At 38.8% G+C, this 57,671-nt stretch carries 33 protein-coding genes and 4 pseudogenes (2 of these 37 cut by a window edge); 22 read left to right on the top strand and 15 right to left on the bottom strand.

Features of this window, described 5'->3' with window-relative positions:
• Together ACOWPH_RS28205 and ACOWPH_RS28200 are read right to left on the bottom strand one after the other, a co-directional pair.
• Window positions 1-1,602, bottom strand: partial view of a Piwi domain-containing protein gene (locus tag ACOWPH_RS28205; RefSeq protein WP_015213401.1) — the 5' portion only. The gene continues 621 nt to the left of window position 1, outside the view; only the first 1,602 of its 2,223 coding nucleotides appear in the window; it begins with the start codon at window positions 1,600-1,602; its stop codon lies off the left edge, out of view.
• The gene (locus tag ACOWPH_RS28200; protein ID WP_015213400.1) at window positions 1,599-2,414 is read right to left on the bottom strand and encodes a PD-(D/E)XK nuclease family protein; all 816 of its coding nucleotides are present in this window, start codon (window positions 2,412-2,414) and stop codon (window positions 1,599-1,601) included. Before ACOWPH_RS28200 ends, ACOWPH_RS28205 begins: the two co-directional genes overlap by 4 nt.
• 112 nt (window positions 2,415-2,526) lie before the next feature.
• Between ACOWPH_RS28200 and ACOWPH_RS28195 the strand changes: the two genes are divergently transcribed.
• From ACOWPH_RS28195 to ACOWPH_RS28175, 5 genes are all read left to right on the top strand, one after another.
• Window positions 2,527-2,877: a helix-turn-helix domain-containing protein gene (locus ACOWPH_RS28195; protein WP_015213399.1), complete on the top strand. Its 351-nt coding sequence runs from the start codon at window positions 2,527-2,529 to the stop codon at window positions 2,875-2,877.
• Between the two features lie 2 nt (window positions 2,878-2,879).
• Complete coding sequence (locus tag ACOWPH_RS28190) at window positions 2,880-3,530, top strand: ImmA/IrrE family metallo-endopeptidase (RefSeq protein ID WP_015213398.1); 651 nt, start codon at window positions 2,880-2,882, stop codon at window positions 3,528-3,530.
• A 4-nt stretch (window positions 3,531-3,534) separates the two neighbouring features.
• Window positions 3,535-3,666, top strand: coding sequence for a hypothetical protein (locus ACOWPH_RS28185; protein ID WP_277882409.1), 132 nt, complete (start codon window positions 3,535-3,537; stop codon window positions 3,664-3,666).
• A 104-nt stretch (window positions 3,667-3,770) separates the two neighbouring features.
• Window positions 3,771-4,835, top strand: a complete 1,065-nt coding sequence (locus ACOWPH_RS28180; RefSeq protein WP_015213397.1) for an AAA family ATPase — start codon at window positions 3,771-3,773, stop codon at window positions 4,833-4,835.
• Window positions 4,825-6,597 (top strand): DUF2201 family putative metallopeptidase, encoded by a 1,773-nt coding sequence (locus ACOWPH_RS28175; RefSeq protein WP_015213396.1) that lies wholly within the window; start codon window positions 4,825-4,827, stop codon window positions 6,595-6,597. Before ACOWPH_RS28180 ends, ACOWPH_RS28175 begins: the two co-directional genes overlap by 11 nt.
• A 121-nt stretch (window positions 6,598-6,718) precedes the next feature.
• Here ACOWPH_RS28175 and ACOWPH_RS28170 read toward each other — a convergent pair whose 3' ends face one another.
• Window positions 6,719-7,075: a Spx/MgsR family RNA polymerase-binding regulatory protein gene (locus tag ACOWPH_RS28170; protein ID WP_015213395.1), complete on the bottom strand. Its 357-nt coding sequence runs from the start codon at window positions 7,073-7,075 to the stop codon at window positions 6,719-6,721.
• Window positions 7,076-7,711: 636 nt separating this feature from the next.
• Between ACOWPH_RS28170 and ACOWPH_RS28165 the strand changes: the two genes are divergently transcribed.
• Window positions 7,712-8,812 (top strand): tyrosine-type recombinase/integrase, encoded by a 1,101-nt coding sequence (locus ACOWPH_RS28165; RefSeq protein ID WP_250855139.1) that lies wholly within the window; start codon window positions 7,712-7,714, stop codon window positions 8,810-8,812.
• Between the two features lie 128 nt (window positions 8,813-8,940).
• Here ACOWPH_RS28165 and ACOWPH_RS28160 read toward each other — a convergent pair.
• Window positions 8,941-10,209 (bottom strand): annotated as a pseudogene (locus tag ACOWPH_RS28160) (ISL3 family transposase).
• A gap of 382 nt (window positions 10,210-10,591) precedes the next feature.
• Between ACOWPH_RS28160 and ACOWPH_RS28155 the strand changes: the two are divergent.
• The 5 genes and pseudogenes from ACOWPH_RS28155 to ACOWPH_RS28135 all read left to right on the top strand — a co-directional run bounded on the left by ACOWPH_RS28155 (window position 10,592) and on the right by ACOWPH_RS28135 (window position 40,480).
• Window positions 10,592-31,285, top strand: coding sequence for a LamG-like jellyroll fold domain-containing protein (locus ACOWPH_RS28155; RefSeq protein WP_015213393.1), 20,694 nt, complete (start codon window positions 10,592-10,594; stop codon window positions 31,283-31,285).
• An 839-nt stretch (window positions 31,286-32,124) separates the two neighbouring features.
• The gene (gene treZ / locus ACOWPH_RS28150) at window positions 32,125-33,969 is read left to right on the top strand and encodes a malto-oligosyltrehalose trehalohydrolase (RefSeq protein WP_015213392.1); all 1,845 of its coding nucleotides are present in this window, start codon (window positions 32,125-32,127) and stop codon (window positions 33,967-33,969) included.
• Between the two features lie 251 nt (window positions 33,970-34,220).
• Window positions 34,221-37,014: pseudogene (treY, locus tag ACOWPH_RS28145) on the top strand (malto-oligosyltrehalose synthase).
• Between the two features lie 150 nt (window positions 37,015-37,164).
• Window positions 37,165-38,685 carry a trehalase family glycosidase gene (locus ACOWPH_RS28140; protein WP_015213390.1) on the top strand — a complete coding sequence of 507 codons (1,521 nt, stop codon included), beginning with the start codon at window positions 37,165-37,167 and terminating at the stop codon, window positions 38,683-38,685.
• A 1,162-nt stretch (window positions 38,686-39,847) separates the two neighbouring features.
• A complete protein-coding gene (locus ACOWPH_RS28135) occupies window positions 39,848-40,480 on the top strand; it encodes a type I restriction enzyme HsdR N-terminal domain-containing protein (RefSeq protein WP_015213389.1) in 633 nt (210 codons plus the stop codon).
• A 55-nt stretch (window positions 40,481-40,535) separates the two neighbouring features.
• Here ACOWPH_RS28135 and ACOWPH_RS28130 read toward each other — a convergent pair whose 3' ends face one another.
• From ACOWPH_RS28130 to ACOWPH_RS28105, 6 genes and pseudogenes are all read right to left on the bottom strand, one after another.
• Window positions 40,536-40,772, bottom strand: a complete 237-nt coding sequence (locus ACOWPH_RS28130; RefSeq protein ID WP_342342685.1) for a Uma2 family endonuclease — start codon at window positions 40,770-40,772, stop codon at window positions 40,536-40,538.
• Window positions 40,773-40,830: 58 nt separating this feature from the next.
• Window positions 40,831-41,130, bottom strand: a complete 300-nt coding sequence (locus tag ACOWPH_RS28125; RefSeq protein ID WP_322112162.1) for a Uma2 family endonuclease — start codon at window positions 41,128-41,130, stop codon at window positions 40,831-40,833.
• Between the two features lie 278 nt (window positions 41,131-41,408).
• Window positions 41,409-42,086 (bottom strand): annotated as a pseudogene (locus ACOWPH_RS28120) (DUF6262 family protein); the annotation flags it as partial.
• Between the two features lie 337 nt (window positions 42,087-42,423).
• Window positions 42,424-43,593: a tyrosine-type recombinase/integrase gene (locus ACOWPH_RS28115; protein ID WP_422665648.1), complete on the bottom strand. Its 1,170-nt coding sequence runs from the start codon at window positions 43,591-43,593 to the stop codon at window positions 42,424-42,426.
• A 139-nt stretch (window positions 43,594-43,732) separates the two neighbouring features.
• Window positions 43,733-44,428, bottom strand: a complete 696-nt coding sequence (locus tag ACOWPH_RS28110) for a tyrosine-type recombinase/integrase (RefSeq protein WP_422665647.1) — start codon at window positions 44,426-44,428, stop codon at window positions 43,733-43,735.
• 99 nt (window positions 44,429-44,527) lie between these two features.
• Window positions 44,528-44,713: a site-specific integrase gene (locus tag ACOWPH_RS28105; protein ID WP_216087736.1), complete on the bottom strand. Its 186-nt coding sequence runs from the start codon at window positions 44,711-44,713 to the stop codon at window positions 44,528-44,530.
• A 301-nt stretch (window positions 44,714-45,014) separates the two neighbouring features.
• Between ACOWPH_RS28105 and ACOWPH_RS28100 the strand changes: the two genes are divergently transcribed.
• The 4 genes from ACOWPH_RS28100 to ACOWPH_RS28085 all read left to right on the top strand — a co-directional run bounded on the left by ACOWPH_RS28100 (window position 45,015) and on the right by ACOWPH_RS28085 (window position 46,516).
• Window positions 45,015-45,242, top strand: coding sequence for an AbrB/MazE/SpoVT family DNA-binding domain-containing protein (locus ACOWPH_RS28100; protein ID WP_015213385.1), 228 nt, complete (start codon window positions 45,015-45,017; stop codon window positions 45,240-45,242).
• A complete protein-coding gene (locus tag ACOWPH_RS28095) occupies window positions 45,239-45,631 on the top strand; it encodes a type II toxin-antitoxin system death-on-curing family toxin (RefSeq protein WP_015213384.1) in 393 nt (130 codons plus the stop codon). The genes ACOWPH_RS28100 and ACOWPH_RS28095 overlap by 4 nt, the downstream gene beginning before the upstream one ends.
• A 254-nt stretch (window positions 45,632-45,885) precedes the next feature.
• Entirely contained in the window at window positions 45,886-46,176 is a 291-nt protein-coding gene (locus ACOWPH_RS28090) for a nucleotidyltransferase family protein (protein ID WP_015213383.1), read from the top strand.
• Window positions 46,166-46,516, top strand: coding sequence for a DUF86 domain-containing protein (locus ACOWPH_RS28085; RefSeq protein WP_015213382.1), 351 nt, complete (start codon window positions 46,166-46,168; stop codon window positions 46,514-46,516). The genes ACOWPH_RS28090 and ACOWPH_RS28085 overlap by 11 nt, the downstream gene beginning before the upstream one ends.
• Before the next feature lie 104 nt (window positions 46,517-46,620).
• On the opposite strand, the gene ACOWPH_RS28080 is transcribed toward ACOWPH_RS28085, so the two are convergent.
• Window positions 46,621-47,505 (bottom strand): DUF1186 domain-containing protein, encoded by an 885-nt coding sequence (locus ACOWPH_RS28080; protein WP_015213381.1) that lies wholly within the window; start codon window positions 47,503-47,505, stop codon window positions 46,621-46,623.
• Between the two features lie 398 nt (window positions 47,506-47,903).
• Here ACOWPH_RS28080 and ACOWPH_RS28075 point away from each other — a divergent pair, with 398 nt between their 5' ends.
• The 4 genes from ACOWPH_RS28075 to ACOWPH_RS28060 all read left to right on the top strand — a co-directional run bounded on the left by ACOWPH_RS28075 (window position 47,904) and on the right by ACOWPH_RS28060 (window position 52,098).
• Window positions 47,904-49,247, top strand: a complete 1,344-nt coding sequence (locus ACOWPH_RS28075) for a DEAD/DEAH box helicase (RefSeq protein WP_422665646.1) — start codon at window positions 47,904-47,906, stop codon at window positions 49,245-49,247.
• Complete coding sequence (locus ACOWPH_RS28070; protein ID WP_422665645.1) at window positions 49,141-49,617, top strand: helicase-related protein; 477 nt, start codon at window positions 49,141-49,143, stop codon at window positions 49,615-49,617. The genes ACOWPH_RS28075 and ACOWPH_RS28070 overlap by 107 nt, the downstream gene beginning before the upstream one ends.
• Before the next feature lie 11 nt (window positions 49,618-49,628).
• A complete protein-coding gene (locus ACOWPH_RS28065) occupies window positions 49,629-50,669 on the top strand; it encodes a hypothetical protein (RefSeq protein WP_015213379.1) in 1,041 nt (346 codons plus the stop codon).
• A 295-nt stretch (window positions 50,670-50,964) separates the two neighbouring features.
• On the top strand, window positions 50,965-52,098 hold the full coding sequence (locus tag ACOWPH_RS28060; protein WP_015213377.1) for a hypothetical protein: 1,134 nt from the start codon (window positions 50,965-50,967) through the stop codon (window positions 52,096-52,098).
• Between the two features lie 406 nt (window positions 52,099-52,504).
• Here ACOWPH_RS28060 and ACOWPH_RS28055 read toward each other — a convergent pair whose 3' ends face one another.
• Both ACOWPH_RS28055 and ACOWPH_RS28050 read right to left on the bottom strand, forming a co-directional pair.
• Window positions 52,505-52,870: a VOC family protein gene (locus tag ACOWPH_RS28055; protein ID WP_015213375.1), complete on the bottom strand. Its 366-nt coding sequence runs from the start codon at window positions 52,868-52,870 to the stop codon at window positions 52,505-52,507.
• A 237-nt stretch (window positions 52,871-53,107) separates the two neighbouring features.
• A complete protein-coding gene (locus tag ACOWPH_RS28050; RefSeq protein ID WP_015213374.1) occupies window positions 53,108-53,296 on the bottom strand; it encodes a hypothetical protein in 189 nt (62 codons plus the stop codon).
• A 231-nt stretch (window positions 53,297-53,527) separates the two neighbouring features.
• Between ACOWPH_RS28050 and ACOWPH_RS28045 the strand changes: the two genes are divergently transcribed.
• Window positions 53,528-53,809: a hypothetical protein gene (locus tag ACOWPH_RS28045; RefSeq protein WP_015213373.1), complete on the top strand. Its 282-nt coding sequence runs from the start codon at window positions 53,528-53,530 to the stop codon at window positions 53,807-53,809.
• A gap of 133 nt (window positions 53,810-53,942) precedes the next feature.
• Here the strand turns inward: ACOWPH_RS28045 and ACOWPH_RS28040 are convergent.
• Window positions 53,943-54,370, bottom strand: a pseudogene (locus ACOWPH_RS28040) (PAP/fibrillin family protein); the annotation flags it as partial.
• A gap of 365 nt (window positions 54,371-54,735) precedes the next feature.
• Between ACOWPH_RS28040 and ACOWPH_RS28035 the strand changes: the two are divergent.
• Both ACOWPH_RS28035 and ACOWPH_RS28030 read left to right on the top strand, forming a co-directional pair.
• A complete protein-coding gene (locus ACOWPH_RS28035; protein WP_250855298.1) occupies window positions 54,736-55,287 on the top strand; it encodes a hypothetical protein in 552 nt (183 codons plus the stop codon).
• A 114-nt stretch (window positions 55,288-55,401) separates the two neighbouring features.
• Window positions 55,402-56,931: a WGR domain-containing protein gene (locus tag ACOWPH_RS28030; protein ID WP_015213371.1), complete on the top strand. Its 1,530-nt coding sequence runs from the start codon at window positions 55,402-55,404 to the stop codon at window positions 56,929-56,931.
• A gap of 77 nt (window positions 56,932-57,008) precedes the next feature.
• Here ACOWPH_RS28030 and ACOWPH_RS28025 read toward each other — a convergent pair whose 3' ends face one another.
• Window positions 57,009-57,671, bottom strand: the 3' portion of a protein-coding gene (locus ACOWPH_RS28025; protein ID WP_052334506.1) for a DMT family transporter. The gene runs 129 nt beyond the window's last position; only the last 663 of its 792 coding nucleotides appear in the window; the start codon falls outside the window, past its right edge; it ends in the stop codon at window positions 57,009-57,011.

The raw sequence follows: 57,671 nt of genomic DNA, 5'->3' as shown, positions 1-57,671 counted from the left end.
CCTTTTTTTTGAAATTCTGGAAATATCCAATCCAACAAAATAATCTGCAATCTCTAAAGGTTCACCCAAAATAAAAGGTAAATTGCCTAACTTGGCTAAAATACCTGGAACTACCTGATTCAAAATATATTGGTAGTTAGATGGACTAACTAATGTATCTTCATAAATCATCTGACTGGCGATTTGACGACGAAGCAATAGAGAGTATATTTGATGATAAAAACTTCCCTCATCTGTATAATCAGTATTACGATCGCTCTTAGGTAAAAAACCTAAAACAATATCATGAGGTATTTCTGCTAGTTCATTTACAGCTTTTTCAACCTTTGCTCTTGCTTCAGTTTTGGTTAAATCATTTAATTGTAAATCCTTTTTGGTAATAACTTCGCTTTGAAATCCATAAAGTTTTAGACGTTGCTTAAGTAGATTTATGAAAGGATTTACTTTGCAATCACACAGTTTTAGTGCTGCAATCTGAATTACCTTTGATTTATCTTCATAATCAGCCTGACGGCGATAAACACCACCTTTTTTAAACCCAGTTAAAATTTCACCTCTTTTACCTACAAATTGATTACCAAATAGTAATTTAGTTTCTGTTAGAGGTTTGTCAATTTTCCAAAATAAATTCTTATGCTCAATACTGTTGGTACTACGTTCAAGTTTAATTCCATAAGCCTTTAAAGCTTCCTCTGCTGTTTTTTTATAGATAACTAAAAGATTTGTTCTGTCTTCATGAGGAATTTTAGTAGTCTTGAGTATCTTTCCATAATCAACATCAAATTGATTTGCTGTCTCAGAAGTCACGCAGGGACGTAAAGCTGCCATAGGATAGTGAAACTGCTTGCTATCTTTACCAAACTGTACCGCTACAATAGGTTGTTCATCAGGTGCATCTCGTAATGCTTGTTTACTGATTGAACCAGTAGCTTTTTCCAATAGTTTTTCTCTATGTTCTGCTATAGTTCCAACAATACCTACAATTGTTGCAGTATTGCCTCTTTCAATTTCTTGAACTTTCAAATCAATTAAAAGTTGTTCTGGTTTTTGTCGTAGAGAACTTTTTTCGTAAAACTCAGCCAGATTGTCTCGAAATATTATACTACTGAAAACAGTTAAAGTAATGGCTGGAGTCAAATTTTCATTTAATTCAATAGTTTCTGTCCAAAAATCTGGCTCTCTTCTGACTATAACTCCATTATCAGAGTATACTTCTGGATATTCAAATTTAGTTTTGTTGAGTATTTGAACTGTTAATAGAGATATAATCAAAGGCGTGATTTGTGGCTGACGTACTGATTGAAACCCAAATAAACATTCCCGAAAATCTTCTACTTCCTTTTGAATATTACTTAGTGCTTCTTGGAATTCTTCCTTATTTGGTAATTGTCTATTAGATGCTGCCAAAACCCAGAAATAAGGCTTTTGCCATATAATCACAGTTCCTGGTAGTTTTCGGCTAAAATGGTAACTCAATCGGTTGCCATCTTTTTTGTCAACTTCAGGTGTTAGTCGAAAACACATTAATTGTAGTTCAGAAGTTTTGATTGGTAAAACTTCACAAAAATCATGAATTTGCTTAGATACAGTGGCAACAGTCATGCACAAACCTCTACGGGTGAAAATTGACAAATAGAAGAAAATTGACAACTACGGCAAGGAATGCCTGGATTTGCGGGAAATATATCAGCAAATTTAGATTGATTTTTCTTATAAATAGCTAACTCTTTTTGATGTGATTGGGCTATTTCAGCTAATTTATATTGAATTGCTTTCAATTGCGTATCTGTCGCGGTAATTAACTCAGACCAAACACCTGTTTCTAAGTTATAGAAAGAGGCAACTGCTTTTTCACCAGGATACAAATAAGTAGCAGCTAATAAGTAAACAAAAGCTTGTCTTCTATCAAAATTAGAAGTCCCTGTTTTGAAATCTAAGATGTGTATTGTCCCATCTGATTCTCGAAAAACACAGTCAATAGCAGCAAATAAGTTGAAATGATAATTACCTTGTTTGCGTGGGATTTGTGGTGGAATTCCTTCATCACCACTACTGAGTTTTTCCAAGTTTTTATCAATAAGAATTGGATTTTCTTGGTAATTTTTGAGAATTTGAATAACTCTGTGCTGAACTTCAGGTAATTCATTCTGTAAGTTTAGCTTATCTGCTACTTTCTCAAAACCATTTAATTGCTGTAACAATTCAACGTCTTGATGAAATTCATAAACTCCTCGCTGTGCTAATAATCCAATATGTTGAGGTATGGTGTCTTGCTCAAAGAGTGCTTTTACTAAAGGCTCTTTTTTTCTTGCTCTAGCAAAACCCCGCTTCATGTCACAATGCCAATGTTCTTGTCCCACTGGCGCAGAAAACTGTAACCAAATGTTATAACTTACATACGGTAGCCACACCATGATAGATGTCCTTTTCAAAAATATTGATTTTTTATTCAACACTAATAGATTAACTGTATTTGATTTTTTCGTCAACATCTAGTATGATGCTTTAGTTAAGTAGGAGAAAACAGTGAGTTACAGTTTTGGTCAGCTTATCCGTCAAGCCCGTAAAGATAAGGGATTAAGTCAGCGTGAGCTTGCTAAACTACTAGATGTAGATTTTACTTATCTATCTAAGTTAGAGAATGATCGTGCTGACTATGCTCCTAAAGAGGATGTAATTCGTTCTCTAGCTCGAAATCTAGATTTAAACGAAGAGGAGTTAATATTTTTGTCTGGTCGTGTTCCTCAACGCAATGAGGATTTTATTAAGCAGCACTACAAGACAATGCCTGCTCTTTTCCGTCGTATGCAAGAGAATCCTGATTTTGCTAAAAGAGTCTTTCGAGAAGCTATACAACCAGAAAATGAGGAGAAGTAAGGTTGAGTATTATTAAGGCTTATCGCTATATTCCAGATCAAGAAATTGAGGCTAAAGCGAATAACATTCTTCAGAGAATGCAGGAAAATCCTAAATATATTCCTAAATGGCCTTTAGATGCTACTCGTGTGGCTGAATTTCTTGGTTTGGATGTTGTCTGGGATAGGATTCCACCTGATTCAGAAGGACAAATAGCAGCCAGGATTCTTCCACTAGAGCATTTGATTGAAATTAATGAAGATGTTTTAGAACTTCCTAAAGGTTTTGAAGAATCAACAGTAGCACATGAGTTAGGACACTGGGAACTGCACATTGACCAGAAAGCTGCTGGAAAGTTTGAAGAAAGAATTAAGCAAGGTATTGAAATTGAAATGCAGCCATTTTTATGCCGTGCTGTTGAGGGTCAATTACAAAAAATAGAGTGGCAAGCCCAACGGTTTGCTAGTTATTTATTAATGCCTCGCTACATCTTAGAACAAATGGCGGAGGAACGCGATTTAACTAATTGGCATCACCTTTATGCAATGCGAGATGATTTAGGTGTTACAATATCTAACCTGAGAAATCGTCTCATTCAACTAAATTGGATTAATATTTATCCAGGAGATAAAAATATTTATCTTGGTAAAGCTGCACCAGGTCGTAATAAATAAATTCATGAATGCCATCGCCTCCGGCGGGCGTTCCGCCATCGCTCTTAAAACACCAAAATATAATGACAGAGATCACTGGGGTGAAGCTTTACAAAGATTCAAAGAATTGGAATTTACTATCAACCTGAAGCAGTAATTTCTGTGTGATAATTAAGGGGACAGAGAATAGATACAAGAATTTTACCATCACCAGCCAACATTAAAATTACTATTAATAATTACCTTCTAAAATCTCTATAAATGAACCCAGCGATTACAGTCACCCAAAAACAACTCTCAGAATTTCTGCTAAATGTGGCAGTAGTACGACCCGTATTTATTTGGGGAGCGCCAGGAATCGGTAAATCATCCTTAGTAGAAGCATTTGCGGCGGAAGTGGGAATACCCTGCGTTTCACTCCTTGGTAGTCAACTAGCACCAGAAGACTTAATTGGTGTACCGCAGATTATAGATGGAACAAGTCGCTTCTGCCCACCCAGAATGATTGCACGAGAAGAACCCTATTGTCTGTTTTTGGATGAACTCAACGCTTGTTCTCACGAAGTACAGAAGGCATTTTACAGCCTGATTCATGAGCGCAGAATTGGTGAATATCATCTTCCCAAAGATTCAATTGTCATTGGTGCAGGTAATCGCGCTCAAGATAGTGCGATCGTTAAACCCATGTCTTCACCTTTACTCAACCGCATGGTTCATGTTCATTTAAAAGTTTCCCATCGAGACTGGTTAGATTGGGCAAAAAATCATGATATTCATCCTTGGGTAATTGAATATATTCAAACTCGTCCAGATCATCTGTGGAGTCAACCACCTAAACATGAAGAACCTTTTTCCACTCCCCGCTCTTGGCATATGTTAAGTGATACCCTACATGAATATGGTACTCGCCTCACAGATCACTGGCTAGAAGTTCTCGCTATGGGCTGTCTTTCTCCTCATCATGGAACCCAATTCAAAGGTTTTATCAAACAAATTAAAAGCAAATACCAACTCACAGCTATTCTTAAAGGTGAAATTAGCTGGCCACATCTAGCAGAAGATAGAGATGTCCTCTATTTTCTAGCTCAATCATTCCGCGCTCAACTGATCAAAGAATTACCCCAAGAACGTCAAGCAATCACAGGTAGCCATAAAGACTTAGCTCATCGCGCTAAAGGACTACTCAAAGATTTAGCCGCTATCAGCTTTGAAATTGCTCAAATGGTTGTTTCGGAATCTGAAAAAGGAGATGCTTTACCTAGTTGGTTGATGGTAGAAATAGTGAGAGACTTGCCACGTTTAGTCAAAAAAGAAAATGGCACGTAAAAAGAAGCAAACAGATATTGCCACATTACAATTTATGCAGGGATGTGACATCCTCAGAGAGCATCCCATTTTTGCACCGTTACTCTACCACGTCAACATTAATCGTCGCTCAGGAAACCATTGTCCACCACAGGGTTGGGCTGTAGTCACTAGCAATGGCGCTATTCACGTACATCCAACGCGACGGGGTTCTCCAGAAGAATGGGTTTATGTACTAGCTCATTGTCTCTTGCATCTGGGGTTTGGTCATTTCCAAAAACGCACACATCCTCGTGAATGGAACGCCGCTTGTAATTATTTTATTGCTAAGTTTCTGGCTGATTTAAAGTTAGGATCTATCCCAGAAGAATACCTTTTTTCTCTCAATGTTTCTAACCGAAATGAAGAAAGTTTGTATCAGGAATTTTGTGAGCGTGGTCTTCCTGGTGATGACTTTGTTGATATGATTATAGAACCTGTCCAAAGTAACTATTGGGGTCGGGGTTTTGACTGGCAAACTGTTTTTGGCGCAGGATTAACAAGAGCCGTTACCAATGCGGTAAATGTCGCAGCCGGACGCGAGCCTTTGTTGGGGACGCAGAACAAAAATGATACTCCTGGACAAAGAGCTAAGGCTTGGTTTATCAATAGCTATCCTCTGTTGGGAGCTTTAGCAACTAATTTTGAGATTATTGAAGATCCATTAATATGTCAACGTTTGGATATTTCTGTAGCCGCAATTGATGTCCAAAATAAACAAATTTTTATCAATCCTGCTGCCGGATTAAATGGCGAGGAATGCCGATTTGTGATGGCTCATGAATTGTTACACGCTGGACTCAGACATGATACTCGCTGTCAAGGAAGAGACCATTATTTGTGGAATGTTGCTTGTGATTATGTGATTAATTCTTGGTTGTTAGAAATGGGGATAGGTGAATTACCTCACGTTGGAGTGTTACATGACCCTGATTTAAAGAATTTATCAGCGGAGTCAATTTATGACCAAATAGTCAAAGATTTACGCCTCTATCGCAAACTATCTACCTTGCGAGGAATTGGACAATGTGACATTTTAGAACCAGGAAAAGCCGATTGGTGGACTTATGGGGATGGTGTGGGATTGGATGAATTTTATCGCCGTTGTCTGAGTCAGGGACTTGTCTATCACCATGAACAAAATCGCGGTTTTCTCCCAGCAGGTTTAATTGAAGAGATTCGGGCTTTGAGTTATCCGCCGATTCCTTGGGATGTGGAATTGGCGAAGTGGTTTGATCATCACTTTTCTCCGTTAATTAAAGTCAGGTCTTATGCTCGTTTGAGTCGCCGTCAATCTGCAACTCCTGATATTCCTCGTCCTCGTTATGTACCGGATAGTAATAATGAAGAAGGTCGCACATTTGGCGTAGTTTTAGATACTTCTGGTTCAATGGATAGGGAGTTATTAGGAAAGGCATTAGGAGCGATTTCTAGTTATAGTATTTCCCATGATGTTTCTTTGGTGCGGGTTGTTTTCTGTGATGCTTTTGCTTATGATCAAGGTTATTTAACACCAGAATCTCTGGCAGATAGAGTTCAAGTCAAGGGTAGAGGTGGTACTGTTTTACAGCCCGGTATTGATTTATTGACAACAGCTGAGGATTTCCCCAAAAATGGACCATTGCTAATTATTACTGATGGCTATTGCGATCATTTACATATTCATCGAGAACACGCTTTTTTAATTCCTGTGGGTTGCCGATTACCTTTTATTCCTAAAGGTCAGGTTTTCAGGATTAAGTAATATCAAGTTCGGTAAATCAATTACGATATAAAATTGTTAGAGTTTTTATATTTCAAAATTTCAGCATCAATTTTATCATAAGTTTTCAGGTGAACATGATATAAAGTAAGAACCAGCAAAATTAAAGCCCCAACTTTTGCCTTACTACTTCAACTTTATCTTTAAAGCCTACCAGCACAGCCGTTCCATCTTTGAGGAAAAGGGGGCGTTTGAGCAGCATTGCATCCTTAGCGAATGCCTCAATCCATTGCTCGTCTGTCCAAGTTTTCTTTTCATCACCTAAAGCCCGGTAGGATTGACCGGATGTGTTTCGCATAGCCGCATAACCCAGAGAAGTTACCCAATTTTGAACCATCTCACGAGTTGGGGGAGTTTCTTTGGTGTTAATGAACTCATAGTCAATACCATTTTCTTGAAGCCACTTGAAAGCTTTTTTGCAAGTACCGCAGTTCGGTATTCCGTAGATTTGGATAGACATAAAAAAGATTAATAAATAAAAAAGATTAATAAGTTTGAAGTAGATATTTTAGAGAATGTTTTATTTTTGGAAATCCCTACAGTTAAGCAGCAGATAAAACTAAATTATTTAGCTGTAATTCAGATTGTTTAAATATAAAATTAACAGCCGCGAATAATTTATCTAGTTCATAAATTGTAAAAGGAGTCATATGAGTTTATGGAATTTTGAATATACATATTTAATTAGCAGGTGTCAATAAATTTTTTAACCCAGCAAGAATGAAAAAGAAGCCTTAAAAAAGCTGGCATTGGAACTGTTCGTCCCTCACCGTTCCCTGTTCCCTTTCTTGTTGAATGAAATAAAGAATGCGCTTCGCGCCATCGCACTGCCGGCGTAAACCAACTATGCAATCGCTGCGCTTACCAGAAGAGGCAGATGCGTAAGGGGCAGGAAGCCCTTCTCCTCTACTCCCCTGCCTCTTTTGACCGTAACCGCACGCACCAAAAGCCATCTAGTGCGTTAACCAAATATTCCCAACCAGCGAGCGACCGCCAAGTTAGACATGAAGTTCCCTGCACATTCACGGAAGGATAGAATAAAATAAAAGCTTCCTGAAAGCTCCCTTCCAGGAAGTTAGATGTTAATTGTTATGTGATGGTTATTTCCCAGATGGATATCACTAATGTTAAGGTTAGTCCGGTAGAAATTCTCCCTCCCTCCTCCAGTAAAGTTGTATCTCGTGATACGGCTCAACCTGTTACCGCCGAATTAGTCGAGGAGGTGATTCGTCAATATTATTACCGCACACCTGCTGTAGCAAATGATGAGGAGTTGATTTTGGCTTGGGCAGGGTCACAGAACCGGGAGCAAACTAAGCGAAAATACTATCGCTTTGGTCAAAAATTACTCGCTTGGTTGGAAAATCAAGGTGTACGGGATTTACGGCTGGTTCAGCCACCAAAGTTACTGGAATTCGTTGCTAGTTGGGGTGAGGTTTCCCCTTATACTAAATCTAACCAGGTGTTGATGTTGCGATCTCTTTGGAGTTATGGTCATGGGGAGAATGTCGGCTATTTTTTACGGAATATCGCTAGTACCATAAATTACGATAATTTCAGTGACTTACCGAAGGCAGAGCGTTATTTAGAAGATTGGGAGATGGCGCAGTTGGCTGATGTTGCCCAGCGATTGGGGGAACAGCACTGGCTGGTTTTTTCTTTGCTTTTTTATAGTGGAATGCGGGTGGGTGAGGTTGGTCGGGTGACGGTTCCTGGTGATAAACCGGGTCAGCCGAAGGAAGATTATCCGGGTTTATATTGGCACAACTTTAAATGGCAACCCGACCCGATACGGTCAGATAGGTATAGGGGTTATTACACAATTAAGTTTCGGGGGAAGGGGGGGAAGTACCGGGAGATTGGTTTGGATCATGAGACTTCGCGGGTCTTTAAGCAGTACCGGGGGATGGCAGGTGAAAAGATGCCAGTGTTTCCGAATCTGTCACCTGATCCGAAAAAGCGGGGTTTGCCATTGAGTGACCGGGCAATTAAAAAGTTGATTCAGGATATATCTGAAGTGGCCAAGGTGAAGTTTTCTTGCCACTGGTTACGCCATTCTCACGCGTCGCGGGCGGTGGATAGTAAATCACTGTTTGAGGTGCAAGACCAGTTGGGGCATAGTAAGAGTGATACTACTAAGACCTATGTTCGTTCTAAAAAGGATGCGGGAACGGGGACTGTGTTGCCGAGGTTTTGAGGAGAAATGTGCGCCATGGCGCACAAAATTGAGTTGCAAGTTCGCGTACTTACTTAGTACAGCGCAGCTATCGCCTTTGAGACTGAACTCTACAAAATTTTCGGCTCTTCAGTAGTTGCTATGCTAAACTAATAAGATAGATGCCAATTAAGCAAACATCTAACTCGGAAATTTTCAAAATTTCTAAAACCATAGCTAGAACGTTTAATTAGCTTAAGTTTGTTATTAATTCCTTTCCTGCGGAACGCTACGCGAACTACAGCACCACTGGTTGTTCGGTTGTCAAAGTAAGCAATAATTTCATCAAACCAACGAATAATAGTATTGTTACTATTTGGGAAATATTTTTTAGCTTTTGATAGCCACATACCCAGTTTAAAGACTCCCGTATACCAATCATTAGTCTGATTAAAAATTTTCCTGATTTTTTCCTTTAGTTCATGCATTGCTTTCAAGATAGGAGAGACATTTTGAACTTGGATAAGTTTATTCAATTGCTCCTCACTTAAATTCTCTTCATTCTTAAGTAAGGGATATTTACTATTCTTCAATCCCCACAATATTTGTTCATATTTTAATTTTTCTGCTGCTGAATTTGCTTTTTTAATTAACTCTTCTACACTGCGTTTTTCTTTTTTCCTTTGTGTATCTAGTTCTTTATCTATTTGTGCCATTACATGAAATCTATCTGCTACTACTTGGGCTTTTGGCATTAATTCTGTAACTAAATTTTTATATCCCTGCCACAAATCTATACTAACTTCTTCTATTTGTTCTAAAACCTCATATCCCCATCATGTAAGGGTTTCCTTGATTATTTCTTGGGTGCGTCCATTCAATATAGCAATTAGTTGAGATGTATCTAAATCTATTAAGACAGCACAGTAATTACCTTTGCCTTTAATCAGAGCTATTTCATCCAGTCCAAGTCTTTTTAGGTTCAAAGGTTTTAAATTGGGTAACACTTCAGATGCATCTTTTAGCATCCGTTCTATTTCTTCGGTCGTTACTATACCTTTCGATGCTACACTATGAATATCATTCTCTAGAACTTCTTGTATTGTCTTATCTGCTAGTCGCTTTGTATAAGTTCTTTTTTTTCTGACAAAATCTAAGTTCTCACTAAACGGTTTTTTACATACACCACATTTAAACTGTCGTCTATTAATTTCCAAAAATACTGGATTTTCTCCAAAAGGTAAGTCTTTAATAAGATGTCGATGGTTTTGATGTAATTTATGGCTTTTTGTCCCACAGTTGGGGCAATTCGCACATGAGCTTTTTACTTCAGTTTGTAGAATCATTCCAATCCCACTATGAAGACGATGCGATATGACTTTTACATCGTCTAAATCAAGCAGTTCTGTTAGAATTTTAATATCTCTTTTGTTCTTCATAACTCGATAATTATATAAAAATACTATGATTTGCATTCATATTTAATATGATATATTCTTTGTATGTCAATACTTACAAAGCTTTCAGTCTGTTTTTGATACGTTTTTTCATATTATTTTATGGCTGCTGCTAATAATTTGGCATAACAGGTAATGAAGAGCCAAAACTTTTTGGTTTACTGATTAATATTTTTACTATAGGGTAAGATATAGTCTGTAAATCCTAGTCCTAACAATCTCTAAAATTTGATATTTAAAAGCCGTCTAAGTTGAAATCTATGGTTTTTTCTATAGCGAAAAATCAAGTTTTCAAAATGAATATTGTATAATATTATACAAATGTTTGTCTATTTCCTTCCCAGAGTCCCAGAGTAAAACCACCATGACTATTAACAACATTGTCTTCATTGATTCCACTGTTAACGATTACCAAACCCTTGCTAGTCAAGCTAAAACCGGAACAGAAGTTATTGTTTTAGATAACTCCAAAGATGGAGTTAGTCAAATAACTCAAGCCCTAGCAGGAAGAAGCAATCTGGATAGTATTCAGATTTTTTCTCATGGAGCAGAAGGGGCAGTATATCTTGGTTCTGCGGTGTTGGATAGTCAGAGTTTGGAGGGTTATCAGGTCCAGCTTCAACAATGGGGTGAAGCCCTCGGTGACAATGGGGATATTTTAGTCTATGGGTGTAATGTAGCTACTGGAGAAGGACAAGCTTTTGTAGAACAATTAAGTGAAATTACTGGTGCAGACGTAGCCGCTTCAAACGATCTCACTGGTAATGCTGCCCTGGGAGGCGACTGGGAATTAGAAATTGAAACTGGTTTGATTGAGGCGAACATAGGTATTAATGAAAATGCGATCGCCAACTATGATGGTCTGTTAGATATTATCAAAGTTACAAATACCAACGATAACGATACAGGCTCTTTGCGTTGGGCAATCGAACAAGCAACTAGCCAAAAGTTTGGTTTCGATGTTATTGACCTGAGAGACGTTTCAGGAACAATTTCCCTCAATAGCTCCCTACCGACCATTGCTGGGGGCAATAACTTATTCTGGGTCGGTGACGGCGATATCACCATTAATGGGAGAGGCCAGTATCAAATTATTACTTACTCGGTTAATAATAGCTTTGGTGAAGTTCTAGGTATTCAAGGGGTTAATTTCACTCAGGGTTTAGCCCGTGGGGGTGATGGCAACGGTGGTGGTGGCGGTGGACTAGGAGCCGGAGGAGCCATATTCGTTGACGCTGGTCGCCTTGTACTTGATAACGTATCATTTAATGCCAACGAAGCCATAGGTGGTTCTTCTTATGGTAGGGCAGGGTCCGGGTTTAGGGGTGATGGGGATGATGGCTCCGGTGGTGATGGTGGTGATGGTGGTGATGGTGGAAAACTTAATGTAACTGGAGATCAATCATTAAGTAACCCAAATAGCCCAGGTTCTGGTGGTTCTGGTGATTCTGGTAATGGAGGTAATGGAGGTTCTGGCAATTTTGGTACTGGCGGCGGTGCTGGTGGTGGTGGCGGAGATGATAATGGAGGTAATGGAGGTAATGGAGGTTCTGGCGGTTTTGGTGGTGGTGGAGGCGGTGGTGGAGGCGGTGGTTATGATGAGGACTTCGATATTGATGATTGGGGACAAGGTGGCTCTGGCAGTGGTGGCGGTTTTCGTGCCGGTAGTGGTGAGGGAGGATCGGCAGGAAATGATAACCGCGAAGGCGGCGGCGGCGGCGGCGGTGCAGGCTTAGGGGGTGCAATTTTTGCCCGCGAACAATCCACTCTCAACATTACTAACACGAGATTCTACAGCAACATTGTTGAAGGAGGACAAGGGTCTCAAAATGGTGGTGCTGACGGAAATGCGATCGCAAAAATGACCTCTAATAGTAATGCAGCTTTCAACAATACCAATGACTCTAATAGTATTGTTAATACTAATGCAGGTGCTAACAGTGGTTTTGGCGATAATACTAACTATTCTTCCATTTGGATTGATAATGTAAGCAGAATAGAAGGTGACGGAAAAATCACACTAAGAGCTAATGGAGTAGTAGGGGCAAATCTTGACGTTTACTACTTCATTACTCCCAAATCTGGTGATGTTACCACCAGTGATTTTGTCAATAACTCTTTCCATGGTGTGTTCCAATTCACACAACAAAACCAGGAGCAAGAATTTGATCTAATCAAAAATGATATCATCGCTGAAAATCCAGATGAATCTTTTGAAATACAATTACTTCCAGGCACTAATTACCGTCTGGAAGGATTAAATAGCGGTATAAACAATAATTCTTTCATTAAGAAAACTGTCACCATTGAAGACAACGAACCAGCCCTAAAAATTAGCACAATCCAAACAGGAAAAATTGAAGGTTCTGCTCCCAGAGGTGCTATAGACTTTTTTGAAATCAAGCTTCTCAAAGCTGATGGAACTACAGCACAACCAAATCCTAATGACAATGCCACAATCAAGTTAGAAATAGGTGGTAGCGCAGTACGCGGTTCTTTGGCTAATACACAACTTGACGCTGATTACAAGCTTTATTATACGGTTTATAGCAGTGATGGCAGCGAAATTCAATCCAGAAAAGCAGTAAGTGACCCCATATCTGGACAAAGCATCTATGAAATTGATATGCCAAAAAATGCAACTCGGATTGTGTTGCAATTAGAAGATATCAATAATGAAATCTTTGAACAACCAGATTCTTTAACCATCAAGATACTTGATTACGATAGCAGTAAGCAATACTACGGAAGATTTGACGAAGCCAGTAGTACAGCTACTGTCCAACTATTAGATAACGAACCTACTGTCAGCTTAGGAAAAGTAGTAAACCCTACCGAAGGTCAAGGTTTTGGTAGCACCATTGCTGGATTAGGGGAAGCAATTAACCTGGCAAATAATCAATTTATCGCTGTTGCAGCAGATTCCATTCTCAACTTATCTGCAAGTAAACAGTTTACTCAAGAAGCCTGGATATTTGCTAATATTACAGATAACAATAAACACGGTATTCTTGGCTACCAAAGCGGTACAGCCCAGGGTTATCCTAGTATTTCTCTTATCAATCAAAAAGACATAGAAATTGGCTTTGGTGATGGCAGTAAATGGAATAATAAAACTATCACCAATGCCATTAATGCCAATACTTGGAATCATATTGCAGCTACCTATGATGGTACAGATTACAAGCTCTACGTTAACGCCGTTGAAATATTCTCCACTTCAGATTTTAAAGGTAAAAATATAGCTCCTACCCAAGAATTAGAAATTGGTAAGGTAGGGAATACATACTTTGAAGGTGCAATTGATGAAGTACGGATTTGGAATGTAGCTCGTAGTGCAGGACAAATTCAAAGCCTCCTCATTTCTGAGCTAGAAGGAAATGAAGATGGTTTGGTAGGTTATTGGAACTTTAATGGTAATAACAAAAATAAGGCCGTTAATAGTAGCAAAGCCGATTCTAGTCCAACTGTTAATAATTACATTAATAACCCTTCACCACAGATTGGCTATATTGAGGTTAACTTAGATAAACCCTTTGAAGGACCCCAGGGACTATGGGTTAAATATGAAATTAATCCAGATTCAGCATTAAGCCTGAAAAGTCCCAACGATTATGTAAAAGTCAAGAATAATGGTTCTTTAAATCTTCCCAATGAGATAACCATAGAGACTTGGATTAACCTTCAAGATTCTAGTCGTGACCAAAAAATCCTTGGTAAAACCAATTATGGTATAGGTTATGTACTCGGTGTTATTGATGGGAAATTATTTCCAGAATTTTGGGATAGTAATAATCAACGCTTCACATTCCAAGCTGGTGTCATCCCCAGTAATCAATGGACTCACGTAGCCGTTACCTGGAAAACTGGTGGTCAAATGATTGGCTACATTAATGGAGAACAAGTATTTAATCAAGATGCTTCTTCTCTTCCCCTTGGTAGCAATGAAAATGATTTGATCATGGGGGCTGCACCTTGGAATGTCAATGACTTAAAAATAGATGGCAGTATAGATGAAGTGAGGATTTGGGATACAGCCCGTACCCAGGAAGAAATTAAAAGCAACATCATCCAAACTTTACAAGGCAATGAATCAGGTTTAGTTGGTTATTGGGATTTCCAAGGTAATGTCAACGAAAAAAGCAAGAATAATAACAATGGAGAATTAGTAGGTACTACAGCCGCATCTGCCTATGTATTCGACCAAGAAATACCCCTAAATCCGAGAGTATTAAACCTGAAAGGGTCAAACGACTATGTAAGAGTTAAGAATAATAGTTCTTTGAATCTTACCAATGAAATAACCATAGAAGCTTGGATTAATGTCCAAGATTCAAATAGCGATCAAAAATTCATTGGTAAAACTGATATTGGTACAGGTTATGTACTGGGTATTATTGATAACGGAAAATTATACTCAGAATTTTGGGATAGTAATAATCAACGTTTCACATTCCAATCTGGTTTTATTCCTACTTTTAAATGGACTCATGTAGCCGTTACCTGGAAAACAGGTGGTCAAATGATTGGCTACATTAATGGCAAAGAAGTATTTCGTCAAGATGCCTCTTCTCTTCCCCTTGGTGTCAATCAAAACGATTTGATTATGGGTGCTGCACCATGGGATGTCAATTTCTTGAAAATGAATGGCAGTATTGATGAAGTGAGGATTTGGGATAAAGCTCGTACCCAAGAAGAAATACAAAGTACCATCAGTAAAACATTACAAGGAAATGAAGCAAATTTAGTTGGCAATTGGGATTTTCAAGGCAATGCCAACGATAAAAGCAAGAATAATAACAATGGAGAATTAGTAGGTACTACAGCCGCATCTGCCTATGTAGTTGACCAAGAAATACCGCTAAACGCCAAGGGAGGTGAAGATTACCTCAATTCCCGATACCGTAAAGTTTCTACCGATGTATACAGCGAAAGAGATGGCATCATTATTACCGAAGGGCAAACAACAGCCAGAATTTACTTCTCGGCTTTGTCTGATGCGATCGCCGAAGGGGATGAAAATATAAACATTCGTTTAATTCCCCACAATTTTGATGACGAACCTAACAGTAGCCCCACTAACTCCAACTACGGCATTGACAGCAACAAAAATTCTGCAACTATCACCATTAAAGATAACCAGGCTTATAAGCAGGGAGTCATCCTTTTAGATAAGAAAGGGCAGTTAATTAGTAAGCAAAATCCCCTTGTTATCAGCAATAATCAAGTTGTATTTAATGTCCAACTTTCTAGTCAGCCCACCAGTAATGTGGTGATTACCCTGACTCAAGAAAATGGTACACCTGGTACTCCTATCGGTAGTCTCACCTTTACTCCCCAAAATTGGGATAAATCCCAAACCCAGACTATTAATTCCGTCACCAGTGATGGTAAAATATCAGCCACCTCTAGCAATGCCTACTTTAGTGGTAGTTTAACCTTTGACTACACCATCAACGCCCCCATTCGCGTCACAGAAGGCAGTCCCCTTGATGCACAGCCAGTCACCCCCGAAATTAGCATCGTTAGCCAAGGTGATATCACTGAAGATGGAGGGTTATCAGGTAACTTCATTATTAACCTATCTGCTCCCGCACCAAGGGGAGGTATTACCCTTAAATATACTGTTAGCGGTACTGCCAATAGCAGCGATTATCAACCGCTAGATAATGTAGGAACATTAACTATTCCTGAAGGTGCAACTACCGCAGGTATTCCTATTTTACCCATTGCTGACAACCAAAGGGAAGATAATGAAAGCATCACCATTACATTAAATTCAGGCTCTGGTTATACGGTTAAAACAAATGCTTCCCAACCCACCATTACCATCAACAATGATGACAAAAATGAGATTCAGGTAGTAAATGCCCAATTGGTTGATGATGGTAATAATAACCAAAGCTATGCCTATAGTAATAACTTAGTAGATGTTGTTACTAATGAACCCTATCCAAACTTGGGTAATGTTTTAGAAATTAGAGACGATAGCGGTAATCTCCTTGGTAGTGCTACCCTCACCTCAGCAGATATTAACCAAGGTAAAGTAGCTGTTACTATCACTGGTACTCCTCCCACTGACAAACAAAAACTGCAAGTTGGACTCAAAGAAAACGCCACCGGAAATATTGGCTACTTAATCAGCAACAGCGATAAATTCACCTTCAATGGGAACACAGTAGAAGTATCCCTTCCCAGCGCCACTTCTCAATCAGCAATGGGGATAAGATTACAAACCAAGCCCAATGCTAATGTTATTGTTACCTTTGCTGATGTTAATGCTAAGGAAACCAGCCTGGATAAACCCGAACTTACCTTCACCCCAGACAACTGGGATGTTTACCAAACAGTAATTGTCAGCGGCGTGGATGATAGTACAGTAGATGGGAACATTATCTACAAAATCAAAGCCCAAGTAAGTTCTAGCCTTGACCTTCACTATGTAGGGAAAGCAACAGATATTGAAATTAAAAACCTAGATGACGACCAAATACTAAACCAAACCCAAGATTTATCTCAAGCGGCAGAGAATACCCAAGATGGGATTATCGCTAAAATTGGTTCAGCAGTTACCCTTAATGAAAATGCAGGTACAGCCCAAATCCAAGTTACCCTTTCCCAAGCATCTAGCCAAGAAGTCAATGTTATCTTCGATACGATAGGAGGATCGGCTACCCTTAACCAAGACTATCAAATTTCTCAAAAATTCCTAGTTGGTCAATTTGAAACCGATGGTAAGAAGAGGTTTGATAGTCCACTGGATAACATTACCTTAACTGGTACTGGTAATAAACCCACCTTTGCCGATCTGGATCTAGATGGTGATTTAGACTTAGTTGTCGGAACTCAAAACGGTATTCTCTACTTTCAAAATACAGGTAGTGCAAGCAAACCTAACTTTGAAGCTCAAACTGGTATAAATAATCCCTTCAATGCTATTAATATTAACGGATCTGCTCCTACGTTTGGAGATTTAGACGGTAACAAAACTCCCGATTTAATTGTTGGGGGAGCAGATGGGAGCTTTACTTACTATGTCAATACTGGAAGTAAGGATAATCCTCGTTTCACTCTTGCCAGCGACCTGAACCCAGTCAGACCAAATCCCTTTGCAAATATAAAACTAGATAATAATGCCACTCCATTTCTAGTGGATTTTGATGGTGATGGAGATTTGGATGTTATTAGTGGGGGAACAAGGATAACACAAATCAATTCTGTATCTGAGCAAAATACCGACTTTTCTAATGACAATACAACCTCCGGTTTCCTGAAAGTAAATGAATCGGTAACTGGTAATATTCAAATTGCTGGCGATGGGCAAAGCCCCACCGGGGGTGATCGCGATCGCTTCCGGGTAATTTTGCAAGCAGGAATACAATACACTTTCAATTTAGAGGGAAGTCCCACTAACGCTGGAACTCTCTCAGATACTTATTTCTACCTCTATGATAGTAATGGTAATGAAGTCGGTAGAAATGATGATGATGGAGAAGGAAATAATTCCCGTCTCATCTACACCCCAACTACTAATGGAACATTTTATGCAGAAGCAGCTGCTTATAATAGTGGTTCAGGAACTTATAAACTGAGTATGTCTGCTACGGGTGTTCCTGCTGAAAATAATAGTTCTCACCTCACCTATTATCAAAATACTGGTAGTGAAAATAATCCTTCCTTCCAGTTAGCAGATATCGCAGGTATTACCGCCGAATCGAATAGTGTTCCTTTTGTAACTGATTGGAATGGAGATGGAAAATTAGACATTATCCTTGGTCAACAAGACGGTTCTGTAAAATTATTCCAGGGAGAAAAAACTTCCGGTTACAGTGCGGCTACGAACCTAATTAAAGGAGGACTAGGGGGTACAAACACCACTAATCAAACTAATGCTGCTCCCACCTTGGCAGATTTAGATGGAGATGGAGATTTAGACGCTTTCGTTGCCAACTCTACAGGTACTGGTTACTATGAGCAGTTTTCCTTAGTTAAATTTGCCCCAGGTGAAACCAGTAAAACTATTAACTTCACCATCATTGATGACAAAATTGCCGAAAGGGAAGAGGAAACAGTAGGGTTAGAAACAACCATAGAAGGCTTCAAACGTCAAGAAACTATAGAAGTCAGACTTTTGGAGAATACAGGTTATCGCTTGGAAAATAAAGCTAGTAGTTTTCAAACCACCGTTACTATCATCGACAACGATACCCCAGGAGTAACCATCATCCCGGTATCTGGCAATAATACCACCTCGGAAACTGGTGGTAGTAGTAGCTTTACCGTTAAACTTAATACGCAACCATTAGAAAACGTCACAGTATTTCTAGGTAGTCAGGATGAAACTGAAGGACTGCTCACCGTTAACAGTGATTTATCAGAACTCGATCCTGTTTATGGAATCACTTTTACTCCCAATGACTGGAAAGAAGCCAGAACTTTCTATGTCAAAGGGGTTGATGATCAAACAGATGATGGTGATGTGTCCTATAAAATTATTCCCACCCTCTTCAGTGAAGACCAAAATTATCATCGCCTTGCCGTCAATCCCGTTACCTTAATTAATAGCGATAACGATACAGCTGGCTTTACCATTACCGGAGCAGGGAAAGCCGTAGAAGGCAGAGAAAATGTTTACAGTGTTCGCCTTAATACTAAACCTGTAGGGGATATTCGCCTTATTGCTACCCCTACCAACGACCAAATTAGACTCAATAATGAATTAGTAGGGGAACCTCACACCCTCATCTTTACCCCTGATAACTGGAATTTTGAGCAAACTGTGCGAGCCACAGCCCTTGATGATTCTGTAGTAGAATATCTGCACTTTAGTGAGATAGCTTTTCAAGTAGAAACAGGACTTGGTTTAGATTTTGAATCCAAAGCCGATAATAGCCTAGCAGCCAATGCTTTAGATTTAGGAAAAATTACAGGAGGTTATCGCTGGACAAAACTAGCCATCAGTGATACTGATGTTAGTCAAACCACTGATGTCGATTGGTTTAAGTTCTCCATTGCTGATACTAGCAATGAGCAAGATTTTGTCCGCATTAACTTTGACCACAATCAGGGAGATTTACAACTAGAACTGTATAAAGCTAGTGACCTCAATAATCCACTGCAAACATCCAACAGTTCCAATAATTCTGGCACTCAAAACTTTGAGCAGATTTCCTTAAATGGTCAACCCTTCGGAGAATATTACATTAAAGTATCGGGAGTTTCAAGGGCAACTAATGGCTATGACTTGCTGGTAGCTGATGAAGATTATCAATTTACCCAAGCTGTTCCCAACAATATACCAGTAGTCATCGAAGACAACGATTTACCCACCGTTACTATCATTCCAGGAGAAACTGCTTCCGAGGTTTTTGGGCAACCCAGTTACTTTGCGTTCCGTATTAATGCTCCAGTTCCAGCCAATAGTAACGGATTAAAGATTAACTATCGTCTCAAAGGGGGTAGCGCCAACCTCAACGAAGACATTAATAGTAATGGCATTTTAGATGCTGGAGAAGATCGAAATGGCAACAAGACATTAGATTTAGGGGATTACCAGATGCAAACCGAAGGGTTTGTCAGGATTGCCCCTGGAGAAATTCAAAATAACTTAATTGTTGTTCCCATTGATGATAAGCTAATTGAAGCCTTTGAATTGAAGGTGGTGGATAATCCTCAAAATGTAGATATTGCTAAAGGAGAAATTAGACTAAAAGTCACCACCCCTATCATTGAAATAGGCACGGCAACAATCTCCAATAGCGAAGGCAGCAGTGACTTCCCCGCGAATAACAGTACCTCTGGTCTTCTATCACCCAATAGTTCCGTGATTGGAACTGTATCCGAAAACGGCGATCGCGATCGCTTTGCGATCGCATTAACAAAAGGAGTACAGTATACCTTTGACCTAGAAGGTGTTCCTACCAATAAAGGAACTCTTTCCGATCCCTATTTACGTCTTTATAAAAGTAATGGTGAAGAAGTCAATCGTGATGATGATAGTGGTGAGGGCGTTAACTCTCGGTTGATTTATACCCCCACTACCGATGAAACTTTATATGCTGAAGTTGCAGGTTATGGCGATACCAACACTGGAACATACAAACTTACCGCAACTGCTCCAAGTGTTATTGATAAATCTGCTTTTCCCAATCAAATAGTCCTCAATAAGGAAACGGAAATTGCCTTTGGTAATGACTTAGTAGGTACTATTATCCAGCAATCTAACCTCACTGCCAATAAAGACAAGGGAGTCTATGAAGGGCAAGTAACGGTGAAACTCGATCCTCTGCGGGTGGGAGAAATTCTCAATGATGCCAAAGGACGGATTTTTGAAGAAACCGTTACAGTGGAATTAGTCGAAGGTGAAGGATATAAATTAGTAGAAACGAAAGAAGCTACTCTCCGCATCCAGGATGATGATGTGCCAGGAGTTAGAATAGTCGAAGTAGGAGACAATACTGTAGTTGAGGAAGGGCAAACTGCTACCTTTAAGGTTTCCCTATTGAGCGAACCAAAAGAAAATGTCACCATCCGTCTCACCCCCGGATCAGAAATTGATTTTGTCAATCCGATTAACCCCACCACTGTCAAAGTTGATAAAGAAGTTTATAGCTTTGTTCGCCCTGAAAATTTAGGTAATCTGGGCTTCACCCTTAATAGTCTCGTAACTTCCGATAGGGGTCAAACCATCGCTTTTGATGTCCGCTTCACTGAAAAACCTGACAGTGATTTAACCGTAGAATTTTACGATGCGAATAATCCTACTACTGTCTTAGAATCTAGTGTTGAGTTTACCTCTATAGTTAAGAACATTATTGTTGGAGACGAAGAAGGAAATTGGAATGATCGCCAACAGGTAATTATTGGTAATCTCGACCGTAATTCTAATGGAAATTTAGCTTTAATTGCGAAAGTTAAAGATAGTAATGGTAATCAGATTGGTACAGATATCAACTTAGGAATTAATCGCACCATTACCCAAGTAGATAAACAAACCACAGAAATTACCATTACCCCCGATAAGTGGTTTGAGTTAAAAACTATTACCGTCACCGGAACAGATGAAGGGGTAGCAGAACCAGGGATTTATCATGAAAGCAACATTACCTATGAAGTAATCTCTCAGGATGCTGGCTATAATAATATCTTTGTTCCCAAACAGCGTATTGATGTAGTAGATCGGACACTTAATGCCGAAGCTACAGCCCAATCAATCCAAGAAGGTTTAACAAGTCTCCAACAGACTATGGATAACCTGACAGTTCCTATAGTTGGTAGCTTAAAAGGAAAAACCCCAGACCTGATTGGGGATGTGAGCGATACACTGGTTACTGCTATTAGTGGGCAACAAAATTTATCAGCTAATCGCCTCAAATCCATCATTGAAGGAGCATTAAAATCACTAGACTTAGATTTTGTGAAAGTCTCAGTGGAGATGGATAAAGAAGATATTGCCATTAGCTTAAATATCAAAGAAGAATACAAACTATTTGAGTTTCCTTTAGATGCTAATTTGGGATTAGATGCCCTTGGTATTGGTTTACAAACTGAAGGAAAATTAAAATCTAACTTCAGTTTTGATATTGGCTTAGGTTTTGGTTTACATAAAGATTTTGGTTTCTACATAGATACTAAAAAAACTGCTGTTAATGCTGTTCTCAAGCTGGATTTAGATAACTTTAAGGGAGTGGGAAATCTTGGACCTCTTCGCCTTGATATGAAGGATGATTCCAAAAATCCCACAGAATTAGCCATAACCTTTAAAGCAGGGATTAAAGATTTAGATAATTACCAAACCATCAAGTTTTTAGATGTGAATGGTAATGGTTTATTAGATGTTGATACCTTTAGTTACGGTATTCGTGAAGATAGGGACAGAGATAACAGCGCCGATAAAGACAACCAAGGTAACTTTATTAATGAGGTTCGCCAAGTTCAAGAACCTTTTACTCAAGTTAATGCTAAAGGTAAAGCATCTCCCTTCCCCACTGTAGCCCAAGCTAGTAATGAAGCTAAACGGGTGAACTGGAATGGTAATAATAGCTTTGATGCTCCAGAAACTAAAAATAATGAAGGGATTTACCGCGAGAAAAAAGATACTAATGGTAATGTAGAACGTTATTATTTGGATTTAAATCGTAACGGTAAGTTGGATGCAAATAGCAAAGAAGAACTATTATCTGTAACTCCCGGTACTAGCAAATGGTTTGATAACCAAGGGAAAATTAAACCCTTCCGAATAGAAGAGAAAAAGGTTGATGGCTCTGTCAAATACTACTTTGACCAAGATAGTGATAATACCTTTGATAGTAATGAGGAACTGAGTAAAACAGAAAAATCCAAAATTGATAAAAACAATAACAATAAGTTGGATGCAGATGTCGCTATCGAAGGAGAAGGTCTATTTGTCCAAGGAGCTGCTATTGCTTTTAGGGACACTAATGGTAATGGGCTATTTGATGTTGCTGAACCTTATGTTCAGTCTGGTTTCGACGAACTAAAAATTAGTGGTTCGGATTTAAAATCAACCTTCTTAGATATTGATGGAGATGGCGAACAAGCAGGATCAACTTCAATAACAGACAACGTATCAATTCCCAGCACTTTAACTGAATATTTCTTCCTCGAAGAGGATAATGAAGTATATCTAGATTTAAATGGAGATAATAAGTTCACTGAAAAATATTACCCCGAAGAAGGTAAACAACTCAGCGAACCAAAATTAGTTAAACCCAATGGTCAGTCATTTTACTTTTTAGATGTTAATGGTGACGGAAATCAACAAGGTACTCTAGAACCTATTATTGAAAAGGATAAGGATAACTCTGTAGACTTTGACTTTAGTAGTAATCGCAATACCTTAATTGAACCGATTATTAATCGCAGTAGCACTTACCAACAATTCTCAGATTTGAATAGTGATGGTCAGCAACAAAAACTGATTGATTTCGACCGTGATGGTCAAAAAGATGATGGTAATGGTGATTACATAACTGAAGTCTCCATCCAAATTGCTACCAATCCTAATAACACCACCTTTGAATTTTTAGATACCAGTGGTGATGGTTATTGGACTAGGGAACATCAGGTTATTACTGAAGGTGATAACAAATATCTTGATGTTAACGATGACGGTAAAAAAGACGATGGCGATCGCCAAATTTTCCGCATCACTGATCCCAGTGAAATTAAAATTGAAGAAGACCAGATTCTCTTCGGTAGTCAAAAAATCATTTTAGATTCTCTCACTGGTCGTTTATTTTTAGACAGCAATAACAATAGTCAAGTTGACAACAATGAATCTTTAGTTAATATACGCTTGGTCAATTCCCAAGCCGTATTAATAAATATCCCTTCGGCGAAAATTGAGTACACAGGTCAAGATTCTTACTTAACTGATCTAAATGGTACAGATATTACCTATTTAGACGAAACCGGTGATGGTGAATTGACTAGGGAATATAAGGTCTTAGTTGACGAACAAAATCAAAATGTTTTTGGCAAAGTCCTAGATATAAATGATAATGGAGAAGTGGACTTTTCCAGCAATGTCAGTACCAATGATCCGTTAATTAATTTCCAGGAAGCCATCATTGGAGAGGAAAAAAATTCTAACTTTATTTTCTCTGATACATTTCAATATGTAGATTACAACCAAAATGGCAAATTTGATGGTAATGGGTCAAATCGCGTTACCCAAGAGTTCAAACTAATCACAAATAATAATCAACTATACATTGATAAAAATGGTAATAACCAAGTTGACACGGGCGAATCATTAGCAAACGTTACTGACTTCTTAGACCTGGATGATAATCAAGAATTTACCGTTGATACTGACTTAATTGTCAATGAAAAAGAAGTTACTGCCCCAGGACAAGGGACAATTAAGCTGAAATTTAATGATAAAGACCTTGATGGGACTTTAGACAGTGATGAAGCTTTAATTTATGACAGTATTGAATTCCTAGACTTAAATGGGGACAGCAAATACAGTACCGGTGATTACCTAACTAAAGGTAAATACTTTGATATCAATGGTAATAACATCAACGATGTCGGAGAACCACAACTATCTGATGATGATTGGGTAATCCAAGAAGATAATGTCATCACCTACAAAATAGTTACCAATGGTGGTAAGACCTTCATCGATCAATTTGATTCTAAAAATAGGGCATTAAATCAAAGTAATGAAGGTACTTATCAAGAGAGTGATGATATAAACCTGTTACAGTCCTTTAGTCTCACTACTACCCAAGCCAAAATCTTAGGTCTATCCACTGCTGGAAGTTACACGGCGGCGCAAATTTTAGGTCTAACTGTCAATAACGGTAGCATTTTAGAAAAAGCAATCACTTTCGTTGATTTAGAAGGGAACAAAAAACTCAATATTATTTTCGATCCAATTGTCAGAATTGAAAATGGCATCCGTTATGTAGATTCTGATAAAAACAGAACTCTAACTAAAAACGAAAATGGTCAAGTAGTAGAAGCATCTTCCCAGCCAAATAATGAATTTGATACTGATGACCTAGAAGGTACAGGTAAAATCATCAAACTCTTAGATGATGGTAATCGCCTAACCTTGACTGAACTACAAAATTGGAAAAATGACAAAGAGTTAGGTTTCTTCGGCCTATTTAATTATCAATTTTCCGGTATTGCTAACCTTGGTTTAACAGCCCAAGCTAGTATTAAAGGTAGTCCTGCTTTTCCAAAAGTGGGTGTAGATATAGGCGTAGGATTACCCCTATTTAACTTCGGTAATCAATCAGAAGCAAGCGATACTGGCTTAAGCGTAGAATTTAATAACATCACGTTAGATTTTGGCACTTTTCTGACAAAATTTGCTACCCCAGTTATTAACACCGTTGATAAAATAATTGACCCAGTAAAACCAATTCTCAAAGTTCTCAACACCGACACGAAAATATTTTCCTATCTGGGATTAGAAAACGAATTTAATAAAGATGGCAAACCAGGGGTTTCGATTCTAGATTTGGGCATGGTTATTGCTGAAGCAATTCCAGCGGACACGACCAATGAAGACCTTAAGCGCATCAAGGAAAGTATTCCCAAAGCAATTAAATTTATTGACACTGTTAACAAAATTGTTGAGGTCAGTGATGCTCTCAAAAAATTGGTGGATAGCGATGGAAATATTGTTTTGGAACTTGGTAGCTATGACTTAGACGATTTCAAAGGTTCTAGTAACGATCCAGCAGATTCAGCCGCCAAAATTGATCCTAATAAACAAGGAAACAAAACCTCTTCTTCTAAAGGAACTCCAGCCGAACAAGCAGAAAACTCCAACACTACCAGTCCAGAACAAAAGAGTGTTTTAAGTAAACTGAAAAATCTAGACGGATTAGATTTACCGATTCTTACCAATCCCATTACCTTAATCCGCATTTTATTAGGTGAACCCAACGTCGATCTCATTACCTACGACATTCCCGATTTAGATTTCTTCTTCAGTAAAGAACAAGAATTTCTTCTCTACACTCCCCCATTACTTAAAGGTTCCTTAGAACTAGGCTTTGAAGCCAAAACCGATTTATCAGTGGGTTATGACACTGGTGGTTTAGAAGCTTGGAAAGCAGATGATTTTGAACTCTCAAAAATTTATAAAGTTCTAGATGGTTTCTATCTCAATGATTGGGATAGCAGTGGCAAAGAAAAAGATGAACTCAGTGCCAAAGCGACCCTAGCCGCAGGTTTATCCGCCAGCATCGTTGTTGCTAAAGCTGTTCTCAAAGGTGGTTTAGATGGCTATCTGGGCTTTGATGTTGTGGATGAAGGAGAGCTACAGGGTAAAAATGATGGTAAGGTAAGAGGCTCAGAAATCATTTCCCGCATCAACAATCCCCTGCAACTGTTCGATCTAAAAGGTAGTCTCGATGCCTTCCTCAGTGGTGAAATCAAAGTGGGCATTGATGCAGGCTTATTTGAAATTATGAAAACGGTGTGGAGTAAGGAGTTAGCCCGCATTACCGTAGCGAAATTTAATGTGGGAGCTTCGGGTATCACTTTTAGCAGCAGTCTTTCTAATAGCTACATTAACGCTGCTACAGTCTTCTTTGACTCCAACTTTAATGGGATTTGGGATACAGAGTTGGAAATCAATGGTGAACTTGTGGCTGAACCCATCACCTTTACCAATGAATATGGTCAGTACAATCTAGAAATTGGCCTAGAGTGGGATCAAAATAGCGATGGCATCATTGATATCGAAGATGGTCAACTGATTGGTATCGGTGGTTTTGATACTTCCAGTGGCTCAGAAGCAGGTAAATTTATTGGGCTACCAGGTTCAGCAATTGTTACTCCTCTTACCAGTTTGCAAGTGCCTTTAGTCAGAGGAGGATTAACCCCGGATCAAGCTGGGGATTTAATCAAAGCCCAATTGGGTTTAGATTCTAACTTTGATTTAGCCAACTTTGATTCTCTGCTGGCTGTAGGCCAAGACCAAGCTTTAGGTTTAGACATATATCTAGATCACATCCAAGTACAAGCCCTATTTAATCAAGGTCGTTCATTGATTAATGGTAGTCAAGGAGACCAGACTAATACCAATAACTTCCAAGTAGAAGAGTCCTTTGCGGAATTTCTGCGCGATCGCGCCACTAACCCCGAAATTAACGATTCCTATAACCTCTCCGATACTGAAGACATCAAAAAATTCCTGTCTGATCTAGTCAAAAACTACGCCACATCCGTCAGCTTGGAGCAAATTGCAGTAGCCGCAGAGATGATTGCCACAAGTAATCAACTCCTAGATCAGGTTAAGGAAATAGGAGCATCGAAATCTATTAAGGAAGCACTACCTGCCCTAGCTTCAGTGAAACGGGTAGTTCAAAATGATGTAGCTAAACTAATTGAGAATCTTGCCTCTCAAGAAAAAACCATTACCGAAGTACAGGCAGAATTTGAGAAGACCCTGTATCAGAATTATATGTTGGTAGATGGGGATATCAATTCCTTTGGTAATCGCAGTGTATCAGTGAGTGTCGAACGGGGAGCGATCACCGAAGATTCTCAAGACACTGTAGAGTTCACCATTAAATTGAGTCATCCTGCACCCAATCAAGGTCTGACAGTTCTCTACTCCCTCTCCGGTACTGCTACCCTAGACGCAGATTACACTAGTTCCACACCCACTCTTGGGGAAGCTTACATTGCTGCGGGTGAAACTACCTCCACCATTAGCCTTTCTGTATCAAATGACAGTGATAAAGAAACTTTAGAAAGTATAGTCCTCAACCTCAAATCCACTGGAGAAGGATTTGTCCTCGATCCGGCTGCTTCTGTGGCATTAGTGGAAATCATAGACAACGATCAAAATACTAATCAGATCAGCAATAGTGGTGTAACTCTCAAAGGTACATTAGGAGACGATAGTTTAACTGGGGATACAAGTGATAACACCATAGAAGGCATTTACGGTAATGACACCTTAGACGGACAAGCCGGTAATGACTTCATCCAAGGTGGTCACGGAGCAGATTCTCTGACTGGTGGTGCTGGAGATGATGTTCTTGAAGGTAATTTTGATAATGATATTATTCAAGGGAACAATGGCAAGGATATTATCCGGGGTGGTTCTGGAGATGACCAAATCTCTGGAGGCAATGATTCCGATGCGATTACATCTGGTGTCGGCAACGATACCATAGAAGGTGATGGTGGTAATGACCTAATTCAAGGAGACGGAGGAAATGACCTCATTATTGGTGGAGCGAATAATGATTGGCTGCTTGGTAATGATGGTAATGATATCTTGTTTGGCGGTACAGGAGATGACCTCCTCAATGGTGGATCGGGTGCAGATGTATTCTACTTTAGTTCTGATAATGAAGGATTTGATACCATCTTCGATTTCAATCCCGATCAGGGAGATAAAATCCAGGTATCAGCTTCTGGTTTTGGGATTACTGATTTAAGTAAGTTCCGATTCATCAGTGGAGTTTTAGATTACAACGGTGAAAACCTGGCTCTAGTTCAAAATAAAGGAGATACTTACTCTTACTTCCCTGAACTGAGCAAGATTATTGAAATAGTTGACCAACCAACTTTTATCTCGCTGACAGATACTATAACCGGCGAAATCACAACCTCACCCCAACTTGATCCTGTTATCAAGATTGACAATCCCGAAATAACTATTCTTGATGACATCATTGCACGAGGTAAACTCTTAGTCACAGAATCTGAATTTAGTTCCGACTTTGACCTTGAGTTTGTCCGTGCGATTTCTACGGTACTGTTTAGTGATGCAGATAAATTTGAAATTGTAGAAGCAGGGGAAGATATAGGAGCTACTAGGTACATTAATAATGTATTAATTCCAGAAGATAATGATTTAAGTCCTGTATATTTCTACGATCATCAAGCGGTAGTGGTACGCAAAGATAGCGGGATAAATAATGCTCTGGATTTAAATGAGCGCATGATCGGAGTAGTTGAGTTAGAAGCTCAAGCTCGTGAAGCACTATACGATACTTTATCTGTTGAAGGAATCAATTACTCTGAGAAGCTTTATGATTCCATTGAAAAAATGGTAGCTGCTTACGATCGCCAAGAAATAGATGCCTACACAACCGATAGTGCCGTTATTTATGAAAATTTATCCAATCTCTCCGATCCTGATAACCATCAAATTTTGGATGTAGAGTTTGCTAAAGTTCCTATATCCCTATATTTCCCAGAAAATGACTTCCAGCTAGGAGATGTGATCCGATGGACGACTTATGTACCCATCCAAGCTGAAGAATTTGGCATTAATTCAGAAAATATCAATAAATTCCTGGCTATCAACACCGATGCTAATCCCAGCAACGATTCTTCCCCAGAAATCCGCCGCTTTCTTGGTATAGAAGGAGATTTAGGCACTACCCTTGGTTTACCCAATGACTTTGCAGTCAATATTGTTAGACAAGTAGGTAACTATGCCGAAATCTACAATCGTCATTTTGAGGGGCTACAACGCGGTCGTAACCTCCTGGCTAGAGACGGTGGTCTCCTCTATTCTCCTCCCTTCTCTGGTACTGTTATTGACAACTTAGAGCTAATAGATAACGGCAATCGAGATGTACTTCAGGAAGTGCTAGAGCGAGGATTTGTCAAAGTAGGTATCAATGGAAACGCTCCTGGTTTTTCTCAAGCCGAAGATAATGGAGAATTTAAAGGCTTTGATGTAGATTTGGGTAGAGCGATCGCAGCAGCCTTATTTGGTAATCCCGATGCAGTAGAATTTGTTGTCCAAGATAATGTTCAACGCTTCACTAATGTAGCTAATGGGATTGTAGATATCTCCGCTAGCCAAGCCACCTATAATTTAGTAAGAGATGCCAGCCTTGGTGTAGACTATTCCCCCATCTATCTATACACAGGTCAAGGGGTTATGATACGCAAGAACAGCGGAATTTCTAACCTAGCGATGTTAAACGGTCGCAAAGTTGGGGTAGTAGCAAACACAACATCTGAGCAAAATATTAAAGACAAACTATTTGAATTAGGTGCAAAGGCCTTAGTTGTCACCTATAGTACAGAAGCTGAGATGTTGACTGCTTATGAAGCTGGAGGAGTAGATGCTATTTCTAATGACTTACCTCTCCTAAGTGCTGCTATTCCCACTCTTTCCAAACCAGAAGAACATTTTGTCCTAGATGAAGTGCTGTCTAAAGAACCCCTCGCCATGGTTATTGATGAAAATCAATCTCGGTGGATGGATGTTGTAAGCGCGGTTTACACGGCTTTAGTCCAAGCTGAAGAATATGACATTAATAAGGACAATATTGACCAAAAAATCAGTCAAATAATTATTAATAACAACGACGATGATGATACTAACAATTCAACTTTTGCCCTTGATTATTTCCTTGGCTTAGATACGACTATTGCCAACAAACTCAAATCTGAATATGCTTTACCCCTTGACTTTGCGGTTAATGCAATCAAAGCAGTGGGTAACTATGGGGAAATCTACAATCGGCACTTTAATAACGATATTCTCCGACGAGATGCCAATGCTTTATCCAGCGAATATGGTTTACAGTATGCTTTGCCATTAGGTTTAGGTTATTTCTATGATCCTGATGAAGAATCTCAAAATCTAAGAATAAAAATTACTCTAACAAATCAAAACACTAGCACAGTCAATGAAATAGGAATAGTTTTGGTTGACGATGAAGATGGCTCTATCAATGGTTTTAAACCAGGTGAAAATGGTTATGCAGAAGCGGCATTAGCAAGAGGAAGAATTATCTTTTCTCCTATTACTAATCTTCCCAATGGTTTTAGTAACTCAGATGTACAAAAGTTTGTAGAATTTAATACTGATGCCTCTGTAAGATTTTTCTATGTTGAAAATAGCACTATAGAATCTGTACGCAGAGGTAACACTTCCGTCCAAAAAGTGATATTTTCTGACCAAATCTCTTACAATTTATCGAATTTAGAAACAGATGGAATTAGTATTACTTGGAATAATCTAGAAATTAGAGTTCAATCTACTACTGATTCAATGATTATAGGAACAAAAACCCAAAATCAACCAGAAGGGGAAGTCATTCATTTACAGGATTTGGATGTTAATCAGAAGGTCAATGTTGAGTTTTCTGTATTTAGAGAAGCAGCTTATGATAATTATGTGGGATTTTATCAAGTTGTAGATGAAGTTGGAGGAATTGATACTGATGGTGATGGTATGGCAGATATTAATCCAGGAGATGATAATTATATCCAAACTGCCATTAACAAAAGAATCCAAGGAATTGACCTCACTGTTAGTAACCAAGGTAGTGCTACATACAACGATCAACTTCTAGGTGGAGCTATCTATGCACCATTTGTAATCGTTGATGGTAATCCTGATGATATAAATAGTAGTGCCAACGATCCTCAAGTTTATTTTACATATTTAGGTGCTAATTCAGATGGGAAAGACCATATTCGGATGCTAGGAAATAATGTTTTTGGTTTTGAAGATTTACCTGGTGGTGGTGATCTAGATTATAACGACATGATTATTAGTGCGAAATTAGGCGTTGTATAATCAAGGAGAGCGAAAAATTTTGGGGGGAGATAGGTGTAGCGAACTGCAAACATCCAGAGATAAAACTGCAAACAAGGCATTTTTGAAACCACAATAACTGCAAATAAGAGGGGTTCCAAAACCACATTATTTGCAAATGAAACTGCAAACATAATTTTCAAACCGCAAACAAGAGGTTTCAAACCCGCACGGTACTAGTTACGGCTACTTTCGGGGTCTGCACTCCGCCTGTTTCATTACTTACTTGGGCGTGACCAAACTCTTTCTTAGAGTCGTTTTCGTGAGGGTAAGGGGTGTGAATCCCTTAGCAGAGTAGGTTCCGCGTTCTAAACGACCAGTTCAGGTCGCACTTGCTCATTTTACCCCGTCCCTAATCGTAGGCAGTATTTCATGATAATTTGACAAAATTACTCAATTTGATAGAGTATTTTCACCGCATCTTCTCTATATAGATGAATACACAAGCTTTTGGGCTAAAAAAAATCCGCCTGTGGGTGCTAGAAATTGTCGGCTAGATCATCCATGATACTATCTGGCGCGATTTTTCCTAACCAATTCGTAATTCACAAGTAAGAAAGTCAGATTACAGCAATTTTCAGGTAAATGAACCACATTTTTATATCTCACGCAATCGCGAAGCGTGCCGGAGGCTCTAGCGCGAAGTGCGTTAGGCGCAAAGGAAGAAAGAAATACAGATATCAGTGCGTGGTCTAAATACATGAAAACTGCTTTAAATCTGGGTTTCCAAACCATTGAATCTGTTGCTGGATTTTGAAGAATTGGGATAACGACAAGTCAAGCCATAATTCGGCACACATTATCTAACGGGAGGATACTGCGTGAGAACTGGTGCTAACTACTTGGGTAACGGAGAGTGTGAGTTTACAGTTTGGTCACCAACACTAAATAGTGTCGCGGTGCAAATTTTGACACCACAGAAACAAGTAATTCCACTCAAACCCCACAGAGAGGGATACTGGCAGACGAAGGTAAATGATGTATATCCAGACACGCTTTATCGCTATGTTTTGGATGGAGAAAACGCCTTTGCTGATCCGGCATCACAGTATCAACCAGAAGGAGTTCACGGGCCGTCGCAGGTTGTCGATCCTCAGTTTAATTGGACAGATGACAACTGGACTGGTGTGCCTTTAGAATCGATGATTTTCTATGAACTCCACGTGGGCACCTTTACACCTGAAGGCACGTTCACGGCTATTATTCCCCGTCTAGCGGAACTTAGAGAACTGGGAATTAACGCCATTGAACTTATGCCCATTGCCCAGTTTCCCGGAGATACCCATATTGAACCAACTCTTGCATACCGCAACTGGGGATATGACGGCGTTTACCCGTTTGCTGTGCAAAATTCCTACGGTACACCAGCGGATTTAAAGGAACTGGTGAATGCTTGCCATCAATATGGTATTGCTGTAGTGCTGGATGTAGTTTATAACCACTTTGGCCCAGAAGGTAACTACATGGGTCAATTCGCCCCCTATTTTACCAAAACTTATAAAACCCCTTGGGGCAACGCGATGAATTTTGATGATGCCCATAGTCAAGGTGTGCGTCACTATTTCATCCAGAATGCGCTGTATTGGTTAGGAGAGTTTCATATTGATGCCTTGCGGCTGGATGCAATTCAAGCAATCTACGATTTAGGCGCAAAACATTTTTTATGGGAACTAGCCGAAGCAATTCATAGCTTTTCCCAGAATGCTAATCGCAAACGTTATTTAATTGCCGAAAGTGACCTAAATAATCCCCAAATCATTCGCCCCGCAGAATTGGGCGGCTATGGACTTGATGCCCAGTGGAGTGATGACTTTCACCATGCATTACACGCATTGTTAACAGGCGATCGCCAAGGATATTATCAAGATTTTGGACAATATGCCCAACTAGCCAAAGCTTATCAAGATACCTTTGTTTACGATTGGCAGTATGCCCCCCATCGTAAAAGATTTCATGGTATCTCTTGCCGCGATCGCCCACCATCACAATTTTCCGTCTGCATCCAAAATCACGACCAAATCGGCAATCAAATGAAAGGCGATCGCCTTTGGGAGAGGATTTCTTTTGAAGGATTGAAATTAGCCGCCGGCGCTGTGCTACTATCGCCTTACTTACCCTTATTATTCATGGGTGAAGAATACGGCGAAACTGCACCTTTCATGTATTTTGTTAGTCACTCCGATCCTGATTTAATTCAAGCAGTACGAGCCGGACGAAAGGAAGAATTTGAAGCTTTCCATTATGATGAAGATCCACCAGATCCAGAATCGGCAGAAACCTTTTTGCGTTGTAAACTTAATTGGCAATTACGCAACGAAGGTAAGCACAAAGTTTTACTAGATTGGTATCGTCAATTAATTGATTGGCGTAAGACACACCCCGCACTTTTAACACAAGACCGCAATTCCATTCAAGCAACTAGCGATGAAGATAAACAAATAGTCATAGTGCGGCGTGCAAGTGAATCGAGTCAAGTAATATTTGCGCTGAATTTTAATCAATCTCCAATAACAGTAACTTTACCAATTGAAGGTACTGGTCACAAACGATTAGACTCCGCCGATGCACAATGGGCTGGATTTGGTTCACAAGCACCTGATAATTTACTCGTAGGACAACAACTGCAACTGCAACCCAACAGTTTAGTGCTGTATGAACTCGATTAATTACTCTTTTCTCTGCGTCCTCTGCGTCTCTGCGGTTCGTTAAAAAAAAGTCTCACGCATTCGCGTAGCGTCTCGAAGAGAAGACGCAAAGAAAGAATGGCGTTGCTGAATCGAAGTATGAAATTAAGAAATTTAGTTTCTCAAACTCCTCCTCTCTGCGCCTCCGCGCCTCTGCGTGATAAAAATTCATACTTTAAATCAGCAACGCCGAAAGAATATTACCCTGATTTTCCAGTTGAAATAACAATATTATGCGAATTCCTAAAGCTACTTACCGAATACAATTTACATCTCAATTTGGCTTTGACAACGCCAAAGCGATCGCATCTTACCTAGCAGATTTAGGCATTTCCGATTTATACGCCTCCCCGATCTTCAAAGCTAGATCCGGCAGTACGCATGGCTATGATGTAGTCGATGCTTCTCAACTCAATCCCGAACTAGGTACTACCGAATCCTTTGATTCCTTAGTCAGCGAACTGCAATCCCTTGGTATGGGCTGGTTACAAGACATTGTACCCAACCACATGGCTTATAGTAGCGAAAACGCCTACTTAATGGATGTATTAGAACATGGACCAGATTCCAGCTATACTGACTACTTCGATTTATGCTGGAATGTTCCCTTTGGCGATCGCGAACAGCGAATTCTCGCTCCCCTACTTGGAGACTTTTACGGTGTTTCCTTAGAAAAGGGAGACATTCAATTACAATATGAACAAAACGGTTTAACTGTCAATTATTACAGTTTAAAATTGCCCTTGCGGTTAGAGTCTTACACCAAATTTATCAGCCATAATCTTGGCAAACTTACCCGCACTCTCGGACGCAATCATCCCGATTTTATTAAGTTATTAGGGATTCTCTACATTCTAAAAAATGTTCCCTCAGAGGTTGCTGGTAAACAACGTCAAGACCAAATCGCCTTTATTAAAGGTTTAATTTGGGAAACTTACACTACTAACGATGATATCCGCGATTTTATCGATGAAAACCTGAAAATATTTAATGGAGAACCAGGTATTTCTGAAAGCTTCAACTTACTAGATGACATCCTCAACGACCAATTTTATCGCCTCGCTTTCTGGAAAGTAGGTGCAGAGGAAATGAACTACCGCCGCTTCTTTACTGTTAACGAACTCATTTCTGTAAAAGTTGAAGAAATGCGGGTTTTTAATAACACCCGATAGCTTAATTCAAAAGTTAGTAGAAGAAGGCAAATTTACAGGCTTACGCATTGATCATATTGACGGACTTTATAACCCTAAGCAATATTTAGAAAGACTCCAAGAAAAGATGGGTGATGTTTACATCACAGTAGAAAAAATCTTGGAACTGACAGAAGATTTACCAGAAAACTGGAGCATTGAAGGCACATCGGGGTATGACTTTTTAAATTATGTAAATGGTGTATTTTGTCAAGCAGAAAAAGAATCGCAATTCGATAAGATTTATCAAAAATTTATCGGTACAAAATCAGATTATGCATCGCTTGTCAACAAGAACAAACACCTGATTCTCGAAAAGAACTTAGCAGGTGACGTTGATAATCTGGCGATTTTGTTAAAGAATATTTCCAGCAAATATCGCTTTGGCAATGATTTTACAGTCAACGGACTCAAAAGAGCGATCGCAGAAATTCTCACTCTCTTCCCTATTTACCGCACCTATATTACACCCGATGGCATCCAAGAAAGCGATCGCGCTTGTATTCAAGAAGTAATTCGCCAAGCCCAAGCGATCGCGCCTTTGTTACAGCATGAGATGGATTTTATCGCCAAGCTGATGCTGCTAGAGTTTGATGACTCCCTGACTCAAACAGAAAGCGAACAATGGCTATATTTTGTCATGCGGATGCAGCAATACACCGGGCCTCTGATGGCAAAAGGCGTAGAAGACACCACATTATATTCCTACAATCGCTTTATCTCCCTCAATGAAGTCGGTGGAAATCCCAGTCATTTTGGGATATCCCTAAACGAACTCCATAAATTTAACCAAAAACACCAAGCAAACTGGCCTCACACCATGAACACCACCGCCACCCACGACACCAAGCGGGGTGAAGATGTCCGCGCCAGGTTAAATGTGCTATCAGAAATTCCCGATCAGTGGGAACAGCAGGTAAACACTTGGAGTAGCATAAATCAAGGGCAAAAAAGCAAACGCCAAGGTGCAGCTATGCCCGATCGCAATGATGAATATTTTCTCTATCAAACACTAGTCGGGGCGTTTCCCTTCGCTGAACATGAACAATCATCCTTTGGGGAAAGGGTAAAGGAATACATCATTAAATCGATTCGGGAAGCGAAGGTGCATACAGCATGGTTGCGTCCGGATAACGAGTATGAAGAAGCTTGTACATCCTTTGTAGAGAAAGTACTAGACTCCTCCATCTCCAAAGAATTTCTCGCAGATTTTCGTGAGTTTCAACAGCGTATTGCCGATTATGGCATCTTCAATTCCCTTTCTCAAACTCTCTTAAAAATAGTAGCCCCTGGTGTACCAGACTTTTACCAAGGAACCGAACTTTGGGAACTCAGTTTAGTCGATCCAGATAACCGCCGCCCCGTAGATTTTGAACAGCGACGTGCTTATTTAAGTACAATTCAACAGCAAATCAAAACCGACATCCTCAGCTTAATTCAGAAATTACTCACCGAGAAAACAGATGGTAGAATCAAACTATTTTTAACAGTGCAAGCCCTGAAAGCCAGAATAGACTATCTGCAATTATTCCAAGACGGTGAATATCTGCCATTAGAAATTCATGGAACCCGCGCCAATCACATTATCGCCTTTGCTAGAAGACAAGACAATCAAACAGCGATCGCGATCGCCCCGCGTTTTCTGACTAGCCTCATTCAGCCTGGAGAATATCCCTTAGGTGATTCAGTATGGCAAGATACACACCTGCAATTACCCAAAGGAACTTCCGCAACCTGGAAAAACCTGCTAACTCAGCAATCCTTACAGGCTACAGAAACATTATCCATTGGCGCAGCCCTGGCGCATTTTCCCGTAGCTTTGTTAGTGAGTGCGTAGGGGTTTAGCAATGCTAAACCCTTTCGTCGGGTTAAACAACCACAGAGGCGCAGAGAACACAGAGAAATTCCTATGGGCGATTCAATCTTGTATTCTCCTCCGCGCCTCTGCGCCTCTGCGTGAGAAAAATTTCCCATTAATTAATTACTTATGACACCTCAAACTTCCACCCAATCGCCATTCACCAGCAAACAAATTGACGCTGTACGAACATATATCAAAAAAACCTGGAAAACCTTAACGCGATCGCACGAACACTTACTGCAATCTATCAAAGATGCCAAACTAGAACACAAACCAGATAGCCCCTGGATTATTTACATTTCCCCTAGAGAAGATTGTCCCAATGTTCAGTCTGTCTTAGAGCGATCGCTTTCAAAAGAAGATATCCGCCAAATTGAAATTCGTACCCTACCCCCCGAAGCCGAAGCCATCGAAGAACATGGTTTACTATATCTACCAGGCCCTTACGTTGTCCCTGGTGGACGCTTTAATGAAATGTATGGCTGGGACAGCTACTTTATTTTACTGGGGCTGTTACGTGATGGCGAATGGGATTTAGCCCAAAGTCAAGTTGATCAGCTACTTTACCAAGTACAGCATTACGGCACAATCCTCAATTCCAACCGTACTTATATGCTGTCGCGATCGCAACCCCCAGTCCTCAGCCTGATGGTTTTGGCAATGTTCCAGCACAGTCAAGATGAAGAGTGGCTGAGGTCAACAATACCGCTTTTAGAACAATTTTACTATTACTGGGTAGTACCGCCCCACCTCAACCCCACCACAGGTTTATCACGATATTATGCTTTAGGCGAAGGCCCAGCGCCAGAGGTTTTATTTTCCGAACGAGATGAAGAAGGAAAAAGCCACTATGAACGAGTTAAGGAGTACTACCAAAGATTTGAAATTGAAGATTATGATGTCAGCCTCTACTATGACCGAGAGACAGACGAATTAAGCAATTTGTTTTACAAAGGCGATCGCACTATGCGCGAATCTGGCTTTGATATCAGCAATCGCTTTGGGCCTTTTAGTATCGATATTATCCACTATGCGCCCGTTTGTCTCAACAGCTTGCTTTACCAAATGGAACAAGACTTGGCGCAAATCAACGATATTCTAGGTAATGAACAACTAGCGCAACAATGGCGAGATCGGGCAGATGTGCGACGCGATCACATCGATCAATTTCTCTGGGATGAAGAAAAGGGAATATATTTCGACTATAACTTTCAAACCGAAAAACGCCGCCACTACGAATTTGCAACTACCTTCTATCCTTTGTGGATGGGAATCGCGTCGGAAGTGCAAGCCAAACGTATAGTAGAAAATCTCTCGCTATTTGAAGCACCAGGGGGAATATTTACTAGTACCCGCGTCACGGGTAACCAATGGGATGCACCTTTTGGCTGGGCACCCTTAACATTAATTGCAGTCCTTGGATTGCATCGTTACGGGTATCATCAAGAAGGCGATCGCATTGCTCATAAATTCCTGGCTATGGTAATTAAAGAATTTGAGCGTCGCGGTATCTTAGTAGAAAAATACGATGTAGAACGCTGTTCCGCCAACGTTTCCGACGAAATCTGCTTTGGCTACAGTTCTAACGAAGTCGGCTTCGGTTGGACTAATGGTGTTGTGCTGGAACTCTTAGCAACCTTGAGGTAAGTTTTTGTAGGGTGGGCACTAGGCTAGGCTGCTTAACGGGTGACAAGGTGGTTGAAGTCTATCAAATATCCATCCATTAATTTCAAAGCACTACTATCATTTGGTCTAGCCTTAAGATACCTGTCAGTGATAGCTAAATTGCTATGACCTAAAGTATCCTTAATCAGCACCGGGTTTACCCCCCTTTCTTGGTTGTAATCGTAAATTAATTAATGGCACTCCTGTTAAACTTTTACATCGTCGAGGAAGACAAGTTCAACTCGTTGGATTATATTTTCCTGTTACCCTTTCTTGGTATTATTTCAAACGCGAGAATGGTCAGTTTTTGAAAAGATAGCTCCCTTGCCTCTTTTTGAATCTATCCCATATCATTTCGGCACACCTCACAAAGTCCGTTTTCAAGGTCTTTGCTATCTGCAAGACAGCCATAACATAACTCAAAGCGATCTGTAAAATTCTCTAAAATTTCTCCACTATTACAGTCATATTTTCGACACGCAGTGTTAGTAATATTTCTAACAAGAGATTGGGTTTTTTCTTTACCTAACCAACCAAAAATCTGTTCAAAGTTCCATTAACTCCAAGATTTCGTTAAGCATATAACTACCAGAATGATTAGACATTTTTTCTCCTATAAATCCATTAATTGAGATTGAGATATTTTAAAAGCTTGACATAATTCATCTAGTTCATTTCTTCTTTTCTTTTAGATATTTGATTAGCAATTGATTGGCAAGCTTTGCTGTTCTGTCTAAGGGGTAAATTTTTAGTAAGTTTACTAAACTTTTGATGTACTGTCATATCCAACTTCCCAATTTACGCTATCTATAATCTTAACTGAAAACAGTTGATTTGATTTATACTATGGTTTACTAATTAGTTTTGTAGGTTATTGAGGCGCGGCGATACTACTTTATAGCTAAAATTTAGTTAGATCACCCGGATTTCTCAGCAAAATTCTCAAACCCTTAAAAAATCTGGATTCTGGAGTTTTACACTGCATCAAAAATCAACCCCGTAAAAAATACCTGAAACCGATTCTCTATCCGGGTTATACAAATTGCGGTTACATTGTTTGTGAGAAATCCGGGAGCAAAGGTTTCAGGCTTAATAGCTTTTTCTGTACACTTGAGCCTAAAATTTCGTCAGGAGAAATATCAAGATGGTTCAATCTATTGCGGACAAGGATGTGACGCTACGGGAATTAAAGCAAAATTTTGGCATTCAAATCGTTCAAGATGCTACTTTTTTTCCTGAGTGGTTGGATGGGCTTGAGGCTTTGAACGGGGAAGAGCAACATTTATTAGATCGGGTGAAGGCTAATTTTTTAGAATTGATGGATGATCCCCCAATGCTAGAAAATACGGTGAAGATGGTGGTACTTGCGCCCTTGTTAGATTTAGCTGGTTTTTATCATAAACCGTTTAGGATTGAAACAGAAACGGGTGTGGCTTTAGAAATGGAGGATGAAGGAACGATTATTCGGGGGCGGATTGATGTTTTGGTGTTAAAAAATCGGCTTTGGTTGTTGGTAATTGAATCAAAACGGAGTGATTTTGCAGTGACACGCGCAATTCCTCAAGCTTTGGCTTATATGTTGGGTAATGAGGAAACTGTGCTACCAACCTTTGGCATGATTACCAATGGTAATGAGTTTTTATTTTTAAAGGTATTGGAACATAAATATGCTAATTCGCGGCTGTTTTCTTTGGTAAATCCTGATAATGAGCTTTATAGTGTATTACAGGTATTGAAGCGTTTGGGGATGGAGGCGATAGCGTTCAGCGCGACATAGGAATCGTTTATGTTTGATAATGTCTGTCGCTAGGCATATCACAGACATGATTAAATTAAAACCCTTTTAGTAAACGTTGAATAGAAACTTTAATTTCTGGAAATGCTAACGGAGATATTTCACCTAAAGTCAAGGTTAATTCTTGGGAATAATCAGCTTTTATTGGCTCTCTAAACACTTTTACTTGTTGATTCTTTAAATCTACTACCCAATATTCAGGAATTGATGCAGCAGCATAGGTTTTGCGTTTTACATCTAAATCTTTATTCAGGGTAGTTTTAGAATATTCGATTAACCAAAATATATTTTCAGGATAAGGATGGCGACTGCGATAAATAGCACGCTGTGGTTCAAAAGAGTGCTAAATCTGGTTCTGGTTCTGAATTACTTTCACCAATAGTAATAGGTTTTGCATCTCTTACCAATGCTTTTGAACCGAGTAATTCCCGCAAATACTCAGCAGACTCAGTATTAATTTGTGCGTGTTCTGGTCCTTCCGGTACCATGTTGATAATTTTTCCATTAAGTAGTTCAACCTGACGACTAGCTAAAAGGCCAATTTCAATCATGCGATGATAGTCGTCTAAACTCCATTTAGCAGTAGTAACTGTCATGGTGAGTTTTCCTTGCATCCAGGGTGTGATTTTCATTTTAATCTCAAAATTCAATACAAAGATGAGATATTAGGTACTGTGAACGGGTATCACTGCCGAACTGGATAATACAACCCATCTTCAGCCTGAAATTTCCACCCCAACTAGGATCTGCGTTATTTAGAAGAATGTGATCCATGGTTATATACACCACAACGTACACAATGCCTACTGTACAAGGGGTTGACGTTATGCAGAGTTTACACAACGTAGAACATCATTGCGGCTTTATCTGTTTTAAACGTGCCTATATTTAAAGCTAATCTTATGGGTGTTTAAACAGAAGCTAATGATGTTTTAAATAATCCAACTTTTGATCTGACTTTTGTACCTTTAGATAAAGTTTCTTTGACTACCGCGATAGCATATTGTACTTGTTCCTCTGTTGATGATTCAATTAATTCAGTTAATCCTGGATTGAGCTTAATTCCCATCTTCTCTAATTGAAATGTTATTTCAGAATTAATAATCTTGTCAACCATTTTAACAGGATTTATTTCTTCAGAAGTAGATTGACTAGGATGGTTGACAACAAATAAATCTTGGGGAGAAATTTTCAATTCTTGATTGATTAATTTAATTTCCTGATGAAGTTGCTGTATTTGTTCTGCTTGTTTTTTATTTTCGCTCTGTAAATGCTCAATTAGCTTTTGACTATCTTGTTGCTGATAAATTTGACCAATCAGTAACTGATTATCTTGTTTCGACTTTATTAACAGAGAATTTAATCGTTTAACTTCTTCCCGGAGAGTATAGATTACTGTAGCCTGAGAAGAAATAGATGCTGTATTTTGTGACAATCTAATTGGATGTTGTTGTGTTCTCAGTGAGTTAATTCTTTCTCTTAACTCTGGGTATTTGTATATATAACTAGTAGAAACTCCAGCTAATCTTGCTACATTAGCTACAGTTATCGGTTGATTTGAGATAGTTAAGCTTCTAATAGCTTTATCTGTTGCCTCAGCAGCTAAACGTTTTTCTCTAAAGCAGCATTACTCAGAGCAGCTAAACGTTTATTTTTAGCCTCATTCATGAGAATCTTTCTCCAACTCATCAATAATCTTGTTTAAGTTACTTAGAACTTCCTCATTAATTTGAACTTGATGCTTCCAGTTGTTGTTGGTTGCTACTTCCAAGGCTTTACGAGTACGTTCTTGATGTTCTTTGTGTTTATCTAAAAACTCTTTGGTAGTACGAAAATCACCACACTGAAGACAAGCATTACCCTTAGAGCAGTCTAAATGTGCAGGTAAAGCACAATAACCATGAGCTAAAACTTCACCTAAAACTTCACCTAAAACTTGCTTTTTTCATCCATTGCAGTTCTGTATCATTGTCTAATTCGGGAAATTTTGATTCCATGACTTGTCCAGAAATATTCACTACTTTGCTATGATAATTTTTAATTTCTTGTTTAAGAGTAGAATCCATAATGCGAGCATATACTGAAGTCATAGCTGGCGAACTATGTCCTAAATATCGCTGAATAATATGATGTGGAACATTGTTATTAATCATTTTAGTTCCTACAGTATGACGAAACTGATGACTTTGGAAATGCCAGATTTCTTGAGAGCTATCACGAATTTCAAACTTCTTAGCTAACCAATTTAAATAGTCATTAAACCTTTGAGATATCATGATTTGGGGCTGAGGATTAAAATCTGCTAAATCTTTGTTATTGAAATGTTGGCTACTTGTGCAAAATAAGTATTTGTAATTCTGCCCTAGTTCCTTAATAATGTAGTTTTGTTGTGCTTTAATTACTCCGGCTAGTTCATTGGAAATAGGAATAATATCTTCTTTTTTCATCTTCCACCGTATAAACTTAATAAACCATCCTCCTTTAGCATCTTCCTGTAAACAATTAAAATTTAGACCAACAAGCTCACTTACCCTCAATCCACATTCTTGGATCACTAACACCATTCGTTGAACTGGTTCTGGTAAAGCTTCAAGATGCTGGTTAAGCTGTTGAAGTACATCATTAGGAATAAACCGAGGTATTACTTTTATCTCCCTATTTGCTGTAGCTATCCAATCATTTAAAAATCTATAGGAAACATTAAACCAATCTTGAGTATTACCTACATCTAGAAACACTTTTAGGGTAATTAATTCCTTTTTTAAATGGGACGGTTTAAATTGCTTTTGTTTTAAGTAGATGTAGTATTCATTTAAAGTTTTTTCATTAATTTGATTGGCATTGATTAATTCTGGCAAAAACTTGGCTAAAAATAATCCAAAATTCTTGAGAGCTTTTAAATTTCTACAAAGACTGGAAAATTGTAGATTGATGCTGCGATAAAAAATATATTTTTTCACTAAATCTTTTAACCATTTTTGCTTGATGCGATGAAAGTATAACTTACTCTCCGTGTTACCTGGATGTACTCTTAATCCTAAGTTCTCAGCAGTCCATATATCAGATGCAAAAAAATTCAGTTGGGTTGAATTCAAGAGATGGAGATGATGAAAATTTGATTTGTGCAGATTCAATCATGATTTTGATTCTCCAAATATTCTTGATATTTTAAGGCTAAATCTTCATCAGTGAGATGAACATAAGTATTAATTGTTGTTTGGATATCAGAATGACCTAGCCGTTTTTGTACATAGCCATATCCCAATTTGCTCTAATTAGTTCTGTAGCATGAGTATGTCTCAAAAGATGGGGATAAGCTTTAACTCCTGTTTTTGTAGCTAGACGAATAAATAAATTATCCACATTGGATTTTGTTATTGCTTCTCCCAATGGATGTTTCCAACAATTGACAAATACATAATCGCTGTCAACGTCCGGATAATTATCTACTAAATAATTTGAATACATTCGCATTAAATCTTTAGAGACATGAATTATTCTACTTCCTGTTTTGGCTCTAGCATGATTGGCATTATCATCTCTATAGGTTACATGAATTTCGTTAACTCCTTTAGAGAAGATATCTTCGTGCCTTAGCCCTAATGCTTCTCCTATTCTCATCCCTGTTTCGTATAGTAGGCAGATTAAAAATTTGTCTCTAATATTGTTACAAGCATCAATCAACTTACGTACTTGTTCTTTTGTCAAGCATCCAGGGAAAGTTCTAGGTTCTTTCAATTTGAGAATATTGGTTTTAATTATTCCTTTTTGTGTATGATGTAACAACGATTTGTACTTCAATTTAGAAGGATCTATTCTTTTAGCGTGGTAGAAGTTAATAGGTTCAGTAACTCCCAATCTCGTCTGAAATTCATAAAATAATTTAACGGTTTTTAATATATGATTAATAGTCTTCTCTGTTCTTCCCATCTTTGATGAAGATAAATTAATTATTTTTGATGAGGAAGTTTTTAACCAATGTATAAATTCGGATAGCTTCAAAATTGTTATCTGAATCCAATCAATTTCTCATGATTCCAAAAACTCCCAATAAAGCTTCAGATTTCTAGCGTAAGCTTTTATCGTGTTTGGTGAGTAATTTTTATTTTCTAAGTAACGCAGATAGTCATAGATTGGAATTACGGGAGAGTAATCATCATTTAAAACCATCCAAATTTCTTTTCCTTCGGTTGTTATTCCCTTTTTGACTTGCATATATGCTCACTTGTTTGGTTCTGAAGGGGGTGAACATTGTATACGTTGTTGGATAAATATGTAAACTCTTTATACAACGTTGTGCAACAATCTCTTGCAAGAACGTTGTTGATGTTGTTTAAGGGATTTATTTACGTGTATATAACCATGGATCACATTTTTGAGTTGCTTTGGGAGCAAGGCTTGTGTGTACACCGTAGCTGCCGATAGCAGAGCGCGTGGCGTAAGCCAGGAGTTGCTCCCGTTGGGAATTTAAGGCTAAGATAGTAGTTACACTCGTAATTACATAGGCGAAAGTTTAATGATCCAAACCTTAAAGTTACGCAAAATTGGTAATTCAGTAGGGGTGACTTTTTCTAAGGAGTTGTTAGAAAAACTCAATCTTTCCGAAGGAGATACCATATTTGTGACGGAAACTGAACATGGACTCCAGCTTAGTCCTTATGATCCTGAGTTTGAGAAAGCAATGGCCATCTATCGGCAAGGTAGCCAGAAGTTTCGTCAGGCATTGAAGGAACTCGCTAAGTGAATGAACCAACCTGGCTAACTGAACAGATGGTGCTTGCTATCCATGAGGATTTGATTTCTCAGTATGGTGGGTTATCTGGGGTGAGAGATAGCCCTAATTTAGCAGCAAGTTTAGCCCGTCCCCGGCATCGGTTTTCCTATCAGCCGGAAGTTTCGCTCCTGGAATTAGCAGCGGCTTATGGTTTTGCTTTGTGTAAAAATCATCTGTTTGCGGATGGCAATAAGCGTACAGCTTTTATGGCGATGTATGTTTTTTTGGGTGTGAATGCTTATGGTTTCAATGCACCAGAGCAAGAGATAGTATTAGTGATGGAGAGTTTAGCATCTGGGGAAATTGACGAAAATGCTTTGCAGGTTTGGTTAGGAAAATATGCTGGTCAATTGCTATGAATAACTTGATACGATAAGTAATGCGACAGAATTAATTACAACAAGCGATTTTTCTGTTCCCTGTTAAGTAGGTGGACGTGAGATAACCAAAATGTGTGAAGAAAAGTAAATAAACCCTTTTTCCCCCTGCTCCCTGCCCCAACGACTATTTTTAACGCCAACCTACTTAAGTGTTCCCTCTTTCAACGAGTCAATTTAATTGTGTCCGACTATTTCCGATTTATTAGAGTGAAAAATGTTTGAGGATTAAAAAAATGAAACGAGAAACTTTAATCGCTTTTTTAAAAGCTCATGGGGCAGAAATTCGTGGTTATGGTGTAAAGTCTCTGGCTTTATTTGGTTCGGTAGCAAGGGATGAAGCCACGGCTAAAAGTGATATTGATTTATTAGTAGAGTTTGAGGGCAAGGTGACGTTTGACTGTTACATGGACTTAAAGTTTTTTCTGGAGGATAGTTTGGGATGTCCCGTAGATGTAGTTAGCAAGAAGATGTTAAAGCCTCAAATTAGAGATGCTGTTGAAACAGAGGCAATCTATGTCTCGTAGTCTCAGACTATATTTTGAGGATATTTTGAACAGTTGTCACAAGGTTTTGCGTTATACAGAAGGTATCAGCTATGACCAGTTTTTTGAAGATGAGTTAAGATTTGATGCTGTGCTGCGAAATCTGCAAATTATTGGCGAGGCAATTAAGCAAGTACCGACAGAAATTAGAAATCGTTATCCTACGGTAGAGTGGCGAAAAATAGCAGGTTTAAGAGATATTTTAGCTCATGCTTATTTTAGTCTCGAAAATGAAACGATTTGGGACATTGTGCAAAATAAAGTTCCACTTCTGCAAGAACAAATTGAGATTATTTTTCAACAAGAATTTGGCGATGGTTAAATTTTTGAGGAGTTGGGAATTTAAAATTAGAACTAAAGTTTTAGGGAATAGGAAACTTTATGTTCCCTTTTTTTGTGATCTTGAAAAAACCAAGTTCAAGAAAATTAACCTTTCTTCGATCTATTTTTTCGACGAGATTCTTTCTGCATTTTTTTCTTTTTATCAACTTGACTTTTATTTTTATTTAATGTTAGAGTAAACCCCTTCACACTAATCGGAGAATTATCTTTTTTATTCGGCTTATCTGCTAGAAAGCAATTCCAAGACTCCATTTCTAATATTGTATCATTAATCAAAGTATAATGCTGTTTGTTATGCAGTTTCTGTAAGGCTGCTTCCACACCCATTTCTAGAGAATTATTGACATTATTTTCATTTACAAAAAACCTTTCCATTAAATCTTCTTCAAAAGCTCTATCTATATGCTCTTTAAGTTCAATAGCACAGATATCACAACTATTAATCACTAATTTATTCCACATATGGGAATTATCTTTTTCCAGCTTGCTTAAAAAAAGTTCCTCAAAATATTGGACGACCTGTTCTCTAGAAATAATTTTTTGAACAAGCAATATTACTAAGGATTTTAGAGCAGCACCTCTAACAAATTTATTAACCGCTGGATTTTCTACCAGTTGCTTAATAGGGTCAAGATTTCCGTGACTGATAGAAGCAAGAATTCTACCTAAATCTTCAGTTACCACATCTCCGGTTACATCTAGGGAAATATCCCCCGGAGTCGAAAAAAAATCGACGATGATAGGATAAGATTTAGATTCTCTAAATTGTGCTAGTAAAAACAGGGAATAAATATGTAAGAAATAATCTGGTTCTTCTAATAAATCTTCTAGATTATTTTTGCTTTCTTCTAAAGTCGCTAATAACAAAGGAGTAATGGCTTCCTGTTCTTGAATGGCTCTCTCTAAAGCCAAACGGGGGAATTTACCAGTGTTATTTTCTAGTTCTGATAAAATTTCTTCTAGTTGCATTTTCAAGCTAAATTGTTGGCTGACATTAAAATCATATACTAATGATTAGGCAAAAATTAAGTAGAATGGCGTAAAAAAAACCGTAGACGCGGAGCGGCTTCTCGGAGAGTAGTATGTAACCGAAAGTAAAGTTGCCCAAAAAGATCTTCCCTTCTGCCTTGTTATCACGACAATTTTCAACACTGGCCTACTTATTGGTAGCTAATGACTCATCCTCAAATCACCAAATAGGCACAAGTGTCCTGGAACAAAAATTTTCATCAATTTACGTGGTTTGAGGACGTTGAAATTGGTTACAAATTATCAAAACCAACATCTCGTAATTGAATTTAGTGTAAAAACTCCCTAAACTGACAAAAGGTATTAGTCAGGTCAAAAGGGTTCGCTCTGAGTGCATTATGAATCAAAATTATACATTTAAATTTAACTCCTCCACAGCCTTAGAAGCACTCAAAGCAGGTAAATACGATCGCCTGGACTTTTACGAAGCACGTCTAGACCTATTTAAACTCTCGGTCATGGCAGACTATGACCAGTTAGTGTGCCTTCCCACCCTCACTGCTATTGACAAATATTGGTATCAAATTGAAACAGCCCGCAAGGTGCTGAGACAACTTGGTGGACGGGCATTATTAGCAGATGAAGTGGGTTTGGGCAAAACCGTTGAAGCCGGAATTATCTGTGCTGAGTATTTAGCTAGAGGCATGGTACAGTCCCTACTCGTACTCACTCCTGCATCCCTCGTTTCTCAGTGGCAATTAGAATTAAGTGAAAAATTTAACATTGCCACTATTACCACAGATAACCGTGACCCCCAACAACCCCTAGAAGATTTTTGGACACAGAATCCCCGCATTATCGCTTCACTCAACACGGCTAAATCTGCCAAGCATTTTTCTCATGTCACCGGTCGCACCTGGGACTTGGTAGTTGTTGATGAAGCACACCACCTCAAAAATCGCACGACTCTTAACTGGAAGTTGGTAAACGCCCTTAACAAGCGGTTTATCCTCATGCTGACTGCAACCCCAGTCCAGAATTCGCTGATTGAACTATTCAATCTCCTGACTCTGCTGAAACCAGGTTTATTGCAAACAGAAGCTGCGTTTAAAAAAGAATACGTTGATTCCAGAAATGGACGTATTCCCAAAAATCCGGAAAAACTGCGTTCCTTGATGCGGGAAGTGATGGTACGCAATACACGCGCTTTGGTAGATGTGAAGTTACCAAAACGATTTGCTACTACAATTACAGTTGCACCTGCTGCTGGTGAACAGAAACTTTACCAAGATTTGAGTGATTATCTGCGTTCTTCTGAAGATAAGTTAGACAGACTTTCCCGAACTAATTTGTTAATGCGGGCTGGTTCTTCTCCTGGTGCTTTGGCTGATTCTCTCAAACAATTGACTAAACGCATACCTGATGATGAAGAATTGAAGTCTTTAGCTAAACGTGCCGCACAGGTAAAGCAGGTGGAGAAAGCGAGAGTATTGATAGAAATGCTGTCAAAATCTAGTCAGAAAACATTGGTTTTCACTACTCACAAAGCCACCAGTGAATATTTGGCTAAAACTCTGTCAGCAGCAAATATTCCCTTTGCAGAATTTCAAGGGGGGATGTCCTTGAAAGCCAAAGATGAAGCGATCGCTGCCTTTTCGGGATACTGTTTCTGTACTGTTAGCATCGGAAACAGGTGGAGAAGGGCGGAATATTCAGTTTGCAAATGCGATCGTAAATTATGATCTGCCTTGGAATCCTATGAAAATAGAACAACGCATTGGTCGTATTCACCGCATTGGCCAAACTCAGGATGTATTTATTTTTAACTTTTGTTTAAAAGGCAGCATTGAAGAATATATTCTGCGAATATTACATGACAAAATCAATATGTTTGAATTGGTGGTAGGTGAGATTGAGACAATTCTAGGGAATGTAGATGATGAATTTGATTTTAGTGAAATTGTCATGGAGATTTGGTTGAAAAATCAGAAAAAACCTGAATTAGATACAGCTTTTGAACAATTAGCAGATAATTTGTTGAAAGCTAAAGACCAGTATCAACAAGTTCAGGAATTAGATGAACAGATTTTCGGTGAAGATTTTGAGGCTTAGGACATTTCAAAATGTTATCAGATCCAATTATTTCCACGTTAGAAAAAATTATTGCGTTACATGATGGTATCGCAGAACCAGCTAGTGAACACACTTTGAATGTTTTGCTAACTGAAAATTTAGCGTCACTGCTATCCTTACCAGAAGATGTGACATTTACAACAAAAGCTGATGTATCTCAAAGTGTTTTTGTTACTTATCATTCCGAAGTATTAAATAAATTATCTGATTTATTATCTACTACAGGACAAGTTAGTGCATTAGGTATTAAATATGATGGATACCTCAAAAATACGAATTTTGATAAGCTGCTTACGGAAAGATTTGTGGCTCAAAATGGCTTAATTAAATTTGTTGATGCTAAACCAGAAATCACCCGTTATATTTTATGTAATGTAGCTTACACAGCGAATGCCGAAGAGAAAAGAATTGGTTTAGTTTCCTTTATTATCAATGAATTAACGGGAGTAACACCAGTAGAAATTGGTAATGCTTTATTCTGGGAAGCTGATAGAATTGCAGTAGATGAACAAGATTTAGAATTATCACTACCAATTGCTAATTTATTAAATTTAATTGAAACTCGCAGCGAAATATTAGTTAGTCAAACCTTGGAAAATTGGCAGGCTAAATTAATTAGAGCAAGAACTAGAGATGAAGAGAGACTCAAGGATTATTACAACACAATCAGTGCCGAAATTCTTAGGAAGATAGAATCTAAAGGTTTGATAGATGCCGATAAAGATAAGGAATTAGCAAGGATTGAAGCAACAAATAAAGAGTTAGAGAGAAAATTGTTGGATGTGCAAGAGCGTTATAAAATGAGTGTGGAGGCTTGGTTACACAGTTCCATGATTATCCATTTACCTACGGTACATATTCAATTCTCTTTACAAAGAAAGAAAGCGAAACGGATTGTTACAGCAGTTTGGAATCCTTTTACTAAAATTATTGAACCATTGCGTTGTGAAGTTTCTGGTGAACCTGTTTATAATTTTTATTTAGATGATGCAGATGCTAAAATTATCTCTTCAACTGTTTGGAATAAATGATTTATATGTCAAATCCCAAGGGACAATTTTTTCTAAAATCAAAGTTAATATACAACGTTCTGATTTGATTTATAAAGTAACTCATGAAGGCTAAATATGGAGTTTATGGAATGAGTTTGGTTCACATTTTTTGGGGATTGCTATATAGCGATTCGATTTAATTTTTGGATTTTGGATTTATTTATGAATAGATTATTTGTTAATATCGGGAATAGGACATGAACAATTAAGATATACCCAATGCCCAATGCCCAATGCCCAATGCCCAATACCCACTTAATAAAAGAGGATAATTATGAGTGAATACCAGTATTATGAATTTCAAGCTTTAGATAGAATATTAACAAAAACTGAACGAAGTTACGTTGAAAGTCTTTCTAGTCGAGTGGAATTATCACCAACCAAAGCAGCTTTCACTTATAGTTACGGTGACTTTCGGGGCAACCCCCAAGATTTGTTAGAAAAGTGTTTTGATGTCATGTTGTACATGGCTAACTGGGGAACAAGACAGCTTTTATTTCGGTTGCCGAAAAAACTGGTAGATGCTACTTTGATTAAGCAATATTGTGTAGATGATTGTATTTCTGTTTCTAATACTTCAAATTATCTAATTCTTGATATCAATATTAATGATGAAGAATATCGAGATTGGATAGAAGGTGAAGGGTGGCTATCTAATTTAGCATCACTGAGAAATGAATTATTGCAAGGTGATTTCCGGGTTTTATATTTGGCTTGGTTAAAAGCGAAAACTAGAGTATGCGATGATTATGAGCTATCTGAAGATGAGTCAGATGTACTAGAACCACCTGTACCTGCCAATTTGCAAAAGTTGTCGGACTCGCTACAAAGTTTTGTTGAGTTTTTTAAGGTTGATAATGATTTAATTACAGTAGCAGCTACAGCTAGTAACTCTACACAGGCAGAATTTACATCTTTAGAAGCATTAATTCCCACTTTACCAGAAGCAGAACGCAACGAATTTTTGGTTAAAGTCCTCAAGAATGAGCCATTAATTGGAGTTCAATTAGCAAAAAGATTGAAAGAATTATCTAATAGTCAAATTGCTTTAGTTCAAGGTAATGGTAATAGACGATTGCTTTTTCAACTAATAGCTAGTGCGGAGGATTGTAGCAGACTTCGCCAAGAACAAGAGCTTAAAGCGGCAAAGGAGGCAAGAATTCGTCAATTGTTAGCACTAGTTCCCAAGGAAGCGAAATTATGGGAGGAGGTTTTTAGATTAATTGCTCTCAAACAATCTAAACCCTATGATGATGCAATTGCACATTTGAGAAATCTACGCGATTTAGCTGAACATCAAGGAAAGCTAGAGCAGTTTAAGTTACGTGTTCAGGAAATGCAAACAGATTACAGCAATCGTCCTGGTTTACTCTCACGTTTACAAAAGGCAGGGTTGTTAAGGCTTTAATTAACCGCCGTCATGAAGCTTATCGTTTATTGATAGGAAGAGGCTTTCGCTCTCTAACTGATAGAGATTATGTAAGTTTTGTGACAATGTAATAAGTACCAAGACAGAATTAATGATATATTGGTTATTGACTAATTCTTTACCAGTCAAGGATTTCAGTCCCTATTTTTGTGTAATTAATTTTGTCCAATTACTTAAAAAGCGTCATATCAACAGAGTTGGGGGGCAGAAAAAATTGGCGCACAAAATTTATCTCTGGGAAATTTGTGCGCCATGGCGCACAAAACAAAGAGTCGATGGGAAGTATTACCAAGCTAGTAACGTAACGCAAGACAGAACTCAAAAAGATTATCGGGTAAGCTTTTCGCACTAAAACCAATGGGGTATTTTTTTATTTGGAAGTTCCTTATTCACGGGTCAGCAGTTCCAAGTTATGACCATTGGGGTCATAGAAATAAAAACCTCGACCACCTTTTCTGTGATTAATTTCACCTTGATGTTGGTGCATAGGGTCGCTACTGTATTCCAAACCCATTTCCTTCACCCGTGCAAAGATAGCATCAAATTCTTGATCTGTAACATGAAAAGCATAGTGGTGTGACTCAAAATTTTCTCTATTATCAAAATCAAAGGTCAATTGATTGTTTACACGCACAACAGCAAAGTGAGCAAGGGGAGGTTCTACCTTTAAACCAAAAATTTGGGCAAAGAACTGTGCAGATGCTTCCTTATCGTGTGCCGGTACTATGGTGTGATTAAGGGTAATTGTCATTTTACACCTCTAGTTTTAGAAAGTAATTAATGTCAGCTATGTATAAAAGTTGATAGTGATGATGTTTTGTACTAGTCAATTTTTGAGATTTCTTCTATCTTACAGTATGCCAAAATTATTTGTTAGTTGACATAAAATCAACCAAGTTATATAGCGAATAATTTATAAATGTCAAGACTGTAATCAACAAATTGCTATTGATACAAATTCACCAATTTAACCAAGCTGCATAACAGCTTAATGTCCCTGATAAATCCACTCGCGACCAGCTTTTTCGGCAGCTTCTGGAGTGTAATAAAGTTTACGTTCCCCAAACACTTCACCACCAGCACTAATTAACCGGAACTGCCAACAATCCGAGTCTGTGTAGAATACCAACAAGGTAACATTTTCGATAATAGTAACTAAATGAACTTTAGTTGACATGATATATAGTTTTAGTTGTCTACCGTAATCAAAACATATTTACTCAAAAACTATTGTTTCCTCCCGTTTTCCAGAAAAAATAAGAAAATGCCCAAAATCACAGAATGCGTTAGCACAATCTACCATCAGAACGACAATTAGCAACTTCAATATTATCCACCAGATAGATGAAAATTATGAATAATTTTGTCAAATTAGAGCCAAAGCAGGTTATCTTCTGGAATTAGAAAAATGACTAAATTCATAGATTTTGATTTGTATCAAATTGATATCAGATTATTTTTAGAAGATATGACCCCAGCGCAAGCAGAGACTTTATTAGGGGGTTATTGCGAATCTTTACAGGATTATCCCTATATTTATTTAGACGATAATAAGTCAAAAAAACAAACTATAGGTGGAGATAATAAATACAGCAATCAGAAAATTAACACTATAGATAATTCCAAAAAAACTTATTTCAACGGAGTCCTTATCCCCACGAAAGAAAACACTGTAGTTATATATGGATAACATCGAAAAATGGAGCTAATATTAGCTTTTTGCAATTATCTCAATTCAAAAGATATACTGCAAAAGGTTAATAGCTATACTTGATATCATCAAGCTTTTAGCAATGATTTAAAAATTAAGCTCTCAGCCATTTTTAAGATAAATTAGGCAAATCATTGACTTTATTGAGAATAAATAAACTTTCGTCTCCCCCACATCCAATTCTTAAAGTTTCATCTAAATAAGTGATTAAGTGATATCAAGAGTGGCAATTCCCCCTTGAGGATTATTAGCCGCTACGACTTTAAAGGGATTTAGTTGAGGCGTATCAATACCTACAATTTTCTCAATCGCCAAATAACGTTTATCAAAATCAACATTGATGCGTTTGTCTGCTAAACCCGATGTATCTAGAGCAGGTTCAAAACTAGCTGTTACTTTCACATATCCTGATATGATTTTCAGAGGATGTTGCACTTGATCCAAATTAAAAAACAGTTTATTGGCAATATTAATTACTTGATAAACTTTACCTATTTGTAAACCCAATGGTAGAGAATCCAAAGAACGGATTTTTCTAGCTATAAAATCGTGACGATATCAATAGGGTTTCAAGATTTTGGCGAAGGTATTGTCAAAATAGACAGGCTTTACTGCCACAAAATTAAGCAGCACCGCAACAAGCTTTACAAATATTGAGTCTATTTTAGCGGGTTACTAACAGAACTAAACATAATATGGAATGTCCTTACGGATATTCACCAAAAAAGGGATAAATTTTGGACTTCTATGTTTGGGTTACTTTCAGCTTCTAAAGCTTGTTGGCACGCTGGTGTTATTCCCAAATGGTCTTAAACATATAGTTTTTTGTATAGATGCGTTTCCAGATTAAAGGAAGAAAAACCAAGGCTTTGGGGTTATAATTTATGATATCAATCCTAGCTATCATGACTGCCAACAAGACCCCACCCAGCGAGATGATTCGCGTGCCTACTGTACTAATTCCTATAGTACGCCACTTAGCGAGAATACACCGTGACGGTCATACAACAGCGTTACTGCAAGGCTTACAGGAAGTGATTTCACAGTTTGATAGCAGCGTAAAACTGGAAGCAACCAGCGAATTACAGCAGGTGGAGGAGAAACTCTTAGAACTGGAAACGCATCTTTGCCAGCAAGATCAACTGGTGTCCACTAAACTGGAAGTCCTTAGTAAACAGTTGGAAAAAATAGAACGGGCGCTTGCTTCTGGCAAATACGGTGGTCAAGCCCGTAGTAGCAGGTCAGGATATCCATATCAACAACAACCAGTCGAAATAAAATCTTTTGCTCCTGAGAACTTAGCGCAACGATTGGGTGTCACTGCTCAAAGTTTGATTACAGAGCGCGAAAGCAAGAGTGAAAAAGAATTTATTAGTTGGTCGAGGAATCGTGACCCGATGAGCTTGGGATGGAAATTTCAAGAGCAAGACGGATTATATTATCCGGTTAGGCAGTAGAGTGCGATTCGTTGTTAGCTGAATCTCCCCTAACTCACTACGCTGCTTAATAAAAGTTCATTAACAGTTCATTGAGTTGAGCTATATTGGAGTATAAAAAATGCCCAAGTGTCTATGCCTAGCAATCCCTCACCTCAATTATCCTCAGAGCCAGAAAACAGTCTTCAGGAGAAATTAATCCGCTCAATCTGGCTGCATCGAGACAAATACTGTTATTTATTTGAACCAGATGGCTCTTATAGATTGTTAAGCACTGACCGCCGAGGTAGATACTCCATCTCAGCTGATGGTCGCTCTGTTTTGCTAGATTGGATAACAGATCCATTCACTGAAGAATTATCTGTGCTGGAAGATGGGAGTTTATTCATGAGTGGGAGTAAATTTGTGGAAATTGGTACGCGATCGCCTACGGCACCATTGCTCGACCCCTACTATTCGCCTCCTGCCAGCACCCAAACCGTTTATCTGGAACTCTCCGACGACCATTCCCACAAGTTCTATGAAGTTGTTATTAACGGATTAAGTGTCACAATTCGCTATGGACGCATTGGCACTTCTGGACAAACCGACAGCAAAACCTACAGCAGTCCTCAAAAAGCTCAAGCTGCTGCCCAGAAGAAAATAAATGAGAAGTTGAAAAAAGGTTATGTGCAGTTGCCGACGGCGACAGAAAGCTCATCACTAGCTTCTGGATCATCTCTAATTACCCAAATAGCAGAAGAAAGGCCTATATCTAATTTTACTCCCTACTGGCTACCCGAAGATTTTCGCGTCTTTACCAATAACAGATGTATAGTTAGCACTCATTCCGGTGGGGCAGAGGGATTTGAGGCGAGAATTTTACCTACCGTGAATCAGTACACTGGGACAGATGGTGGATATGTCGCGTTTTACTCACGAGACCCAGCAAAGGCTGTGTATTCAGTGGGTGGAGGGATCTATGTGGTGGGGCAGATTCGCCTCAAGGGCAGATATATAGGACGAATTTTTCATCCAGCAGGTTACGAAAATCAAGATATCAGTGCTGCTCCAGAATTCAAAGCGTTATGCCGTCAAACCTTTGCTGTAGAAGGATGGGCAGGAGGGGACACAGGAGGCTGGTTTGCTGGGGTTAATTACCGCCCCGAAATGATGGAAAGCACTGTCTCTATTAAGGAAGCTGGTCTGACAACCCAGGGCATTCTTGTTACCGTTAAAGCAGGAGAAGATGTTTGGTGGAGCATTGTAAATTTCCGACCTGGCTCTACTGTAGAAATTGTCGCTATCTCTCCTAATTCCTGGTTCTCCTTCAATCTGATGGCAGGAGAAAATTTTGCCTATCACTTCAATCCGCGTTCCAATGAAGGACAAATCGTCCAAAATACTAAGGTCGGGAATTGGGGGCTGGAAGAAAGACTTCCCTTCCCCCAGGAGATGGCCTTTGGTAAAAAGTTTACTGTGAAGATTGCGGTACAAGAAACCCAATTAGCTGTTTATTTGAATGACACTTTTCTCTCTCATTACCGACATCGTGTCCAACCGGCGGAAATTGATAGTCTGCGATTAATCTGTACTCAAGGTAATCTGCAAGTTTTGTCGGTCAACATATCTGAGCCAGTAGTTAAAAATGATGATCCTCACTCTGATCTCGATATTGACCAATGATGCTGATGGATATGTTATTCGCGATGCTCAACGACGGTTGTTGTACTGAGTTATGGTTGAAATACTGATATAAATGCTTATTTCAAACTGTAAATTGGAGCTTTTTTACCCACTGCAACTGTTGCAACAACTACCAAGGCTGTGATGATAGTTGGTGTTGTCATCTGCTCTTGCAGAAATAATACTGAAGCAAAAATAGTCAGAAAGGGTTGCAAGAGTTGCATTTGACTGACTCGCACCACCCCACCAATCGCCAGCCCATGATACCAGGCGAAAAAGCCAAGAAACATACTGAACACACTGACATAGCTAAAGCCTAACCATGCTTGTAATGAGGCGTGAAGTCCATGTTGCGCGACCGCAATAGCAACGGGAACTGTCAAAGGAATAGCAGTCAAGACCAATGCCCAGCAAATCACCTGCCATCCGCCCAATTCACGCGATAAACGTCCTCCCTCGGCATAACCCACAGCCGCAGCAATAACCGCACCGAGTAAAGCCAAATCAGTAATCTGTAATCTTCCACCTCCTGTTATGACTGCAAAGCCGACAACTACTGTACTACCAATACCACTACACAACCAGAATTTGGTCGAAGGACGCTCACCTGTTCTGAATGCACCAACAATGGCAGTAGCTAATGGTAAAATGCCTACTATGATTGCCCCATGAGATGCAGGTAAAGAGCGCATTGCCCAAGCTGATAGCAAAGGAAACCCCACAATTACACCTAAAGCCAC

Source organism: Anabaena sp. PCC 7938 (assembly GCF_049315035.1).
Lineage (GTDB): Bacteria > Cyanobacteriota > Cyanobacteriia > Cyanobacteriales > Nostocaceae > Anabaena > Anabaena cylindrica.
This window is presented reverse-complemented; position numbering and strand designations above follow the sequence as displayed.

Excerpts from the sequence above, each read along its gene's own strand:
- ACOWPH_RS28200 (WP_015213400.1), bottom strand. The coding sequence starts at position 2,414 with ATGGTGTGGCTACCGTATGTAAGTTATAACATTTGGTTACAGTTTTCT.
- ACOWPH_RS28185 (WP_277882409.1), top strand. The coding sequence starts at position 3,535 with ATGAATGCCATCGCCTCCGGCGGGCGTTCCGCCATCGCTCTTAAAACA.
- ACOWPH_RS28180 (WP_015213397.1), top strand. The coding sequence starts at position 3,771 with ATGAACCCAGCGATTACAGTCACCCAAAAACAACTCTCAGAATTTCTG.
- ACOWPH_RS28175 (WP_015213396.1), top strand. The coding sequence starts at position 4,825 with ATGGCACGTAAAAAGAAGCAAACAGATATTGCCACATTACAATTTATG.
- ACOWPH_RS28170 (WP_015213395.1), bottom strand. The coding sequence starts at position 7,075 with ATGTCTATCCAAATCTACGGAATACCGAACTGCGGTACTTGCAAAAAA.
- ACOWPH_RS28165 (WP_250855139.1), top strand. The coding sequence starts at position 7,712 with ATGGTTATTTCCCAGATGGATATCACTAATGTTAAGGTTAGTCCGGTA.
- ACOWPH_RS28155 (WP_015213393.1), top strand. The coding sequence starts at position 10,592 with ATGACTATTAACAACATTGTCTTCATTGATTCCACTGTTAACGATTAC.
- ACOWPH_RS28140 (WP_015213390.1), top strand. The coding sequence starts at position 37,165 with ATGACACCTCAAACTTCCACCCAATCGCCATTCACCAGCAAACAAATT.
- ACOWPH_RS28135 (WP_015213389.1), top strand. The coding sequence starts at position 39,848 with ATGGTTCAATCTATTGCGGACAAGGATGTGACGCTACGGGAATTAAAG.
- ACOWPH_RS28125 (WP_322112162.1), bottom strand. The coding sequence starts at position 41,130 with ATGAAAATCACACCCTGGATGCAAGGAAAACTCACCATGACAGTTACT.
- ACOWPH_RS28110 (WP_422665647.1), bottom strand. The coding sequence starts at position 44,428 with ATGGGAAGAACAGAGAAGACTATTAATCATATATTAAAAACCGTTAAA.
- ACOWPH_RS28105 (WP_216087736.1), bottom strand. The coding sequence starts at position 44,713 with ATGCAAGTCAAAAAGGGAATAACAACCGAAGGAAAAGAAATTTGGATG.
- ACOWPH_RS28100 (WP_015213385.1), top strand. The coding sequence starts at position 45,015 with ATGATCCAAACCTTAAAGTTACGCAAAATTGGTAATTCAGTAGGGGTG.
- ACOWPH_RS28090 (WP_015213383.1), top strand. The coding sequence starts at position 45,886 with ATGAAACGAGAAACTTTAATCGCTTTTTTAAAAGCTCATGGGGCAGAA.
- ACOWPH_RS28085 (WP_015213382.1), top strand. The coding sequence starts at position 46,166 with ATGTCTCGTAGTCTCAGACTATATTTTGAGGATATTTTGAACAGTTGT.
- ACOWPH_RS28080 (WP_015213381.1), bottom strand. The coding sequence starts at position 47,505 with ATGCAACTAGAAGAAATTTTATCAGAACTAGAAAATAACACTGGTAAA.
- ACOWPH_RS28075 (WP_422665646.1), top strand. The coding sequence starts at position 47,904 with ATGAATCAAAATTATACATTTAAATTTAACTCCTCCACAGCCTTAGAA.
- ACOWPH_RS28070 (WP_422665645.1), top strand. The coding sequence starts at position 49,141 with ATGAAGCGATCGCTGCCTTTTCGGGATACTGTTTCTGTACTGTTAGCA.
- ACOWPH_RS28065 (WP_015213379.1), top strand. The coding sequence starts at position 49,629 with ATGTTATCAGATCCAATTATTTCCACGTTAGAAAAAATTATTGCGTTA.
- ACOWPH_RS28060 (WP_015213377.1), top strand. The coding sequence starts at position 50,965 with ATGAGTGAATACCAGTATTATGAATTTCAAGCTTTAGATAGAATATTA.
- ACOWPH_RS28055 (WP_015213375.1), bottom strand. The coding sequence starts at position 52,870 with ATGACAATTACCCTTAATCACACCATAGTACCGGCACACGATAAGGAA.
- ACOWPH_RS28050 (WP_015213374.1), bottom strand. The coding sequence starts at position 53,296 with ATGTCAACTAAAGTTCATTTAGTTACTATTATCGAAAATGTTACCTTG.
- ACOWPH_RS28045 (WP_015213373.1), top strand. The coding sequence starts at position 53,528 with ATGACTAAATTCATAGATTTTGATTTGTATCAAATTGATATCAGATTA.
- ACOWPH_RS28035 (WP_250855298.1), top strand. The coding sequence starts at position 54,736 with ATGACTGCCAACAAGACCCCACCCAGCGAGATGATTCGCGTGCCTACT.
- ACOWPH_RS28030 (WP_015213371.1), top strand. The coding sequence starts at position 55,402 with ATGCCTAGCAATCCCTCACCTCAATTATCCTCAGAGCCAGAAAACAGT.